77 protein-coding genes and 2 pseudogenes (1 of these 79 running past the window's edge) are annotated in these 52,511 nt (G+C 50.6%); 68 read left to right on the top strand and 11 right to left on the bottom strand.

Going from position 1 to position 52,511, the window contains the following annotated elements; translation table 11 throughout:
- Both AAFN83_RS19845 and AAFN83_RS19840 read left to right on the top strand, forming a co-directional pair.
- On the top strand, positions 1 to 663 hold the 3' portion of the coding sequence (locus AAFN83_RS19845) for a tRNA dihydrouridine synthase (RefSeq protein WP_347772612.1). Its footprint begins 285 nt before the window's first position; 663 of the gene's 948 nt are visible here — the last part of the coding sequence; its start codon lies beyond the left edge, outside the window; it ends in the stop codon at positions 661 to 663.
- A gap of 97 nt (positions 664 to 760) precedes the next feature.
- A complete protein-coding gene (locus tag AAFN83_RS19840) occupies positions 761 to 1,681 on the top strand; it encodes a VOC family protein (RefSeq protein WP_347772610.1) in 921 nt (306 codons plus the stop codon).
- A 100-nt stretch (positions 1,682 to 1,781) separates the two neighbouring features.
- On the opposite strand, the gene AAFN83_RS19835 is transcribed toward AAFN83_RS19840, so the two are convergent.
- Complete coding sequence (locus tag AAFN83_RS19835) at positions 1,782 to 2,705, bottom strand: SDR family oxidoreductase (RefSeq protein WP_347772608.1); 924 nt, start codon at positions 2,703 to 2,705, stop codon at positions 1,782 to 1,784.
- Positions 2,706 to 3,025: 320 nt separating this feature from the next.
- On the opposite strand from AAFN83_RS19835, the gene AAFN83_RS19830 reads away from it, so the two are divergent.
- From AAFN83_RS19830 to AAFN83_RS19815, 4 genes and pseudogenes are all read left to right on the top strand, one after another.
- The gene (locus AAFN83_RS19830; protein WP_347772606.1) at positions 3,026 to 4,471 is read left to right on the top strand and encodes an alpha-L-fucosidase; all 1,446 of its coding nucleotides are present in this window, start codon (positions 3,026 to 3,028) and stop codon (positions 4,469 to 4,471) included.
- A 231-nt stretch (positions 4,472 to 4,702) separates the two neighbouring features.
- Positions 4,703 to 4,912: a spore coat associated protein CotJA gene (locus AAFN83_RS19825; protein WP_347772604.1), complete on the top strand. Its 210-nt coding sequence runs from the start codon at positions 4,703 to 4,705 to the stop codon at positions 4,910 to 4,912.
- Between the two features lie 15 nt (positions 4,913 to 4,927).
- Positions 4,928 to 5,188 carry a spore coat protein CotJB gene (locus AAFN83_RS19820; protein WP_347772695.1) on the top strand — a complete coding sequence of 87 codons (261 nt, stop codon included), beginning with the start codon at positions 4,928 to 4,930 and terminating at the stop codon, positions 5,186 to 5,188.
- A gap of 48 nt (positions 5,189 to 5,236) precedes the next feature.
- Positions 5,237 to 5,437 (top strand): annotated as a pseudogene (locus AAFN83_RS19815) (manganese catalase family protein); the annotation flags it as partial.
- Between the two features lie 24 nt (positions 5,438 to 5,461).
- On the opposite strand, the gene AAFN83_RS19810 reads toward AAFN83_RS19815, so the two are convergent.
- Positions 5,462 to 7,036: a recombinase family protein gene (locus AAFN83_RS19810; RefSeq protein WP_347772602.1), complete on the bottom strand. Its 1,575-nt coding sequence runs from the start codon at positions 7,034 to 7,036 to the stop codon at positions 5,462 to 5,464.
- A 1,061-nt stretch (positions 7,037 to 8,097) separates the two neighbouring features.
- Here AAFN83_RS19810 and AAFN83_RS22155 point away from each other — a divergent pair.
- The gene (locus tag AAFN83_RS22155) at positions 8,098 to 8,403 is read left to right on the top strand and encodes a LytTR family DNA-binding domain-containing protein (RefSeq protein WP_481810530.1); all 306 of its coding nucleotides are present in this window, start codon (positions 8,098 to 8,100) and stop codon (positions 8,401 to 8,403) included.
- Positions 8,404 to 8,558: 155 nt separating this feature from the next.
- Here the strand turns inward: AAFN83_RS22155 and AAFN83_RS22150 are convergent, their stop codons facing one another.
- Positions 8,559 to 8,798 (bottom strand): helix-turn-helix transcriptional regulator, encoded by a 240-nt coding sequence (locus AAFN83_RS22150; RefSeq protein WP_481810529.1) that lies wholly within the window; start codon positions 8,796 to 8,798, stop codon positions 8,559 to 8,561.
- A 138-nt stretch (positions 8,799 to 8,936) separates the two neighbouring features.
- On the bottom strand, positions 8,937 to 9,293 hold the full coding sequence (locus AAFN83_RS19805; RefSeq protein ID WP_347772600.1) for a helix-turn-helix domain-containing protein: 357 nt from the start codon (positions 9,291 to 9,293) through the stop codon (positions 8,937 to 8,939).
- 169 nt (positions 9,294 to 9,462) lie between these two features.
- On the opposite strand from AAFN83_RS19805, the gene AAFN83_RS19800 reads away from it, so the two are divergent.
- The 29 genes from AAFN83_RS19800 to AAFN83_RS19660 all read left to right on the top strand — a co-directional run bounded on the left by AAFN83_RS19800 (position 9,463) and on the right by AAFN83_RS19660 (position 23,671).
- On the top strand, positions 9,463 to 9,690 hold the full coding sequence (locus tag AAFN83_RS19800; RefSeq protein ID WP_347772598.1) for a helix-turn-helix transcriptional regulator: 228 nt from the start codon (positions 9,463 to 9,465) through the stop codon (positions 9,688 to 9,690).
- A 16-nt stretch (positions 9,691 to 9,706) separates the two neighbouring features.
- A complete protein-coding gene (locus AAFN83_RS19795; protein WP_347772596.1) occupies positions 9,707 to 10,612 on the top strand; it encodes a DUF3102 domain-containing protein in 906 nt (301 codons plus the stop codon).
- Entirely contained in the window at positions 10,605 to 11,054 is a 450-nt protein-coding gene (locus AAFN83_RS19790; protein ID WP_347772594.1) for an ORF6C domain-containing protein, read from the top strand. The genes AAFN83_RS19795 and AAFN83_RS19790 overlap by 8 nt, the downstream gene beginning before the upstream one ends.
- Before the next feature lie 39 nt (positions 11,055 to 11,093).
- Entirely contained in the window at positions 11,094 to 11,321 is a 228-nt protein-coding gene (locus AAFN83_RS19785) for a hypothetical protein (protein ID WP_347772592.1), read from the top strand.
- A 190-nt stretch (positions 11,322 to 11,511) separates the two neighbouring features.
- A complete protein-coding gene (locus AAFN83_RS19780) occupies positions 11,512 to 11,784 on the top strand; it encodes a hypothetical protein (protein ID WP_347772590.1) in 273 nt (90 codons plus the stop codon).
- A complete protein-coding gene (locus tag AAFN83_RS19775) occupies positions 11,777 to 12,028 on the top strand; it encodes a hypothetical protein (RefSeq protein ID WP_347772588.1) in 252 nt (83 codons plus the stop codon). The genes AAFN83_RS19780 and AAFN83_RS19775 overlap by 8 nt, the downstream gene beginning before the upstream one ends.
- A gap of 60 nt (positions 12,029 to 12,088) precedes the next feature.
- Positions 12,089 to 12,256: a hypothetical protein gene (locus AAFN83_RS19770; RefSeq protein WP_347772587.1), complete on the top strand. Its 168-nt coding sequence runs from the start codon at positions 12,089 to 12,091 to the stop codon at positions 12,254 to 12,256.
- Between the two features lie 40 nt (positions 12,257 to 12,296).
- Positions 12,297 to 12,542, top strand: coding sequence for a hypothetical protein (locus tag AAFN83_RS19765; protein WP_347772585.1), 246 nt, complete (start codon positions 12,297 to 12,299; stop codon positions 12,540 to 12,542).
- Entirely contained in the window at positions 12,532 to 13,116 is a 585-nt protein-coding gene (locus tag AAFN83_RS19760; RefSeq protein WP_347772583.1) for an ERF family protein, read from the top strand. Before AAFN83_RS19765 ends, AAFN83_RS19760 begins: the two co-directional genes overlap by 11 nt.
- Entirely contained in the window at positions 13,109 to 13,519 is a 411-nt protein-coding gene (ssb, locus tag AAFN83_RS19755; protein WP_347772581.1) for a single-stranded DNA-binding protein, read from the top strand. The genes AAFN83_RS19760 and ssb overlap by 8 nt, the downstream gene beginning before the upstream one ends.
- 441 nt (positions 13,520 to 13,960) lie before the next feature.
- The gene (locus tag AAFN83_RS19750) at positions 13,961 to 14,170 is read left to right on the top strand and encodes a hypothetical protein (protein ID WP_347772579.1); all 210 of its coding nucleotides are present in this window, start codon (positions 13,961 to 13,963) and stop codon (positions 14,168 to 14,170) included.
- 166 nt (positions 14,171 to 14,336) lie between these two features.
- On the top strand, positions 14,337 to 14,684 hold the full coding sequence (locus AAFN83_RS19745; RefSeq protein WP_347772577.1) for a hypothetical protein: 348 nt from the start codon (positions 14,337 to 14,339) through the stop codon (positions 14,682 to 14,684).
- Complete coding sequence (locus AAFN83_RS19740; protein WP_347772575.1) at positions 14,681 to 15,136, top strand: ASCH domain-containing protein; 456 nt, start codon at positions 14,681 to 14,683, stop codon at positions 15,134 to 15,136. The genes AAFN83_RS19745 and AAFN83_RS19740 overlap by 4 nt, the downstream gene beginning before the upstream one ends.
- Complete coding sequence (locus AAFN83_RS19735; protein WP_347772573.1) at positions 15,126 to 15,527, top strand: hypothetical protein; 402 nt, start codon at positions 15,126 to 15,128, stop codon at positions 15,525 to 15,527. The genes AAFN83_RS19740 and AAFN83_RS19735 overlap by 11 nt, the downstream gene beginning before the upstream one ends.
- Entirely contained in the window at positions 15,524 to 15,688 is a 165-nt protein-coding gene (locus AAFN83_RS19730; protein ID WP_347772571.1) for a hypothetical protein, read from the top strand. Before AAFN83_RS19735 ends, AAFN83_RS19730 begins: the two co-directional genes overlap by 4 nt.
- An 83-nt stretch (positions 15,689 to 15,771) precedes the next feature.
- Entirely contained in the window at positions 15,772 to 16,065 is a 294-nt protein-coding gene (locus tag AAFN83_RS19725; RefSeq protein ID WP_347772569.1) for a hypothetical protein, read from the top strand.
- 407 nt (positions 16,066 to 16,472) lie between these two features.
- Complete coding sequence (locus tag AAFN83_RS19720) at positions 16,473 to 16,670, top strand: hypothetical protein (RefSeq protein WP_347772567.1); 198 nt, start codon at positions 16,473 to 16,475, stop codon at positions 16,668 to 16,670.
- Positions 16,671 to 16,679: 9 nt separating this feature from the next.
- Positions 16,680 to 17,486, top strand: a complete 807-nt coding sequence (locus AAFN83_RS19715; RefSeq protein WP_347772565.1) for a DNA adenine methylase — start codon at positions 16,680 to 16,682, stop codon at positions 17,484 to 17,486.
- A gap of 55 nt (positions 17,487 to 17,541) precedes the next feature.
- Positions 17,542 to 18,552, top strand: coding sequence for a DUF5131 family protein (locus AAFN83_RS19710; RefSeq protein WP_347772563.1), 1,011 nt, complete (start codon positions 17,542 to 17,544; stop codon positions 18,550 to 18,552).
- Complete coding sequence (locus tag AAFN83_RS19705; protein ID WP_347772561.1) at positions 18,545 to 18,907, top strand: hypothetical protein; 363 nt, start codon at positions 18,545 to 18,547, stop codon at positions 18,905 to 18,907. Before AAFN83_RS19710 ends, AAFN83_RS19705 begins: the two co-directional genes overlap by 8 nt.
- A gap of 134 nt (positions 18,908 to 19,041) precedes the next feature.
- Entirely contained in the window at positions 19,042 to 19,377 is a 336-nt protein-coding gene (locus AAFN83_RS19700) for a hypothetical protein (protein ID WP_347772559.1), read from the top strand.
- Positions 19,367 to 19,621: a hypothetical protein gene (locus AAFN83_RS19695; protein ID WP_347772557.1), complete on the top strand. Its 255-nt coding sequence runs from the start codon at positions 19,367 to 19,369 to the stop codon at positions 19,619 to 19,621. The genes AAFN83_RS19700 and AAFN83_RS19695 overlap by 11 nt, the downstream gene beginning before the upstream one ends.
- Complete coding sequence (locus tag AAFN83_RS19690; protein WP_347772555.1) at positions 19,611 to 20,006, top strand: hypothetical protein; 396 nt, start codon at positions 19,611 to 19,613, stop codon at positions 20,004 to 20,006. Before AAFN83_RS19695 ends, AAFN83_RS19690 begins: the two co-directional genes overlap by 11 nt.
- Before the next feature lie 191 nt (positions 20,007 to 20,197).
- On the top strand, positions 20,198 to 21,091 hold the full coding sequence (locus AAFN83_RS19685) for a hypothetical protein (RefSeq protein ID WP_347772553.1): 894 nt from the start codon (positions 20,198 to 20,200) through the stop codon (positions 21,089 to 21,091).
- On the top strand, positions 21,088 to 21,300 hold the full coding sequence (locus tag AAFN83_RS19680; RefSeq protein WP_347772551.1) for a hypothetical protein: 213 nt from the start codon (positions 21,088 to 21,090) through the stop codon (positions 21,298 to 21,300). The genes AAFN83_RS19685 and AAFN83_RS19680 overlap by 4 nt, the downstream gene beginning before the upstream one ends.
- A 2-nt stretch (positions 21,301 to 21,302) precedes the next feature.
- Positions 21,303 to 21,428, top strand: coding sequence for a hypothetical protein (locus tag AAFN83_RS19675; protein ID WP_347772549.1), 126 nt, complete (start codon positions 21,303 to 21,305; stop codon positions 21,426 to 21,428).
- Positions 21,425 to 21,805, top strand: coding sequence for a DUF1064 domain-containing protein (locus tag AAFN83_RS19670; RefSeq protein ID WP_347772547.1), 381 nt, complete (start codon positions 21,425 to 21,427; stop codon positions 21,803 to 21,805). The genes AAFN83_RS19675 and AAFN83_RS19670 overlap by 4 nt, the downstream gene beginning before the upstream one ends.
- A gap of 332 nt (positions 21,806 to 22,137) precedes the next feature.
- Positions 22,138 to 23,220 (top strand): hypothetical protein, encoded by a 1,083-nt coding sequence (locus AAFN83_RS19665; protein WP_347772545.1) that lies wholly within the window; start codon positions 22,138 to 22,140, stop codon positions 23,218 to 23,220.
- Between the two features lie 16 nt (positions 23,221 to 23,236).
- Positions 23,237 to 23,671, top strand: a complete 435-nt coding sequence (locus AAFN83_RS19660) for a sigma factor-like helix-turn-helix DNA-binding protein (RefSeq protein ID WP_347772543.1) — start codon at positions 23,237 to 23,239, stop codon at positions 23,669 to 23,671.
- Positions 23,672 to 24,024: 353 nt separating this feature from the next.
- Here the strand turns inward: AAFN83_RS19660 and AAFN83_RS19655 are convergent, their stop codons facing one another.
- The gene (locus AAFN83_RS19655) at positions 24,025 to 24,189 is read right to left on the bottom strand and encodes a hypothetical protein (RefSeq protein WP_347772541.1); all 165 of its coding nucleotides are present in this window, start codon (positions 24,187 to 24,189) and stop codon (positions 24,025 to 24,027) included.
- A gap of 675 nt (positions 24,190 to 24,864) precedes the next feature.
- Positions 24,865 to 25,266, bottom strand: coding sequence for a hypothetical protein (locus tag AAFN83_RS19650; RefSeq protein ID WP_347772539.1), 402 nt, complete (start codon positions 25,264 to 25,266; stop codon positions 24,865 to 24,867).
- A gap of 564 nt (positions 25,267 to 25,830) precedes the next feature.
- Here AAFN83_RS19650 and AAFN83_RS19645 point away from each other — a divergent pair.
- The 23 genes from AAFN83_RS19645 to AAFN83_RS19535 all read left to right on the top strand — a co-directional run bounded on the left by AAFN83_RS19645 (position 25,831) and on the right by AAFN83_RS19535 (position 40,408).
- Positions 25,831 to 25,956 carry a hypothetical protein gene (locus AAFN83_RS19645; RefSeq protein ID WP_347772537.1) on the top strand — a complete coding sequence of 42 codons (126 nt, stop codon included), beginning with the start codon at positions 25,831 to 25,833 and terminating at the stop codon, positions 25,954 to 25,956.
- A complete protein-coding gene (locus AAFN83_RS19640) occupies positions 25,956 to 26,138 on the top strand; it encodes a hypothetical protein (RefSeq protein WP_347772535.1) in 183 nt (60 codons plus the stop codon). The genes AAFN83_RS19645 and AAFN83_RS19640 overlap by 1 nt, the downstream gene beginning before the upstream one ends.
- A 12-nt stretch (positions 26,139 to 26,150) precedes the next feature.
- Entirely contained in the window at positions 26,151 to 26,501 is a 351-nt protein-coding gene (locus AAFN83_RS19635; RefSeq protein ID WP_347772533.1) for a hypothetical protein, read from the top strand.
- Between the two features lie 71 nt (positions 26,502 to 26,572).
- Positions 26,573 to 26,773, top strand: coding sequence for a hypothetical protein (locus AAFN83_RS19630; protein ID WP_347772531.1), 201 nt, complete (start codon positions 26,573 to 26,575; stop codon positions 26,771 to 26,773).
- A 22-nt stretch (positions 26,774 to 26,795) separates the two neighbouring features.
- Complete coding sequence (locus AAFN83_RS19625) at positions 26,796 to 27,524, top strand: terminase small subunit (RefSeq protein ID WP_347772529.1); 729 nt, start codon at positions 26,796 to 26,798, stop codon at positions 27,522 to 27,524.
- On the top strand, positions 27,521 to 29,230 hold the full coding sequence (locus tag AAFN83_RS19620; protein ID WP_347772528.1) for a terminase large subunit: 1,710 nt from the start codon (positions 27,521 to 27,523) through the stop codon (positions 29,228 to 29,230). The genes AAFN83_RS19625 and AAFN83_RS19620 overlap by 4 nt, the downstream gene beginning before the upstream one ends.
- A complete protein-coding gene (locus tag AAFN83_RS19615; protein WP_347772526.1) occupies positions 29,202 to 29,447 on the top strand; it encodes a hypothetical protein in 246 nt (81 codons plus the stop codon). Before AAFN83_RS19620 ends, AAFN83_RS19615 begins: the two co-directional genes overlap by 29 nt.
- Positions 29,444 to 29,704, top strand: a complete 261-nt coding sequence (locus AAFN83_RS19610) for a hypothetical protein (protein WP_347772524.1) — start codon at positions 29,444 to 29,446, stop codon at positions 29,702 to 29,704. The genes AAFN83_RS19615 and AAFN83_RS19610 overlap by 4 nt, the downstream gene beginning before the upstream one ends.
- A 3-nt stretch (positions 29,705 to 29,707) precedes the next feature.
- On the top strand, positions 29,708 to 31,501 hold the full coding sequence (locus AAFN83_RS19605; RefSeq protein ID WP_347772522.1) for a portal protein: 1,794 nt from the start codon (positions 29,708 to 29,710) through the stop codon (positions 31,499 to 31,501).
- Positions 31,482 to 31,763: a hypothetical protein gene (locus AAFN83_RS19600; protein ID WP_347772520.1), complete on the top strand. Its 282-nt coding sequence runs from the start codon at positions 31,482 to 31,484 to the stop codon at positions 31,761 to 31,763. The genes AAFN83_RS19605 and AAFN83_RS19600 overlap by 20 nt, the downstream gene beginning before the upstream one ends.
- The gene (locus AAFN83_RS19595) at positions 31,760 to 31,996 is read left to right on the top strand and encodes a hypothetical protein (RefSeq protein WP_347772518.1); all 237 of its coding nucleotides are present in this window, start codon (positions 31,760 to 31,762) and stop codon (positions 31,994 to 31,996) included. Before AAFN83_RS19600 ends, AAFN83_RS19595 begins: the two co-directional genes overlap by 4 nt.
- Positions 31,997 to 31,998: 2 nt before the next feature.
- Entirely contained in the window at positions 31,999 to 32,166 is a 168-nt protein-coding gene (locus AAFN83_RS19590; RefSeq protein WP_347772516.1) for a hypothetical protein, read from the top strand.
- 121 nt (positions 32,167 to 32,287) lie between these two features.
- The gene (locus AAFN83_RS19585) at positions 32,288 to 33,154 is read left to right on the top strand and encodes a hypothetical protein (RefSeq protein WP_347772514.1); all 867 of its coding nucleotides are present in this window, start codon (positions 32,288 to 32,290) and stop codon (positions 33,152 to 33,154) included.
- 11 nt (positions 33,155 to 33,165) lie between these two features.
- Complete coding sequence (locus AAFN83_RS19580) at positions 33,166 to 33,606, top strand: hypothetical protein (protein ID WP_347772512.1); 441 nt, start codon at positions 33,166 to 33,168, stop codon at positions 33,604 to 33,606.
- 12 nt (positions 33,607 to 33,618) lie between these two features.
- On the top strand, positions 33,619 to 34,503 hold the full coding sequence (locus AAFN83_RS19575; protein ID WP_347772510.1) for a Mu-like prophage major head subunit gpT family protein: 885 nt from the start codon (positions 33,619 to 33,621) through the stop codon (positions 34,501 to 34,503).
- 44 nt (positions 34,504 to 34,547) lie between these two features.
- Positions 34,548 to 34,766: a hypothetical protein gene (locus tag AAFN83_RS19570; protein ID WP_347772508.1), complete on the top strand. Its 219-nt coding sequence runs from the start codon at positions 34,548 to 34,550 to the stop codon at positions 34,764 to 34,766.
- A gap of 27 nt (positions 34,767 to 34,793) precedes the next feature.
- Positions 34,794 to 34,958, top strand: a complete 165-nt coding sequence (locus AAFN83_RS19565) for a hypothetical protein (RefSeq protein WP_347772506.1) — start codon at positions 34,794 to 34,796, stop codon at positions 34,956 to 34,958.
- Positions 34,959 to 35,007: 49 nt separating this feature from the next.
- Entirely contained in the window at positions 35,008 to 35,265 is a 258-nt protein-coding gene (locus AAFN83_RS19560; RefSeq protein ID WP_347772504.1) for a spike base protein, RCAP_Rcc01079 family, read from the top strand.
- 11 nt (positions 35,266 to 35,276) lie between these two features.
- Positions 35,277 to 37,049: an SGNH/GDSL hydrolase family protein gene (locus AAFN83_RS19555; RefSeq protein WP_347772502.1), complete on the top strand. Its 1,773-nt coding sequence runs from the start codon at positions 35,277 to 35,279 to the stop codon at positions 37,047 to 37,049.
- Positions 37,046 to 37,705, top strand: coding sequence for a phage adaptor protein (locus tag AAFN83_RS19550; RefSeq protein ID WP_347772500.1), 660 nt, complete (start codon positions 37,046 to 37,048; stop codon positions 37,703 to 37,705). The genes AAFN83_RS19555 and AAFN83_RS19550 overlap by 4 nt, the downstream gene beginning before the upstream one ends.
- Positions 37,671 to 39,071: a hypothetical protein gene (locus tag AAFN83_RS19545; protein ID WP_347772498.1), complete on the top strand. Its 1,401-nt coding sequence runs from the start codon at positions 37,671 to 37,673 to the stop codon at positions 39,069 to 39,071. The genes AAFN83_RS19550 and AAFN83_RS19545 overlap by 35 nt, the downstream gene beginning before the upstream one ends.
- Before the next feature lie 9 nt (positions 39,072 to 39,080).
- Positions 39,081 to 39,833 carry a hypothetical protein gene (locus AAFN83_RS19540; RefSeq protein ID WP_347772496.1) on the top strand — a complete coding sequence of 251 codons (753 nt, stop codon included), beginning with the start codon at positions 39,081 to 39,083 and terminating at the stop codon, positions 39,831 to 39,833.
- A gap of 50 nt (positions 39,834 to 39,883) precedes the next feature.
- Positions 39,884 to 40,408 carry a hypothetical protein gene (locus AAFN83_RS19535; RefSeq protein ID WP_347772494.1) on the top strand — a complete coding sequence of 175 codons (525 nt, stop codon included), beginning with the start codon at positions 39,884 to 39,886 and terminating at the stop codon, positions 40,406 to 40,408.
- Positions 40,409 to 40,668: 260 nt separating this feature from the next.
- Here the strand turns inward: AAFN83_RS19535 and AAFN83_RS19530 are convergent, their stop codons facing one another.
- On the bottom strand, positions 40,669 to 40,722 hold the full coding sequence (locus AAFN83_RS19530; protein ID WP_347772693.1) for a putative holin-like toxin: 54 nt from the start codon (positions 40,720 to 40,722) through the stop codon (positions 40,669 to 40,671).
- Positions 40,723 to 40,882: 160 nt separating this feature from the next.
- On the opposite strand from AAFN83_RS19530, the gene AAFN83_RS19525 reads away from it, so the two are divergent.
- The 6 genes from AAFN83_RS19525 to AAFN83_RS19500 are packed head-to-tail and all read left to right on the top strand — an operon-like array spanning position 40,883 to position 48,331.
- The gene (locus AAFN83_RS19525; protein ID WP_347772492.1) at positions 40,883 to 42,337 is read left to right on the top strand and encodes a hypothetical protein; all 1,455 of its coding nucleotides are present in this window, start codon (positions 40,883 to 40,885) and stop codon (positions 42,335 to 42,337) included.
- Positions 42,307 to 42,762 carry a lytic transglycosylase domain-containing protein gene (locus AAFN83_RS19520; protein ID WP_481810533.1) on the top strand — a complete coding sequence of 152 codons (456 nt, stop codon included), beginning with the start codon at positions 42,307 to 42,309 and terminating at the stop codon, positions 42,760 to 42,762. The genes AAFN83_RS19525 and AAFN83_RS19520 overlap by 31 nt, the downstream gene beginning before the upstream one ends.
- A gap of 4 nt (positions 42,763 to 42,766) precedes the next feature.
- Entirely contained in the window at positions 42,767 to 46,816 is a 4,050-nt protein-coding gene (locus tag AAFN83_RS19515; RefSeq protein ID WP_347772490.1) for a hypothetical protein, read from the top strand.
- A gap of 46 nt (positions 46,817 to 46,862) precedes the next feature.
- Entirely contained in the window at positions 46,863 to 47,024 is a 162-nt protein-coding gene (locus AAFN83_RS19510; protein ID WP_347772488.1) for a hypothetical protein, read from the top strand.
- A complete protein-coding gene (locus AAFN83_RS19505) occupies positions 46,996 to 47,628 on the top strand; it encodes a hypothetical protein (RefSeq protein WP_347772486.1) in 633 nt (210 codons plus the stop codon). The genes AAFN83_RS19510 and AAFN83_RS19505 overlap by 29 nt, the downstream gene beginning before the upstream one ends.
- Complete coding sequence (locus tag AAFN83_RS19500; protein ID WP_347772484.1) at positions 47,585 to 48,331, top strand: peptidoglycan recognition protein family protein; 747 nt, start codon at positions 47,585 to 47,587, stop codon at positions 48,329 to 48,331. Before AAFN83_RS19505 ends, AAFN83_RS19500 begins: the two co-directional genes overlap by 44 nt.
- A 35-nt stretch (positions 48,332 to 48,366) precedes the next feature.
- Here AAFN83_RS19500 and AAFN83_RS19495 read toward each other — a convergent pair whose 3' ends face one another.
- A complete protein-coding gene (locus AAFN83_RS19495) occupies positions 48,367 to 48,915 on the bottom strand; it encodes a hypothetical protein (RefSeq protein ID WP_347772482.1) in 549 nt (182 codons plus the stop codon).
- A complete protein-coding gene (locus AAFN83_RS19490; protein ID WP_347772480.1) occupies positions 48,905 to 49,195 on the bottom strand; it encodes a hypothetical protein in 291 nt (96 codons plus the stop codon). Before AAFN83_RS19490 ends, AAFN83_RS19495 begins: the two co-directional genes overlap by 11 nt.
- 160 nt (positions 49,196 to 49,355) lie before the next feature.
- On the opposite strand from AAFN83_RS19490, the gene AAFN83_RS19485 reads away from it, so the two are divergent.
- The 3 genes and pseudogenes from AAFN83_RS19485 to AAFN83_RS19475 all read left to right on the top strand — a co-directional run bounded on the left by AAFN83_RS19485 (position 49,356) and on the right by AAFN83_RS19475 (position 51,710).
- Positions 49,356 to 49,715 (top strand): hypothetical protein, encoded by a 360-nt coding sequence (locus AAFN83_RS19485; protein WP_347772478.1) that lies wholly within the window; start codon positions 49,356 to 49,358, stop codon positions 49,713 to 49,715.
- 6 nt (positions 49,716 to 49,721) lie between these two features.
- Positions 49,722 to 50,114, top strand: a pseudogene (locus AAFN83_RS19480) (manganese catalase family protein); the annotation flags it as partial.
- Positions 50,115 to 50,318: 204 nt separating this feature from the next.
- Positions 50,319 to 51,710: an amino acid permease gene (locus AAFN83_RS19475; protein ID WP_347772476.1), complete on the top strand. Its 1,392-nt coding sequence runs from the start codon at positions 50,319 to 50,321 to the stop codon at positions 51,708 to 51,710.
- On the opposite strand, the gene AAFN83_RS19470 is transcribed toward AAFN83_RS19475, so the two are convergent.
- Both AAFN83_RS19470 and AAFN83_RS19465 read right to left on the bottom strand, forming a co-directional pair.
- Positions 51,655 to 52,281 (bottom strand): LysE family transporter, encoded by a 627-nt coding sequence (locus AAFN83_RS19470; RefSeq protein ID WP_347772474.1) that lies wholly within the window; start codon positions 52,279 to 52,281, stop codon positions 51,655 to 51,657. The genes AAFN83_RS19475 and AAFN83_RS19470 overlap by 56 nt on opposite strands.
- 128 nt (positions 52,282 to 52,409) lie before the next feature.
- Positions 52,410 to 52,505 carry a hypothetical protein gene (locus AAFN83_RS19465; protein WP_481810532.1) on the bottom strand — a complete coding sequence of 32 codons (96 nt, stop codon included), beginning with the start codon at positions 52,503 to 52,505 and terminating at the stop codon, positions 52,410 to 52,412.
- Positions 52,506 to 52,511: the final 6 nt, after the last annotated feature.

Below are 52,511 nucleotides of genomic sequence, written 5' to 3'. Positions count from 1 at the left end.
TCGAGGACGGTCGTCTCCAAGCACAAAGGGTCGGGGTTCCTTGCAAAGCGAGAGGAACTGGATCAATTTCTAGAGGAAATCTTTATTCATGCGGAAACCAAGATCTCCCTAAAGACGAGATTGGGGAAAGACGAACCGGAAGAGTTTTATGCGTTGCTCGACATTTTCAACAAATACCCGCTTGAAGAGCTGATCATCCATCCCCGAATTCAAAGGGATTTCTATAAAAACACGCCGAATCTAGACATCTTCCAGCATGCCTTGGAGAATAGCAAAAACCCGGTCTGCTATAACGGAGATATCTTTACACCCAAGGCGTACCAGGAGATTTCCGCTAAGTTCCCTGCGGTTGATACCTTCATGCTTGGCAGGGGGTTATTGTCCAATCCGGGGTTGATCAGCAGTATTACCGAGACGATGAAGATCGACAAAGCCCTGTTGAAGGACTATCACGATCAAGTGTATGAAGGGTATAAAGGCGTACTCTTTGGAGATAAGAATGTGTTGTATAAAATGAAGGAATTGTGGTTCTACATGATTCAAGTGTTTTCGGATAGCGCCCAATATGCAAAGAAAATTCGGAAATCCGAACGGTTGTACGATTACGACGCAGCGGTGTCGAGCTTGTTTCGAGAACAGGAGCTTTTAGACGATAGGGCCTGAATCGGATCGGAGGGCTCGACCGTGTTTGAACGGCCCCATTCAGGTACATAACAATAGAGAGGTGTCAAAATTCCTCCGCAAAGGGGCTGTTTGAATAATGGCAATCCGTTCAACCGATCAAAAGATCGTCCCCCACATATGGTATGACAAGGAGGCAAAAGAAGCAGCAGAGTTCTACGCTTCCGTATTTCCAGACTCAAAAGTTACGAATGTAACCTCATTGCCTAACACACCCTCTGGCGATAGCGATCTCGTTTCTTTTGAACTATGGGGTCAAAAGTTCATGGCGATCAGCGCAGGACCCTATTTTAAACTCAATCCGTCTGTGTCGTTCATGGTGAATTTTGACCCCTCTCAAGACAAAGATGCGGAAAAGAAATTGAATGAGGTATGGAACAAATTATCTGACGGTGGCACAGCGTTAATGCCGCTCGATCAGTACCCGTTCAGCAAAAGATTCGGCTGGATTCAGGACCGTTATGGGTTGACGTGGCAGCTCATTCTAACGAATCCGGAAGGCGAAGTTCGTCCTGCGATCATACCTTCGTTCTTGTTTGTCGGCGATGTGTGCGGGAAGGCGGAAGAGGCGATTCATTTTTACTTGTCCATCTTTAAGAACGCGAAGCAGGGGAGTACCTCTCGTTACCCCAAAGGCATGGAACCCGACAAAGAAGGGACGATCCAGTTCGCGGAGTTCATGCTAGAAAACCAGTGGTTTGTCGCGATGGACAGCGCACATGAGCATGGATTTCGCTTCAATGAGGCCGTATCCTTCATGGTGTATTGCGACACCCAAGACGAAATCGACCACTACTGGGAGAAGCTCTCCGCGGTTCCCGAAGCCGAGCAATGCGGTTGGCTGAAAGATAAATATGGGGTGTCCTGGCAGGTCGTGCCAAGAGTAATGGACGAAATGATGAGCAAGGGTACGCCAGAGCAGGTTGCTTCCGTAACAGAAGCATTTCTCAAAATGAAGAAATTTGATCTCGCAAAGCTGCAGGAAGCATACAACAGATAATGATGTTCGATTCCCGCGAATGTGAATTTGCCAAGCTAGGGCTTACCTCGATACGCACAAAAAGAGACACCCGAATGGGTGTTTTCTTTATTGTGAACTCTTAGCGGTATTTTTGGATGAGGGTAGCATCTTCACAGTTCCAGCCGTGTTTCGCGATCAGTGCCCAGCAATCGGGTTGTGACCCATCCGTATCCGTAACCTGATAGAGTTGGGCAAGTTGGCCGGCGGTTACAATGATTCCTGAAAACCGCGAGACCTCCGGGTCGGCTACCAGCTTAGCAATCCCTCGAGCTACGTAGGTGGGGGACTCGGAAATCGCAAACCCGGGTAGGGTTCGACAAGCGTCCTGCCACGTTTGTTCGGTCACACCGAAGCCTTGGAGCATGGCTTCTGAGCGAAGCCAGCCGGGAGTGACCCCAAGAGGGGTAACAAAAGAATCGGCTAATTCGTGGGCTAGTCCTTTCACGATCCGGCCGACATTTGTTTTGACCAGGTCATAGTAGAATCCCACGTTTTGCCGAAACTCCGCGTTTGCCTCTGCGGGGCCATCCGTCATTTCAATGACGATGCCTTTTTCTGCCCGAAGCAGGAAGGGCAGTGCGTAGTGCAAAGTGATTAAATGAGTATCAATCCCCATGCGCAGCATTCGTAATCCACCGCTCAGGTCATGCTCCCATATCCGTTTATCAAACTCCGCATATCGATCACCGCCAAAGATATCGTTGACGAGAATGTCGAGGCGATGGTGGCGATCGTCAATCTGCTGGATGAGAGATTGGACCTGCTCCGGCTCCAGATGGTCCGTTCGGACAGCAAGGCCTTGCCCCCCTGCGCTTCGGATGAGTTCTTCGGTCTCCTCGATCGTTTCCGGACGATCCATTTCGGAAGGCCCCTCTTTGCGGCTGCTTCGCCCGGTGGCATAGACAAAAGCCCCCGCCCGAGCGAGCTCAATGGCAATGGCACGCCCCGCACCCCGAGTAGCTCCCGCCACCAGTGCTACTTGGTTTTGTAACGGTTTTTCCATCTGGAAGCCATCCCCCTTCTGTAAGGTTAATGTGTATAAAAAGAATAAGGACATCGCCCTTAGATAGAGAAATTGTTGCTTGCCACAACCATTAATTCCATTAAAAGGGTATGTCCCGACTCCATGGTATCTCTCTCGTTGTCTCTCGTCAATTTCATTTGGCTCTCGGCTGGAGTTTTCTTCGGAAGTTCGTTTCTCTTACAGTTTAAGTTTTTTGCTATACTGAATTTATTCGTAGACGCATTGATTTGCCCTCATTCAAAAATATTGAGCATCTACCGGTGCTGGGAATTACCCTAACACCAAGAGGAGATAACACTATGGGCGTTTCTGCAATCGAGGCTGCACAGATCGTCCCGTCATCCCGGCAGATGGCGTGGCAGCAGCTGGAGTTTTATGCCTTTATCCATTTTACGGTCAATACCTTTACGGATCGGGAGTGGGGGGACGGGACAGAGTCTCCGGATTTGTTCAATCCGACGGACTTAAATGCAGCTCAGTGGGTGGAAGTGTGCAAAAGCGCGGGGATGAAAGGCTTGATTCTGACCTGCAAGCATCATGACGGATTTTGCCTGTGGCCAAGTCGCTGGACGAATCATTCAGTCGCGAGCAGTCCGTGGCGGGAGGGCAAGGGTGACTTGGTCAAGGAGGTGTCGGACGCTTGCCGGGAGGCCGGGCTGAAGTTCGGCATTTATTTATCGCCCTGGGACCGACATGAATTGAGCTATGGAGATTCGGACAAATACAATGCTTATTTCATTAACCAGCTTACCGAACTCGTGACGGGCTATGGGGACTTGTTCTGTGTCTGGTTTGATGGCGCCTGTGGCGAAGGACCGAACGGCAAGAGGCAGGTGTACGATTGGGACGCTTATTACCGCGTCATCCGATCTCATCAGCCGGGAGCGGTGATCTCCGTGTGCGGCCCGGATGTCCGGTGGTGCGGCAACGAGGCGGGGCATACCCGGAAGGTGGAGTGGAGCGTCGTGCCTGCGAGTCTGCAGGATAACGAGAAAATCCAAGCCCATTCGCAGCAGGCGGATGACAGCAGCTTTTCCAAGCGAATCGGCTCGGAGGAAGAGGATTTGGGCAGCCGCAGGATCCTGTCCACCGCAGACCGTGTCATCTGGTATCCCGCCGAAGTGAACACGTCGATTCGCCCCGGATGGTTTTATCATGAGCACGAGGACCAACAAGTGAAGTCGGTTCCTCAGCTGGTGGACCTATATGAACGGACCGTTGGGGGCAACTCCACCTTCCTGCTCAATCTCCCGCCGGACCGCCGGGGACTCATTCATGAGAACGATGCTCAAACCATGGATGCCTTGGGAGAAACCTTGCGGCAGATGTACGGGCGAAATCTAGCCCTGGGAGCAAAAGCAACGGCTTCCGTATGCAAGAGTGATGAGCATGAGGGGAGCCGAGCAACGGACGGGAAGCCGGACACCTACTGGCGAACCGGAGAGAACGTAGAAGTGGCGACCCTCGAAATAGAGCTGGGGACGATCCAGACCTTGGACCGGATCGTTCTTCAAGAAGCGATCAGGCTGGGGCAACGAATCGAGAGATTCCATATCGAGAGGCTTGACCAGGGACAGTGGCAGGCATTCTACGAAGGGGAAATCGTGGGATATAAGAAGATTTGCTGCTTCGAACCCGTTGAGACAGACCGTATCCGTATCTGTATAACCGAATCCCGCGGGTATCCGACCTTGCAGGCGGTTCAGGTCTACTGCACTGAAGCCGAGAGATTGAATAGAGTGTAGCGTGTCCAGTGAGTGTGCTCCTTAAGAGCAGGCTCACTTTTTTGTTTCTATCCGAAATGTTCCCAGACCAACCAGGCGGATGGCGGCATAGGCTAATCCACCATTTTCCCAAGAAGGAATCGGCAGTGGCAATGAACTCGGCAACCAGCCAGTTGGCTAGAAGGCTCATATTCCCCCCCATTGCTTCATATGATGATTACTATGGAGATGAAAACAAGGAGGCATGCTCACATGGTTGCTGCGTTTCGGGTGTACAATCCGTTTATCGGCCCGTTCGATCCGTGTCCACCCATCACCACAAAAGTCTACAATACGCCGATTCAGCTGTACTTGGGCTTTCAACCGATGAATCTGCCGCAGTTTGATCCGCAGACAGCATTGAAGGCCGGAACGCTCTGGCCTTGTCTGTACAGTCCCTATCCGCCTGCAGCGAAAGCCTGAGAGGAGATGGACCCTATGCAAAAACAACTGGATGCCCAGTATTACGCCCTTCTTCAGGAACTGCAGGCGATTGACTTCGTGCTCGTCGAGCTCACGCTCTACCTCGACACGCATCCTATGGATGTTGCAGCCATCCGTCAGTTTAATCAAGGCAGCGCCGTGCGCCAGGAATTGGCCGCTCGCTTCGAAGCGAGCTATGGGCCGCTACTGCAATACAGAAGTCCAAGCGGCGAGCCGTGGCAGTGGGCAGAGGAGCCTTGGCCCTGGCAGGTGTAATCGGCACTTCGCCTTTAGGATTCCATTCATCGGAGGAGGCCTCAATTCATGTGGATCTATGAGAAAAAGCTGCAATATCCCGTGCGAGTAAGCAAATGCGACCCGCGTATGGCCCGATTGCTGCTCGAGCAATACGGCGGAGCCGATGGCGAGCTTGCTGCCGCGCTGCGTTACTTGAATCAACGCTACACCATCCCGCCCAAAGTGGTAGGGTTATTGAATGACATTGGCACAGAGGAATCTGCACATCCAAGATATCATTAATATATGCGGTTAACCGCCCAATATGTACACGTCTAAATTGAATCTATCCTCCGTTCCTTTCCACCTTGCTCCCTCCAACTTAGTGTACACTGACTTCTCCACAACCATCTTAAGCATCTTGTTTCTTTCAGCCGGGCTATCTGTCTTGCGGTAAACTTGAAGGATGTGTTTCACCGTAGGGACGATATCATCCTTCCGTTCCATCTTCTGTTTTATAGACTCGATTTCCTGATCGATTGAATCAATGGATGCTTTAATCTCCTGCAGACGTTGAGATAGCGTTTGGGACCGAGCAAGGAACACGTCAACTGTGTAAGCCTTCTGCTCGAGAAGGTCGTGCAACTGGTCCATTTGCCCCCTGGATTCCTCGTAGCGTTTCTCCATCATCCGTTTTACTTCTTCCTTTGCCTCCAAAGGAGATTCAACGGACTTCTTCTTCTGCCTCGATCGTATCCTCCCATTAACCTCAAGCCATTTCTCCAGTGTCTCAATCATCCTGTCCTCAACTAACCGCAGCGCGGAGCTGACGTTTGGGCATTTGGCCGTTGAGCACATGAGGGACGGTTCCTGTCCACTTGTGTACGGGCGACGAATCATTGCCTTGCCGCACACGCCACATACAACCAGACTAGCCAATGGATTCTGAATAATCCCCTTCGGCGCCGGTGTGTGACCATTTCCGGAAATGATCTGTTGAGCTGCCTCGAAAACGTCCTCCGGTATGATCCCCTGATGCAAACCCTTCGCTTCCGTCCATTCACCACGCTTCTTGATAGGCCGGGACTTCCCGGAGCGCTTCTTCACTTGCGGACGATATCCCCAATACACGTTCCCAATGTAATGAGGGTTCTTCAATATCTTCATGACGGTAGCAGTTATCCACTGGCTATTGTTACGGGTTGGGATATTTAGCGAGTTCAAGTGCTGGGCAATGAGGTTTCCCCCGGTCCATTTGTCCGGGTCCGTCTCCGTGTACATCGAGAAGATCATTTTGACGATCGCTGCCTCTTCTGGGATCTGCTCAAGGGTGAATCCTTTACCTGGCAGTTTAACGCGCTTGTAGCCATAGGGGGCAACGTTCCCGACAAATCGGCCGGCTTTGACGCCCTCGATGCGTCCTGTTTGCTGCCGGCGGTTGATCGTCTTGAATTCCCGGCGAGACATGAAAAGCCCAAACTCGAAGTACTCTTCGTCGTTTGGGTCATTCGGGTCATATGTGCGCATGGGTGTTATGATGAGGGTAGAAGAATACTTGAACGCCTGGGAGACGATACCCTGGTCCATCGTGTCGCCACGGGCAAGACGCTCGACCTCGACCACTAGGATGCCGTCCCACATCTCGTTCTCGACATCCTCAAGCAGCTGCTGCATCTCCGGCCGGGCCGAGATCCGTTCACCTGATACCGGCTTCTCGCGGTATATGTGAGATATGATGATTCCCAGCCTGCGGGAAAGCTCAATAAGGATGCTCTCATGGGTGGCGTAGGTATCGCCAACGCCTCTTGATTCGGCTTCAATATCAGCCCGGGACTTGCGGAGATATGCGGCGTAGCGTCCTGATGAGTTGAGCGTCTTCGTTGCCATGGCGACCTCCTAGAACATGTAGGGAATCATGGGATAGGTTAATTTCGGATCAGGTGTTTCCGTGTATTCATTCGCTGATTTTATTATAGCCCAATCTACTGTATTCCTGAACTCGCTACAGCCGCAGTAGGGACAAGTCCCATACTTACTCCCAGGGATACGCGACCACCGCTCTATAGGATGAGCGTGTTCACACCGCTGGCACCATAGATACATGTGATCGCCTCCTTGTTAGTTATAAACTTGATACGTCTTATTAGCATTACCTGTTGATATTGTAATTTTATTTGATCCTTTCATTTTAAACCCCTTAAGTTCAACTACAAAATATTTCTCAATATAGTACCGTTTGTAAAAATTTGCGGAATGGTCTTTATGCGCCTTACCATTAAATATCACTTTATCGTTCAGAACAATAACCAGTTTATCTGTACTATTTACGAACCTACCATATATGAACATCTTTGCATTTGATAAATCACTAGGGAGATTCAGATTTATTTTTGGCGACTCGTCTAAGTAAAACTCTTCATCGTAATAATCATCGCTTAGGCTAAGTCCAAGGTTTACGCCATAGAAAAAGGTATTAGGTTCACCAAACCGTTTCTCAAACTGATATCTAATGTAGCTCGGAAACCCTAATGTAATTAATAGTAGTACTAAGAATACTAACGAAATTAATATCCCTTTTTTTGTGAAACCAATATTTCTCAAAGATCTCACCCTCAGCTTTCTTAATCAATGGGCAACTTTGCAACTGTTGCGAGCCACACTGCAAGACATAGAAAAATGACACCAATGGAAAAAGTGATTAACCAGAACAAGAACTGTATAATGTAACTTCTGCTCTTAGAGACCTTTTCTAATCTTATAAACCACTCGTCTTCTTGGTGTTTTGCTTTAATTCCTTTAAAGGTGTAGCCAGATACCGTGACAATGAGAATCAAATAAATCCAAAATGAAATCATCTTACACCTCTGAACAGTTGCCCATCGGCTGGGGTATTTGCTAGGTATATCTCTTATGTATAACGGTAATACTGCCTCTCAAGGAGGCGGTTTATGTATATAAGCGCGGTTGATGGGAACCCACGGTTCCTCAATGTGGAGGATATCCTCTATATTCAAGCGGTCGGAGATCAGATAACGATCAGGACTCGGCAGAAGAAGTACCATCAAATAACCACGATCCGAGACTATAGCAAGCTTCTAATGCCATTCGGATTTGAGACAGTATCAAAAAACACGATAATTCAAAGCGATAAAATAGTTTTATTAGATCCAGATACAAGAATCGCATATTTCGACAAATCAAGGGAGATTGAGGGAATCAAAGTAACGAGAAGAAATTTGAATAAAATCCTTTAATGATAACCATTCGCAGGGTATGAATGGTTATTTATTTTGGAAATGAATCGACATACAGAACTTAATATCTCGTTTATAATGGGGGCATTAGGACGAAATAGGTCGATTATAAGTTATGGCTTATAAAATCCAATCGGGAGGTGAGTAGAAACTACTCACGGCCGCTTCCTCCTAGGTGTATCTGGTACAAAAATGAAATCTTGTAATTCCTCAATTGTGCAATTGAAGAATTGAGCTGCATTTGCCGCCATCTCTAAAGTGAAAACATCCTTGTTATTAGCCACTTGGCTAATGTAAGGCTGAGTTACTCCAAGATAATCAGCAAGCTCCTGCTGTATTGTACCAGTTGCTTTAAAAAGTATAGGAAGCCGGCTCCTCCCCAACCGGAGGGCCATATCTTTACCTCAATATTATAGGAACATGCGTTCCCTTTTTTGTGCTATGCATTTATAATAAAGTCACAAACATGTGGGCGGTGTACTATGAACGATGATAAGAAAAGGGTTAGCGATCAAGAAAATTCCATCATTTCTTTAGTTCTTGTCCTTGCCTCTTGCGATCCTGAGAAGATCGAAAGCATCAGAAAGGAGTTGCTGAAAATTAGGGTCATCAATACTGAGTCCTAGTTTTGCCGCTTCGTTTTCTATTAATTCAACGGTTTTTCTCTCATCATTGTAAGGGCCTGATGTTTTTGACTCTAACCCCAATAGTAGATCTGGTTGAACATCAAGAGCTTCTGCTATTGAGGCTATCTCATGATCTCTGGCCCTTCTTTTCCCCAGTTCTATCCTGTTCAGAACACTTTGATTAATCCCCGTTAATTCAGCCAATTTTTTTTGAGACCAATCCCTCCGTTCCCTTATCTTCTTAATGACCGAACCCGTTTCCAAAATGAACTCCTCCTCACAGAATGTCCGCCACAGTAATAATTATAGCGGTATTTCTAAAAACGAAAATTTTCCTTGCTAAAACAGAAAAATATGATTGACATTTCTATTTCAGCAATGTATATTTGTCTCGTAGACAATTTCTAAAATAGAAATGAAGGTGGTGAAAATAATGAATACTGTTGACCTCGAAAAAATCAGAGCGAGAAGGAAAGAAATGCGCATTAGTCAACAAGAAATGGCTGAATTACTTGGTTTTAAAAATGCATCGACGTATTGCAAATATGAAAAAGGTCTCTATAAATTCGATGCTAACCACATCCCGATTGTTGCCGAAAAGCTCAAATTTAAAGTTAAAGACATTTTTTTTGACAAAACAATTGCTAAAATAGCAATTTGATTATGGAGGTTCAAAGATGAATGAACTTTCTCTATCAAGCGACTTAAGCATCATCACTGCGGAGATCAACAGCTACAAACAAATTGCTGGTCAGTCACTTTTTGAGATCGGTAAGCGACTAAAGCATGTAAGAGATGGGTTGAAATACGGACAGTATGACGCATGGTGCGAAAAAGAACTTGGGTTCACTCGCGGTTATGCAAACAGAATTATCAAGGCCTTTGATGAGTTCGGAACTGAGGAATCGATTCCTCAGTTGGGAATGGCGAAAATTATGCATCTGATATCGCTTCCCGAAACCGTTGACCGCTCCGAATTCATCGCCGAACCCCACACGATCCCATCAACCGGCGAAACCAAAACGGTGGATGAAATGACCGTCAAGGAGCTTCGCGAAGTGAAGAAGGCCCTTAAAGACGCTGAACGCCGGGCAGACGAGGCTCAATCCAAGATCGACGCCGAGAAGAACGCTGCTCGTCATTATGAAAAGCTCTGGCAGCAGGAGAAGAACCAGCCGCCGAGGGTTGAGACGAGAACAGTTGAGGTCGTTCCGGACCGATTGAAACGCGAAATGGAGGAGAAGGACTTCCAACTCCAAAACCTCCGTGCTGGCTACCAAGAGGCAAAGCAGAAGCTTTCCGAGTACGAGAATCGCGACACATCAGATTTCGATGAAGAGGCAGCTCGCAAGGAACGCGAGAAGCTCCAGCACGAAGCAGACCTCGGCACAGCAAAGCTTCGACTGGCCTTCAAGAACTTCGTCGAGCAAGCGGCCGTCACGAGTTATCTCCAAGGAGCAATCGCCTTTTCCAATCAAATGGAGAAGGATCGCTTAGCGGAACTGGTCGAGTCCGCACAACAAATTATCGACCAAACCAAATCAGCCCTCAGAGGCAGAAAGCTGGGTGTAGTCAATGAGTAAATCTTTGAAGCAAGTGAACCAGGAGCGCCAAGTATTCTCGATTATCCAACCGATCCTGCAGAAGCAACTGGAACGCCAAGACGAACAAGGTAAAGCGCTACGCAGTATGTACGAAGGCATCACGGCTATGTATGGCGAGATCACGGAGAACATGGCTGAAATGCGGCAGATGGTCCAAGAAGTCCGGGACAGCACGACCCTCACCGATACCGAATGCTACGACCTTCAATCGGCAGTTGCGACGAAATCCATTCAACTCACCAAGGACCGTATCCATGAAGAAGAAGCCGATTTCCCGAAGATCGTCGGCAAGTATCGCTGGATGATCTGGAAGCACCTGAAACGCCGGTACCATGTTCCGAAGTACAACCACATACGCCGTATCGACCATATGGGAGCACTTTCCTTCGTGCAAGGATTCCGACCGGAAGATTACATCTAAGGATGTAAGTTCAACTTACTACCTAAGGAGGCCGACACCATGGAAAATGCAAGGGCCGTCCCACTGACCAAGCCGCATAGACATAACCCGAAAGGGGTTGTGATCCCAATGCGGGAACCAAGCGCAACGTATGTAATCGGCAATACCGTGATCAACATCTATGCTCCTGATGATCCAACAGGAGAAATCATGGAAAGAATCATGCAAAACGCGTCAGAGGTCGCGTGGGACATCCTGGATCGGCTGGCAGCGGAAGCTCAGGAATGAGCTTCTATAGAGGACAAGCCTATGCCTAATAAAGATAGTTTATCCCACGAATTAACTGTACACAATTTAATCTTACGTAAACTGATGTTCGACCGCGCTAAATCCGAACACGAACGTTCACAAATTGCGATGAATTACTTCAAACACGACGCGGCCGATCTCATAGAACGCTTGAAGGAGGTGATAGAGGATGGCAAATCCAGCCCATGCATTGAGGAAGTTTCGAACAATGACGTACAGCGGCCAGATCGATAAATGCCCAGCTTGTCAGCAAGTGATTTATAAGAACAGACAGCACTACGTTGAATCGAAATTCACGGATGAGTTCTACTGTGATACCTCGTGCTGCTTGGTACACAACTCCACAGTAGATCCCGAAGATGACCGCTATCGCATTTTTGAAGACGAACGAATGACAGACACGCAAATCATTACGATTTTGGGGGTAGTGAGCTATGGCTAAGACAAGCATTGACGAGTTGGTTGAGTACTTTGAAGCCCAGGCGTTCTACGCGAAGGAGATTGCGAAGCAACTGGAACGGGGCGAAAAGGTAACGTCTCATACCGAATGTGATCTTCCCTTGGCTCAAGCCTGGAGGATGATTGAGAACCGCAACTTGGCAGAGCCGGCCGCAGTTGGCGAAGATCAACCTTACCTCTCATATCATCCATTCATCCCGAAACGGGAAGGGGCGAAGACGGCATGAAATTCAAAAACCCGAATTACCCCCAGTGCGTGAAGGAATTCGAGTCTTGGAGGATGGGCGATGAAGGAAATTGACTACCTATCTTTGGCGAAGCAGGCCCGTCTTGACGGGAAATCAGAAGTGTTTTGGGCCTGCTTCAAAAACCATGCGCGAGTCATGCGGAAGCTTTTGGCAAAAGAAAAGACCGCTGTACCAGCAGCGGCCCCACAATCATCCAACCAAGAATGATTTGCTATACCCATTTTACCACGAACGGATGTGAAAAGGAATGGCTCACGAACGCACACGCTTCCTTATACAGCACCGCGAGAGCAAACTCTATCTCCAATACCGTCTGAAAGATTCCGGCATTCTTGATGACATTGATGATCCTTGGAAGGCATGGGGATTTAAGACCGCTAGTGAAGCTCTACACATCAAGGAAGAATTCGCCTGCATGCCACCGGACAAGGAAAACTATCGGATCGTGAAAATGAGAGATAAGAGGGAGGAGGTAGAAGAGGATGTGCAATAAATCGGAATCCATTGCAAAACTGGCCGTTGCCCTCGTGAAATTCAACGCTGAGGTACGGATCATCGAAAAGGACGCCAAGAATCCGCACTTCAAGAACCAATACGCTTCCCTCGACAACATCATCGACGAGGTACGGCCAATCCTCGCCAAGCACGGACTGTCCGTCCTGCAGTTTCCATCCGGTGACGGGGACAAGTTCTCGCTCCGTTCCATGCTCCTGCACGAGTCCGGTGAGTGGATCGAGTCGGAACCGATCGTCATGCGCCCGGTTAAGAACGACCCTCAAGGGATTGGAAGCTGCGCTACCTATGCCCGGCGATATAGTTTGTCAGCGCTCCTGTCCCTCAATACTGGCGAGGATGACGATGGGAACGATGCTTCTCATCCCGGAAAAGCAGCTCCGATTACGCCTCCTGCATCGTTGCGTGCGAAGTACCAAGCAGGCAAAGGCGATATGGACGGATTCGAAGAGTGGGTGAAGGACATGCAGACGAAGGGGCAAACCTTCACGGATATGGAAAACATGCTCGCCAAAAAGCTGATGGAGAAAAAGGGAGGAACCGCTAGTGCTTAATCGCTCAATCCTGATCGGCCGCCTTACCCGAGATCCCGAGCTGCGCTATACGCCAGCTGGGGTCGCGGTTACCACGTTCACGCTCGCTGTTGATCGTCCGTTTACGAACGACAAGAAGGAGCGAGAAGCCGACTTCATCCCGATTGTCGTATGGAGGCAAGCGGCAGAAGCATGCGCCAACTACCTCAATAAAGGCCGTCTGTGCGCCGTAGAGGGCCGCATTCAAGTGCGAAGTTACGACAACAACGAAGGACGCAAGGTGTACGTTACCGAGGTTGTAGCGGATAACGTGAAGTTCCTGGAGTCAGCTAACCGTGACAGCGGCCAGCAATCGAATAGCCGGGATCCATTCGCCGGAGACGGTAAGCCGATCGACATCAGCGATGATGATCTTCCCTTCTAAGGAGTGGTGACGGTGAATTTCGCTAATGAACCTGTACGCGCCGTACCTAAGCCTTCATACGGGCGCTGGAAGCCCAAGAGAGGCGATGAAACGAAGGTAACCCATAAGGTCAGGAAAGAGGTAGATCGCCGTTCTATGGAGTTTATGGGAAGCCCTGTGCGGTGCTGTGAGAAGTGCGGATACATCCATAACCTCACCAAAGCGCACATGGAAAATGCCTCCCAAGGTGGGACAGGCCGTCACCCTCGCAATATCGCTAACCTCTGCGGCACCCACGGAATGGTAGGAACATGCCACCACTGGGCAGACAACACCGCAGAGGGAATGCGCTGGAAGAAGCGATACGCCAAAAAGTTGGAAGCCTATTACCGTGATGGTAACGGCAAGCGCTTTTGGAAATAGACCAATATATCGGCCATAGAGCCTAGGGAGGTAAACCGAATGAAGATAAGGATCATACAAAGCAAACCTAGGCGTAGTCGGAATGAGTATGATATCGACCAGCTGATTGATGAAGAGTTCGAAGTAGTTCAACGTGATGAAGACGGATTTTACATCAGATACGGGCACACGGGGTTGTACTACATCAACAATGACGAGGCTGAAATCATCGAATCGACCGAATCACCCAGCGAAGCGGCAGCCGAATAAGGGGCCTAAAGGAGAGCAATTATGAACCGTTACGAAAATCACGGAGCCGAATGGCAAGAAGAAGAGAATCGCCTGCGCTAGAAACGCGAGCAAGTCAAAAAACAGCGCTGGATAGATCCAAGAGATCCGGACTATATTGCGCCGGAAGAAACGGAGGATGAAACGGATGCCGAATGAAAAAGGCTGGTACACGAAGGAAGAGGTTCTTGCAACCGGCTTACCCTACTACATCCCGGCAAGCAAACGTTGGACGGCAATGCCTTACGATTACGCCGTGCTGATGACTAAATCACGGTGCAAGCAGTTGGGCATGCCGATCTTGTCGAGCGGTAACGAAGATCCGTGCGCATTTCGGTACGCTTCGGGAGCAAGCATGGGGTCGGACACTAAAGCATATCGCTACATCCCCCTCTACGACCGCACGGACGTTTTTGAGGCCGGAGAGTTAGACGTCAATATCCTATACCCCGGTGAGTTGATGGGTGTATTTCCTAAAGGAGAGGATAACGCATGAAAGCAATCACCATACATCAGCCATGGGCGACTCTGATCGCGCTCGGTGAAAAACGCTTCGAAACGCGCAGTTGGCCGACCAAGCACCGGGGGCCTATCGCGATCCATGCCGGGAAAAAGGTCGACCGAGAAGCATGCGAGCAAGTAGATATCAAATCAGCACTGGACAAGCACGGTTTAACGGCGGACACCCTTCCTACCGGAGTTGTGGTGGCAACGAGCAGAATTGCGGACTGCCTTGAAATCCATATTGACCACACGGGAGATGCGGTTCTCTTAATCGAAAAAGCACCCTATGCATGGATCGGAGAAGGTAGTCCGGAATTCGCGTTCGGCTGGTACTCTGATGGCCGATACGCATGGGAGCTTATAGACATTAAGCCACTGATGGATCCAATCCCAGCCAAAGGTCAACAAGGGCTCTGGAATTGGGAGGCAACCCATGAAAGTTAAGACAGACGCAGAGCTTAACCGGGAACTGTCGGTGTTGCTGGGGTACGAGGTTATAGAACGGAAAGGTCAATTCTACTTATTCGATCCATTCAGCCTGGTTATTGCAAAAAGCGGAGTAGAATCTCTTCTTTGGACCGAAATACCCGACTACTGCAACGACGAAACAGCCGCTCGTGAGGTACAAAAGGCGGCAATCGCCAAGGACCTTCTTGGATACGTCCTCAACCTATCGATTAAAACAAAAGCTCCAAAATACTTCCTAGATTGGGATACAAGCGGCCTCGACGGTTACTTCTTTAATGCAAATGCGGTAGCTATGATGTTAACCGCCACGCCCCGACAGCGGGCAGAGGCAGCCTATATGGTGCTAAAGGGGGATGAACGGTCATGAAAAGTAAGGTAAAGGCCAAAATTACTCGCATTGTAACAGAAACGGCAACTTGCATTCTCGACAATGATGGAAATGTCGAAGAAGTGTTGGATATCCACGATGAACATGATTACGAAGTTACCGAACTTCATTCAGTTATCAGTGTGATAAATGAGTGGTAAAGCCATTGCCCTGATACGGCCTCCGCTCCGCTGAGCTGATTCGGTCGATACGATGGCACCTGACGGTGCAAAGGAGAAAAGATATGTCCGACTTAAGTGGAACGTTTGTTTACTGGCCGTCCGTGCGGATCATAGCACACCCTTCCGCAAAGGACGATCTAAAAGAAGTACTTGTTGACATCAACAAGCTTGAGTGGAATGAGGATGATTTCCCATTCTTGTCATTATCAGAAATCGGAACTCAGTTAGAAAAAATGGGTTACACTCATCCGTTCTACGTTTGGTCAGAATTGGGGTTATCGGGCCGCATTTATCAATACGGAAACTACGATCCTCCAACATGGGAGCACCATGGAACGACAAAAGGTTACGCATAAGGCCGAAGGCCATCGTCCGACAGCATAATCCCAGTCCCGAAGGGACGGAGGCCGTATAAGCCCATTTGGGGCCAGTAGAAAGGAGCAATACACCAAGTAGGGACGAGGTGAGTCTGTGCAACAGATAACAGATTTGCAACAATGCGTAGACCTCAGCAGCGAAATTTGCAACACGGAAGACGGAGATTGGACACATACGGTCAGAGGGCAACCTGTGCGTTTGGAGCGACGCGTAATCGACCCCAATGGGCGTAAGCTGGTGTTCTTCAGAGGTAATTCTGTCTACGTATCCGGTCCATACTGTGGGCGGTGGTTGGCAAGTGTGTTTGATGCAGAGGCCGTAGCGATAAAACCGGAGCAGTTGACATTGTTCTAGCCCATAGGGGGCAGAGAGGAGACAGGCACACATGAACTTGGTTGACGCTTATGTAACTCAAGTTCTTGCAGAACCGGAGTACATCGACAAATACGCCGGTGAGGGATTGACCTGGTGGCAAGTAAAGGTCCTGTACAACTCTTATGGACGCACTAGCGAGACGACGTTATCATTTCCAACCCGGGAAGAGGCTGCCGCAGTGACTCCAGGGCATCACTTTTTGACATAGGAGGCGCGGATGAAGACGAGAAGCCCACTCATCTGGTTCGGAGGAAAGTCGAAAGTGGCTGAGCACATCATCAACCGTATGCCTGCCCACTCCTGTTACGTTGAACCGTTCGGCGGAGCGGCCCATGTGATTGCCCAAAAGCCTCCGATCCAGAACGAGGTTTACAACGACATTGACGGCGAGGTGGTGAACTTCCTTATGACCGCCCGCGACTATCCTCTGCGCTTTCAGGAAGCATGTGACAGCCTTCCGTATAGCCGGGAGATGTATGAGCGCTGGAAGCAATCAGATGCGCCAGAAGACGATTTTGAGCGTGCCGTGAGGTTCTTCTATATCAATCGCTCGGGGATAGCCAAAGGTAATTCGGATTCCGCATTCTCCACCAATACCGGATGGCGGCATAGCCGAGAACACAACACGGCGCGGACGTACCGCTCGGCCTGCGAGATCATCCCGCAATTCGCGGAACGCATGAAGGGAGTCATGATCGACAACCGGGACTTCCGGGACATATTCCGGGTTTACGATGCGCCGAGCACTCTGTTTTACGTCGATCCTCCATACATCGGACGGGAGAAATGCTACGCCGGAGGATTTACAGAGAAAGACCATCGGGACCTGGCCGAAATCCTGAACAGCATCAAAGGGAAAGCGATTCTGTCCTACTATGACGATCCACTATTACTCGAGCTGTACCCGACTTGGAACAAGGAAACCTTCCAGGCGACCAGGCAAGTCGTGAACGGGAACAACAACATCGCAACGGAATTACTGCTCATGAATTTCGATAATGGTCAGCAGGTAATGGATATATAACCCAATCCAATCTCCAGGGGGTAAACACTCCCCCTGTCTAGGAGGGCACGAAGCAATGGGTGATAAAAGCAAGATCGAATGGACGGACGCTACCTGGAACCCGGTAGTGGGCTGCACGAAGGTAAGCGAAGGCTGCCGCAACTGCTACGCCTTCGAGCTTCACGGCAACCGGCACAAGGGAAAGATCAATGGGGCAAAGCTGCCGGAGCAATACGCCAAGCCGTTCAGCGAGATTCAAATCTTCCCTGATCGACTGGATCAGCCTTTGCGCTGGAAGCGTCCCAGGAAGATATTCGTTAACAGTCTGAGCGACCTCTTCCACCAGGACGTGCCTGACGACTTTATCGACGAGGTATTCGCGGTGATGGCGCTCTGCCCGCAGCACACCTTCCAGGTGCTCACCAAGCGGCCGCAACGGATGCGGGATTACCTTAGCAAGCCTAGTTCGCCTTACGCTATTGATAAACTCGCTGACCTATCGCCGTTGATGGAGCAATGGGGATGGATGAGCCCTGAAGACGCGGCGAATATCGCACCCCCTGGAAGTGTTCTTCCGAAGTGGCCGGAGTGGCCGCTCCCTAACGTCTGGCTGGGCGTCACGGTGGAGAACCAGCAAGCAGCCGACGAGCGTATTCCGCTGCTGCTCCAAACGCCTGCGGCGATCCGCTGGCTGAGTTGCGAGCCGTTGTTGGGCTCAGTAGACCTGATAAGTGCCGGCGCGATTAATTATGAAATCGTTAATACTTGGCAATCGACGATGGAACCGCTTATAGATTGGGTTGTCGTAGGCGGAGAGAGTGGAAGCAAGGCGCGGCCCATGCATCCTGATTGGGTGCGGAGTCTGCGGGATCAATGCCAGGATGCCGGGGTCCCGTTCTTGTTCAAGCAATGGGGAGAGTGGGCTCCATCCCTATCGTTGGCCGCCCTTCCGAGTAAGTCGACGGAATGTGTAAAAGCGGGGAAAGAGACCCTTCATCGAGTCGGCAAGCGTGCAGCGGGCAGGGTGATCGACGGGCGGACGTGGGACGAGTATCCCAATAGCGAGGAGGTAGAGTCTAGTGAATGACCTCATAAGCAAGTCTAAACTGATCGCATTGGTGAATGGATACCTGGACGATATTGAAGAACCAGCAGAGGGGTTCGATTCGGGCATCAAATTTGTCGCACAAGCGGTAAAGCGGAAAGCCATAGACGGCACCCTTGACCCCGATACCGAACCTATCACGGATATCCAACCGGGGGATAAGGTGGAGCACATCAAAAATAGTCATTATGGAATTGGAAACGTGATAAGCAGATCGGCAAGCGGTGTGTCACTAAGGGTGGGGTTTGGAGGAGCCAGAACAGGTTGGGTTTATTGGGAAGGCAACTACAAGCCATCAAGCCTCAGAAAGGTGGTGGAATCTCCTAATGAGCAATAACCCCGACAAACCTTTCTTCAATGGACTCAAGCCGGGATTTCGATTTTTCCGAACCAGCGAGACGGCACCTCAAAAAAGCCTGTGGGAGCGTGTGAAAGAGGTACTGGAGAAGCAGAAGGAGGCGGCGAAGTCCAATGAAAACCACTGAACAAGAGATAAGGGAAGCCATATCAGCGGCTACACCGGGGCCGTGGTTCGGACAAAACGGGCGATATGGAAAACGATCAATTATACACTCCCAGGATGACACGATGATTTGTGCTGACATTGGTCTCCATGACATGGATTTGCTTGTCCATACCCCTGAATGGCTCCAATACCTCCTAGACCAGAATGCAGCGCAGGACAAGAAACTTGAAGTTGCCCTCGGGTCGTTAAGTTGGATTGCAACATTCTGCCCTGACAGTAGTGCACGCAGATCGGCCCGGAATGCGCTTAAAGTCATTGGAGGTGTTGAGGATGAGCAATGAGAAGCCGCGAGACCTCCAAGAAGACCTCAGAAATCTTGCCCTCATCCCACGCGACCCTGACGATCCTGTAGACATGGTACACGATGTAGTAACCCCACACGCACTTAGGAGGGCTATAGCGGCTGAGGCGGCCATTTCCGAGGCATTATCCATCTGGGAGACAATGCAACCGGAAGACGATCCACAGACTACTGCAGAGTGTGTTATCGAGCGTTTGAGGGAGGCGAGAGTTCATGAGCAATAACCCTGAGAAAGATATTGTCGCAGACACCAAACAAGCGGTGCGGTTATTACGAGGGATTGGCACGTATGGGGTTTTCTCGTTCAAAGAAATCGTAGCTTCATTTGACGATCTTTTTGCGGAGGTAGAATCCCTTCGCTCTCAACTGGCCGAGGCCAAGTCGGAAAAACGGAGACTCACCGAGTTCACCCTTGAGAACCAAGCACGAGCTGGTGAGTACTACGGCAGGCTGGAAGAGGTCGAAAGGGAACGGGATGAGTACCAGATTAAGTATGAGGCCGAGCAAATAGAAAAGTTGAAAGCACAGGCTGCAATAGCCAACATGGAAGCCTACGGCGACTTAGCACGAAATCAACGCGACGAGCTAACCGGGCCAACGCCTCTATGAGAGAAGCCCTGCAATGGTATGCGGATGAAAATACTTATAAATGGTATGCAGTCGATGGCGATGAAGATGGAATGCCCTTCAGCGAAGTGCTTGTTGATGAAGGCGAACGCGCTCGTAAGGTTCTATCTTCCTCTCTACTAGATGATTAGGGGGATCCGATCTCCCTTCAACGGATAAAGGCGGTGCTAATCGTGGCATACATCGGAATAGACCGCGGGATCATCGATCACTGGATATACAAGGATGCCGAGTATTTCAAGGTGTGGTTCGAGATGTTATGCCGCGCTAGGTACTCGCAAGAGCCGAAGACAGACAAGCTTGGCGATGAGCTTTTCACCATCAATTATGGCGAGTTTATCTTCGGCCGCATCAGCTGGAGCGATCGGTTGGGAATCAGCGAACAGAGGCTTCGCACGCTCATGAAATTGCTTGTAAAAGAGGACATGATTTCGCTAGTTTTCAAGTTTCGTAGATTTTCGATCTACAAAATCACAAATTACGAAAAATTCAACCAGCAGAACAACCAGCAGGAAACCCTTATACAGCAAGACTTTTTCGATGGTGCCAACCAGCAGATCAACCGCGACTCAACCAGCAGCCAACCAGCAGCCAACCAGCAGCCAACCACTAAAGAACCAAGTAAACCATTAAAACCAAGGAGTAATAAAGATAAAACATATACTCCTGAATTCCTCAAGTTTTGGGAAGCTTATCCGAAACGAGTAGACCAACCAGCAGCTTTCAACAACTTCAAGAAAGCATTGAAGAAAGTATCGGCCGAAATACTGATCGGATGCGCAATGAACTACGCCAGCTACTGCATTGCTAACCAGACGGAGCATCAGTACATCAAGCTTCCGAACAATTTCCTTCGAGACGAATACTACAAGCAGTACGAAACCCCGGTATTGGTCCATGACACCAGTCAAAAGAATGGTACTCCGCGGCAATACAAAGGGTCGAAACCATCACGTAAACCGCTCGAGACAATTAAGTCTCCTGCACAACCCGGGATGGTGTCAGAAGAGAAATTTGCTGAACTGCTCGCCTGGGCAAACGAACTTGACGAAGGAGAGAGAGCGTGATTGCACAACGCACAGTGGTACCACGAGAGGCATACTACCGCATGGAGCCAGCCGGACCGGTGATCAGCCGTCGCATCGAGGATCTGACGCCAGAGGAGCAGGCGAGGATTAACGGGTACAAGCCGCCTTACCGCAAGAAGCCTATCAGCCTAGTAACGACAGCGCCGAGCAAGTGGGATAGAAACGACCGCCGCAAGAACGGGAGGTAGCCATGTACGGGATCTATTACAAGCGCAAGATGCTGAGGAGCTACGAGAGTAAGGAGCAGGCCGAGAACAAGTTGGGGGAGCTAAGCCGGCTGTTCACGGGGCTTCGAGTACGGGAGGTGCGGGGATGACTAGGATGACGCTGGCCGAGTACCACGCATTAGGGAAGACGCCTAGGAACAAGTACAAGGCGATCAGGACGCAAGCTCACGGGATCTGGTTTGACAGCAAGGCCGAGGCTGAATACTACTGCGGCCTCAAACTGCTGGAACGTGCCGGGGAAGTAACCGCTATCGAGCTGCAGCCGGCATTCGTGCTGCTAGAATCATCACCTGGGGAAAGAGGTATCACGTACAGGGCAGACTTCCGGGTGACATATCGCGATGGCCGGCAAGAGGTGATCGACGTTAAAGGAGTAAGGACTCCATCCTACAGGCTTAAGGTTAAGTTGCTCAGATCACGGTATCCAGAAATAAACTTTCGGGAGGTTGGTGCAAATGGAAAGTAGATTCATCCCCTTCGGCATGGCTGTTAACCCTATAAACGGGCGTGTGGGACTCATTCTATTGCTTGACGATGAAATAGTCGTCCGAAACAAAGAGCCTGTTAGAATCGATCCTAGAGCTTCTGGCGATGTGTTCGTATCTCTGCCGATAGAGTTGTGGTTTCAGAAGCCGATCAAGCATGTCGGATGAGATATCCACAGTATTATCAAGCAATTGTGAGTAATGTGTATTAAACCAGACACCACGTTAATGTATTGGCGTTATATCTCAAAATATGGTATAATATAGGCAAGAATTAGGTTTCGGAACACAATATATTGGGGAGGCAAGAGGAATGAGCGAGATCGCAGAAAAGCAAGCACGGAAAGAGCAACTGGAAGCAGAATTGGAACGGGAGCAGTTTAACGGGGCAATCGATCCTAACCGGATTCGGGAGTTGCAGGACAGCATTAACCTTCTGAGTAACCAGATCTCCGAACTGCAGGAGTCGGAGAAGCAACAGGCCCAGGAAGAACGCATCACCGCTACCACGCAAGCCAGCATCGCCGGGATCGCAGATATCATGATCGGTGGTATCCAGCTTTCGGCCATCATCGGGGACAAGGATTCCTACGAAATCGTAAAATTCGAACTGGAGCAGCGGCTGGCAGCTCAAGCCGAGGAATTCAAATCCATCATTGACGAGATTCGGATGAACAGTGAAGAAAAGATTCGGTTGATGGAATTGGTGTGCTCGGAATACGACTCCAAGATTGCTAAATTGAAATTAGAGTTGAATGGCAGTGAGGCATCTGTCGATGAGTTGAAAGAGTACCGCGATAAATACTACGACGAAGCCAACCTCCGCAAGGATGCCGAGGCAAAACGTGATGCTGCCGTTGCCATCATGGAGGCAGGGCAAGAAGAAATCGACAAGCTGCGACGCGAGAACGAAGACCTTCGCCGCAAGCTGATTTCCGGGGCTACCTACAAGCCGGCAGAGCAAACGGCTGAACAGGCTGATCGGATTGAACGTCTGAAGCGCGAACGGTTCACGGTTTACGACCTTAAGCCGGACAATGAGTTTAACCCCAAGAACTACACCGCGAAGCTGGCACTAACTGGCGAAGAAGTGGCGTTTGGGTGGACGGCATTGAAATCGTACACGGTCATCGACGAATCCGAGGTGCCGCAGTTTCGGCAAGCGCACGGAGCCACCACAACCCCGCAAGAGCCGGTGGACGTGGCTAACGGAACGGGGAAAGAGGATATTCAGGCTAGCGTAGAGGTGCCGCAGTTTCCAGCATCGCAGGTTGACGGTGCCCCAGTCGACGGAGTGGATCAACACGAGGCTGTACAGGCGGATGTGGGAACAAGTGTGGAAGAAAGATTAGCGGCCCTAGAAGTAGCGGTGTTCGGGAAGGCTAAGGTGGCTTAAGGAAGGAGGATAACCCATGAACGACCGGGAGAAAGTGATAGAGTTGCTGAAAAACTACCGGTCATACCGATACGCGGTTATGAACGGGATTGAGCCTTACGAGGGAGAAACATGCTTTGTTGGTAGCGAGTATGGTCCGAGAGTCCCTAGACTGTATCGAGGAACCACCATCCAGACGGAGCAGGATTATCGAGCCTACAAGCGCATCGTCCAGACCATTGACGGGGCTGTGGAAGACGTTTTGGATGATGATGAACGAGATGTTATCCGATACAAGTACCTGGAGCGGAATAGTCTGAACCTCGATAAAATTGCAGAACGGTTGCTGATCGGCGAAAGGACGGTACAGCGGGCGCACAAACAGGCGCTGAAAAAACTTACTATGAGCCTTCGATTCGTGGATGCGCCGGAGATTATCAACCTGGATGAAATGATTCGGATATCGGGATAAAAGGGAAACCCGCTCTCCTTAGCTGGAGGACGGGTTTTTTGCAATCATGAAAGGTTTTATCGTTTCCTGTTTCCACACCTTACCCTCGTCAAATGGAGGCAGCGTTCCCCTTCGTACGCGGTCACCAATGGCTGCACGAGAGACGCCGAGCATACGAGCAAGGTCAGCTTGGGAAACAGTGTCACCTCGTTCTTTCGCTCGCTCCCGGGCATACCACTCACGATTACGGCGGCGGCCAATCTCTGCTTTGCATGCTGGGGAGCATGTCGTACTTCCGTTTATTGGTTCAAACCATTTTCCGCATATCAGACAATAAGGTTCCGTTTTCCGCCTCTTAATATTGCGCGAGTAATTTAGTCGCCCCTTATTAGCGTGGTAAAAGGGAAGAGCAGTTTCGCGATCGTGTTCTGCTGCATGGATCGGCTGGCAATCTGGACAAAAGCGTTGTAAGCCACCTTCAACCGAATATTCAGAGCCGCAGCGTTCGCATTTGTCTTTGCTTCCGATTGGTCTGACATCGCCGGACCTCTTGCGATCGAGGTATCTAGCCTTTGCCTGCCTTTTGCGTCCCTCGCGGCAAACTGGACAGTAGTAAGCTCGTGGACCACCGTGAAATCTCTGTGAACATTCAAGGCAAGTCCTATTTAAAATCCCGTAAGACTGTACGCGCTTTGGAAGATTACCGTTCCTGTTCGAGAGTGTCCGACACGTTTCACTGCAGTAAAATCCATATCTTCCCCCGACCAATTTTTCACCGCAAAAAATGCAGTGTTTAATTTTTTTATGACCGCAAGATTTCGTATTTCCGTTCTTCAGATTGCTTGATCTGACTACTACAGTTGATCCGCAATCACATTTGCACGTCCACAAGTATTGTGACGGATTCTTCACACCGAAGAATTCTATCACCGTAAGAAATCCAAACCGCTTACCACTAAGATCTTCGCGTAGTCGGCCGCGGGGACCGAGTTTTCTGGCGTTGCTTACTCTTGTATATTTTCTTTTTCCCTCGCATCCACAAGATGTAACCTTGCCTGAGCGCAGATTATTGAGAAGCATATTAACTTCAGTCCCACAGTCGCAACGGCAAATGAGTCGACGGTTCTTCCCCACTTGCTCAGCCTCTCCTACGACTGTAAGAATCCCGTACCGCTCGCCTACAAGTCCTACTTTAAAGTCCCCAGCCTTCGGCATTACAGTAGGCCGATGACGTGCGCATTGATCAGACGCACTTCATTGTCGTCAAAGTGACCGTCAGTACGGGAAGATGATCCGGCAATAATAGCTTGTGGGCCGTTTATGTATCCGCTGTTCAACTCGACGGCCTTCGCAATATTGGCAGCGAGAGCAGCGGCATCCTCTTCTTCTGGAAAGTAGAAATTGAATCCTTCAGTGTCGATACGGGTAACGCACGTTCCGTCAGCAGTTTCACCAGACGTATGGAAAGTAGAGCAGTCGTTTTCGAAGTCCCATTCGTAGGATTCGCGGCAATCATCGCCGACAGCGTAGGTTTCATCAACGCACAGGCTACGCACACCTACGTGCCAATACTTGTTTGCAATGATTTCCTTCGCGATTGCTTCGTACTTTTCCATTTTCATCCGCTCCCTTTGCTTGATGTCTTAAATATACAACATGATATGAAAAGTGTAAAGGGGTAAAGTGCTAAAATTTAGAATATTTTCACTAGAATCAATTAATTTGGCGGAAAAGTGGCGGAAAAATGGCGTATTATACATGCTAAACTAATATCATCGGGACACTGAGAGGACGAGGTAACCGGTATCGCATTCTCTCGCTGCTTGATCCGGGTAGCGCCGAACCGCTGCCCGGCAGTAAGGTGACAAGCGCTTATTGCGCATCACATATGCCAAGAGAGGGAAACCACAACGCGCGGAATGATCCGAGCAGGGTGTAACACGGCGGTACTGATGCATCGCTGGCACCTGGGAGGAAAGGTTGTGCCATGAGGCGACACAGCTACCCCGGTGGATACGGGGGAAAGAGGCAGGCAAAGGAGTATCCACCCCTATCTGGTACGGGTTATCCAGTGGTCAAGTGAGCCTGCTTGACGTAAAGAGGACAAGGCAGGGCTACGGCCTACATAAGGAGGAGAGGACTGGGAAACCGGGCCTCTCTTTTTGTTAGGAGGGAAAGTCATGGGAAGATGGATGAAAAGAATTTACCCCAAAGATCCTCAGGAGCAATTCGCGATGGTAGCTAGCGCACTGGCATTACCGATCATTGTCGTAGCGTACTGGGCAGTGCTCATGGTGATGAGATGATGGATTACGAGAAGGAGTTTCGCCAGATCAGCGCAGGCGGCAGGCCGTACATGGCGAGGATCGTCTACATCGGATACGTACGAGCAGCGCTGAGGGGGAGCAAGTCAGACGCAGATAAGCTGCAGGAGATCGCAGAGATTGATAGAGCCTATGCCAGTGTGTTCGAGTTGGAGATACCTTAGGAGGATGAGAAAATGGCAAAGTTCCGTAAAAAGCCGGTAGAGGTTGATGCAGACGTTTTCCAACTGGGTATGGAGGATGGGTTTATTTCACGCAGTAGTGAGTATGTTGAAAAATTCGAGGGGCCGGGAGACTACCGGGGGATGGACTATCCCGACTATCACTGGCGTGACCAGGATTATATCCGGGAAGCATACCGTGCGTGGGTAGAAAATGACACAGATACCAACTTTTGGCGACCTGCGATTAAGACGTTGGAGGGTTGGTTGGCGGTATCTCCGGGGGACTGGATCATTACAGGTGTGAAAGGCGAACGGTATCCATGCAAGCCGCACATCTTCGAAGAGACATACGAACCAGCGTAACTCATTGGCCGGAGGGCATCGATCGACAGCATAAGCTTAGGGCGTAGCCCGGAGGCCGTGGAGGTGAAAAAATGACTGCAGCAGAAAAGATATTGAATGCAAGGCCAGTAGAATGCGCAATCAAGGGGGAAAAGTGTTGTCATATTGGTTGTTCCAGTAATGCTGAGTATGCAATCGTTGGACCGCGAGGATATGGATATGATGATTCTTATGCATGCAGTGCCCACGTGGAGGAATACGTAAACGAAGAAGACGTAGTTGAATTGATCTAATATGTTTGGGGGTGAATGAGGTATGGCAGAGACAAGCGTAAGGGCATTGACAAAACAGCAGCGTGCGTTTGTCGATGCTTACATTTGTGACGAAGAACTGAACGCAACCGAATGCGTGCGTAAAGCATACCCAACTGCTAAGCAACCGGACAGAATCGCGTATCAGTTACTAGAGAATCCTAGAGTACGGGCAGAAATTGACAAACAAATGGAAGAACGGGCGAAACGGACGCAGATAACGGCAGACAAAGTCCTCCAACGATGGTGGGACATTGCTACAGCAGATCCGAATGACATCATGCATCTTCGTAGGTTGAGCTGCAGATACTGCCATGGCATTGATCACAAGTACCAGTGGGTAGATGAGGTAGAGTATGCTAATGCCGTTTCAAGGTCAATTCTATTAGCTGAGGCAGAAAGTCAAAAGAAAGGTAGTCAAGAAGATACGGAGGAAATACCCACAGACGAAGGTGGATTTGGTTACGACAGAATGACCGAACCTCATCCCGAATGCCCCAAGTGCCATGGCGAGGGAAGGCTGGACTTGTATCTTGCTGACACTCGAAAGATAAGTAAGAAATCACGACTTCTGTATGCTGGCATTAAGCAGACTCAAGCTGGGATCGAGATAAAGCTACAAGACCAAGGAAAAGCGCTTGAGAATGTGGCTCGTCATCTTGGAATGTTCAACGATAAACTGGAAGTAAGCGGATCGTTGAACATCGAAAAGATGCTTGAGGCAATCAAATGAACTCAATAGCGCTCGAAAACCTTCGTCGATTGAAGAATGAGTTTGCTTACTATGCTCCACGCATGCTCAAGATACGGAGTAAGGATGGTAGGCTAGTTGATTTTGGCCTCAATACGATGCAGAAGAAAATCGACTCCACTATTGAGCGATTGAGGGCAGAAGGTAAACCAGTGCGCATCATCATCCTCAAGTACCGGCAGGGTGGGGCTTCCACATACACAGAGGGGCGAATCTTCCACTCCACGAGCATGAACAAACTGACGAACAGTCTGATCGTGGCACATGAAGAGGCGGCCAGCACCAACCTATTCAACATGAGCAAGGTATATTACGACGAATTGCCTCCGGAAATCAAGCCAATGCGTAAGAATTCCAACAGCAAGGAAATCGTATTCGAAAACCCGACACTGGACAGTAATGAGAAGCAGCAGAACCCAGGTCTCAGAAGCAGGATCAAGATTAGCATGGCAAATAACACGGATGCCGGGCGATCAGCGACCATACACAACCTTCACGCATCGGAGGTGGCGTTCTGGTCTGACGCTTCAAAGACCATGCTGTCGCTGATGCAGGCGGTGCCGAACACGCCGAATACGATGGTCATACTGGAAAGCACTGCTAACGGTGTGGGCGACTATTTCCACGAACAATGGGAGCGAGCGAAGAACGGTGAATCCGACTTCGTAGCGCTCTTTTTTGCGTGGTTTGAAGATCCACAGTATGAAATGGACGTGCCTGCAGACTTCACGATCACAGAAGAAGAAGAGCGAATGAAGCGACAATACAAGGATATAACCGACAGAAAGCTTGTCTGGAGGCGCTGGTGTATCAAGAACAACTGCGGAGGAGATCCAGAGTTATTCAAGCAAGAATACCCTAGCAATGATATAGAGGCGTTCTTGACATCAGGACGCCCACGCTTCGATATCCCGGTTCTCACGGATTACTTAGCAAGATGCTATGACGGTGAGCGAGGGTACTTGGAGCGAGTGGGGAATCAGATTCTATTCGTTCCTGACCAGAAAGGATATGTGGAGGTATGGCAAAGCCCAAATCGAGGAAAAGAATATTTCATCGGTGGAGACGTAGCCAAAGGGTTGGCTACAGGAGACTACTCGGCTGCTCCTGTCTATGATGCAGATAAGAACCTAGTGGCTCTCTGGCATGGTCATATTGACCCTGACCTATTCGGCAGGCAGTTGATGCTATTGGGCGATTGGTATGCAGAGGGTCTTTTGGCAATAGAGGAGAACAATCACGGACTTACCGTTATCAATACGGTAAAGGATGATTACCCCAACCTGTACAAGCGAACATCCTACGACAAGGCGATCAATGAGCAACGCGAGCAGATTGGATGGTACACCACAGAACAAAGCAAGAAACTAGCTGTCGATAACCTAGCCAAGCTAATCCGCGAGAGGAGAATCGGCATCTGGAGTAAGCGTATGGTGCAGGAGTGCATGACGTATGTCATAGGGGACGATGGCAAAACGAATGCTCAGACAGGATCGTATGACGATATCGTAATGGCGTCGGCAATCATCCTGTTTGTTATGGATCAATACGTCGGCCAAGTAGGCGATATAACAATCCCGGGCGCTCCGATTGATCAAGCAAGTTTTTGGGTAGGAACCCGTCACAGAAGCGAAGTAGAAGACGCTAGAAAGCGAGATGATGACGATGGATGGTTCAAAAACTGGTGAAGATAACACGGCGCTCCTTATACACATGAACATTGTAAAGATTCTCGATGATGGCGGCTTCCCGGAGAGGATCGGCATGTCAGAATGCGAGAGGGTGGCAGAAACACTAACACCTTTGTTCCTGATGATGCGTGAGTTTGTCGCTACTCTAGTAACGGATACACCAGGAGGAATGAAAATACTTGAAACATTCCTGAAAGAGGTAGAAGACCAATGACCGCACTAATCACAATCATATGTCTAACCCTGGGAGTCGCTATAGCAGCGACTTCTTTTGTTTACGGGAGGCAAGTTGGATACACGAAGCGAGATGCTGAACAGGTTCGTGAACAACACGATACCGTGCAGAAGCAGCTTGCAGAGGCTGTTAACTATATCGACCAACTGGAGCATCAAGCCAAGGTGGAGAGCCGGGAGAAAGCTCCTGAGCCTGCTAAATCAGGGTGGGAAATGTTCGACGGAAGGAGGGGGTAACCGGTGGCAGAGACAAAGGAGAAGCCAATCGACATCATGGACCATCGTCACCAGGAGAATGACATTCCGGAGCAGACGGAGGCCAAGGAAAAGCTTGCTCAGCGCGTTCAGGAGCTATTCAGGGCTTCTTATACGTCCAAACAGGCGCTTAACCTTCCCGAAATCTGGCGTACCTGTGACGACTACAAGCACGGGCGACAGGGTATTCCGCAGGATGCTGACGATCCCAATAGCTGTACTAACATCATCCATCCAATCATTGAGAGCCAAATAGCTGACCTAGTAGACAAGCCTTACAACGTCGTAGCAAAACCTGAGGAATTCAGCGACGATATGTACTCGGAACAGGTGCAACACATGATGGGGTTCATCCTGGATCGAAATAAGTTCGTAACCAAACTGGACATTGCGGAACATGATCGGCTGGAGCTTGGAACGTGCATCTACAAGACGTTTTTCGACGCTGGCGCCTTGGATGGCAAGGGGCTTCCGACACTTGAGCCGATTAGCCCGGCCAACTTCTTCAACGATCCCAAGGTATCATCGTCCCATCTGCTGCAGGAGAGTGAGTTCCTCATTCACGCTGTTCCCCGGCCACTCTCGTGGTTCCGTAAGCAATTCAAGCTTGGGAAGTACGTAAAGCGCGAGGTTACCGTACCATACGATCCCAACATCTTTGACGGACAGAACGTTGATGTGGTTCAGGCTTCGACCTCGGAACGGGCCCTATGCATCGAGTGCTATCTGCGTGACGATGACGGATCATTATATTGCGTGACGGTGGCTAACTATCTTGTGCTGGAGGATAGCCGGGAAAGCAAGAAGAAGGTGCAGCGTAAGGACAAATTCCCGTTCGTCGTTATCCCGTGCTACAGGAATAGGGGCATGATTTGGGGCCAAGGAGACGTAGAACTCCTGATTCCTACACAGGACCTTATCAATGAGTTGGATGATCAGATCCGCATCAATGCTCGCCTGATGGGTAACCCGCAGATTGTCGTAGGCATGGGAGCCGGGAAGGGATTCGACTTCCGCAAATGGACATCTACTCCGGGACTCCGGGTGCCGATGCGAGATCAGAACGCATTCCGAGTGGTGGAAGCACGAAACGTAAGCTCTGACGTGCCAGCGCGCCGCGAGAAAGCCTTTGAAGAGGCTGACAAGATCGCAGGAAGGCCAGACGTTAACCGAGGTGAGGGGCCGGGCAAGGGGATTACAGCGGCTTCGGCGATTATGGCACTGCAGAAGGCCGGGCAGAAGGGCGTGGCGCACAAGGCGCGGATGTTCAAGGACGGGTACAGCGAGGTATTGTCTCTTCTCTACGATGAGATGATCGAAAACTGGGATGCTGAAATGTGGGTGCGCATCGAAGGTACAGAGCCGGATTGGGACTTCATGGACCCTCGGGCGCTGACCAACGTTCCTATCATGATCCCAAATATGGCTGCAGGCGAAGGACAGGATGACACCGTACCACTCCTTGATGATCAAGGTAACCAAATCACGCGAGACGGTATGTTCGACTTCTCGCTATCGATCGGTGACGGATTCCCGAATGACAAGGCGTTTACCCTTCAAATGTTGGTTGATATGGCTGGCAAACAGGTACAGGGCATACCGCTTGTCGGATGGCAGGAACTTCGTGACTACATCAAGAACGACGTCGGCCTCCCCCTCGGCAATGACGAAGACGTTATGCCGCCTCAACAACCAGTGCCTGGTATGATGCCAGGTGCTCCGATGCCTGACAACGTTATTCCGATGGGAGGTGCACCAAATGTCTTTGCTCAGGGCTAATGCATCGCGCGAAATGACACCACAGGAAGAGCGTTACTTCCTTCATCTGCTGTCCGGTGACCCGATGTTCAAGGATTTCGTCCGGTCCCAAGCCATGCATGGGGAGAATGCGGCACAACGGATCATGAAACAGCCAGTATGCCCCAAATGCGAGCGCGGAGCATTCTACCACAAGGACGGCGTGGCCTGCTCTCATTGCGGATATATGGGCGCTTCTGCTCACAAGATCCGGCAGCACATCCGGGGAGGCCATTACCGATGACCGCAGAGGTTAAGCGCATCTATCCAGAGTCCAAATCGGGACTCATCAACTGGATCGAAGAGAATTTCCACGAGATCGATGAGTTCATTGCCGTTTTCGAATTGAAGGACGGCACACAGATGATGGCGTACGACACATTCACATATCGAGGAGCACTCGGAAGCTTAGAAATGGCTAAAGAATCGCTCCACCAACTGGCTCTGAATGATGAATTTATTCCAAAGGAGAGGTGACCATGGCAACCGGAAGCAAAGGTGAGAAGGAATGTTCGATGCCGAAGCCGACCATCGAAGGTCCTGGAGGCAAGAAAAGCGGCGGCAAGTCGTATGACGACAGCGCAGGCATGAAAGGCATGCGGCAGACGTACAAGCAGACTGGGAAACCGGGTAAAGGCGACAAGTAACCGGGCATTGGCTGAGACGCTGATGCCCTTTTCTATGCCCACATTCGGGGCTGACCTACCGGGAATAGACCGGGATCGGGCGATAGCTGGTTGATGCCGTCCAGCAAAAAGGAGGATTCATATGTCACAGTTGGATGATTTTCGTAATAACACGGGCGAATTTGCGGAAGAACCCGCAGCAGAACTGGATGCCGCAGTTCAAGAAGAAGAACCGGTTGTCGAAGACGCTGAAACGGAAGACGTTGAAGCTCCTGAGGAGACCGCAGAAGCCGACGAAGAGTCGGATGAACCGGAACTATCTCCGAAGGAACAGACGGCCTTCGTAAAGCGATTGGACGCCGAAAAGAGGAAGCTTGAGGAGAAGATTCGCGCGGAAATCAAAGCGGAGTACAACCCCTATGAAGAGGTTGTGCAGACGCTTGGGGGAGACCCGGCGAAGATTCTTGAGAACATCCGCCAGAACCAGCTCATGAGCCAAGTCCGTACGCAGGCCGACCAAATGGCTGAGCAGTATGGGTGGACTGATCAAGAGTATCATGCGTTCATGGGTCAAGAGACGCAACGGATCAAGTTGGAGCAGCAGCAGCAACAGACACAAAGGGAGATCACGGAGCTTCGCATACAGGTCGAAATCAACAAACTCGCCAAGCGTCCGGAGTTTACCGGCATCGACGGTCTCGAGAAAGAGATCATCGATAAAGTCGCTCGCTCTAACGGCGCTCTGAGCGTGTCTGAGGCATTTCTCGCATTGGGTGGCGAGGCGCGTATCAACCAAATCAAGCGCGAGACGGAGCAACGTATGCTTCACGATCGTGGCAAGGGGCGCACGGTGGTCAAAGACAGCGCTGCTCCTGCCAACACAGTGAAGGCGCTGGACCCGGACATCCTGCAGCAAGCTCAAAGAATGGGGCTGAGCGAGCAGGAAGCGCGGGAACTTCTCAAATTCGAAGCTGGAAATATCCAAGAGTACCGGAAAAAGAAAAAATAGGAGGCTATCTCATGGCAAGGTACCTGAACTCTATCTTCAAGGCGGACAACGAGCCTCGCACGGCATGGTTTGACGTTGGAGCTTCCCAAACAATCAATGAAGGTGACTTGGTTGTCGCATCGTCCGGCGTCATCGTAGTAGCCGCAGCTGCCGCAACCGCAATTGTCGGTATCGCTGCTGCTTCTATCACCACCGGAGCAAGCCCAGTAGCCGGAGTGGACCGGATCCCGGTAACGCTGGTAAAAGACGCGGTAATCCGCATTGACTACACCGGAACTACCAAAACAACGCTGGCTGTAGCGGACAAATACGGCACGGCATTCGACCTCGGCACCAAGCGCACGCTAAACCTCGACGACACCACCGGAGGCATGCTCCAGGTCATCGATTACAACAACACCAACAAAACCGCTGACGTGGTCATTCTGGCCGCGAATCAGTATCTCAAGTAGGAGGACAAATATATGCCGATGAACACACAGCAATTTCAGAACCTCTACCTCAAGAAGATTGACCGTGCATTCTTTGAAGCTTACGACGAAGAAACGGAGCAATGGTCTCAGTACCTTAACGACAAGTCTTCGTCCGACTACGCCGAAATCACGCAACGCTTCGCTGGTACCGGACGTTGGGAGAAGAAAGAAGAGCTCGATAACCCGAAGGAACAACGCTTCAAACTGGGCGACCTGATCCAAACGCTGCATACGCCGTATGCTGTGCAGATCGTCATGAGCCGCGAACAGGTGGATGACTCGAAATACAACGAAGTCGAGAACATGACCCGTGATGCCGGTCATGGTGCTCGCGAAGAAGTTGAAACCCATTGCGCTGGGCTGTTGGATAACTCCTTCACGGTCAACCAGTATGATGGCGTTCCTCTGTTCTCTGCATCCCACCCGAACCGTGGCGATGGTGGCGGAACTCAATCCAACCTCGCCACCGGCTCCCTGACGGACGCGAACCTAAAAGCCGGACTTATCCTATTCCGGAAGCAACGCGACGAAGCTGGAAAGAAGATTAACGCTCGGGCTAAGAAACTGATCATCAACCAAGCTCTTCAATTCACTGCTGCCACGATCATCAACAGTGCGTTGACCAGCGGTACGGCCAACAACGACACTAACCCGTTGCCATCACTCCAGATCGTGGACCTGGACTTCACCACCTCGTCTACGGCATGGTTCCTGCAAGGTGCTCGCCACAAACTGAACCACTACTGGCGCGTTCCGGTAGAATTCAAGCGCAAGTCGGAGATGGAAGACAACGGTTCCTGGGTATGGAACGGTTACTTCCGGGATTCCACGGAGGTCGGAGATTGGAGAATGATGGTTGGTTCCACCGGTCTGTAAATGGAGGGGCTTCGGCCTCTCCTATTTCTTTTAGGAGGCGCGAAATGGAAGATTTGGAGTTGAAATACGCCTACCGCGTGAATGCGATCGACGTCAAGAAGATCTACATCGGAGGAGAAGAGGCGCCAATCGGCAAGAAGATTGCTGCTGTATCTCCCCTGAAAAAGGATGCCGACAACGCGGCTATCGTCCGCAAGATCAATGAACTGATTGCCGGTCTCAAGGTGGCCGGGCAGATGGAAAACAAGGCTGGAGAAGAATAGGGGCTGCGGCCCCTTGGAGGTGGAATGATGAACCACTATGACGGTGTGACACCAGACCAAAGGTGGCGGAATGAGATGTTGGAGCAATTGAAGGAAATGAACCGCTTGCTGAATCGACTGGCAGACAAGCAAGAAACGAAGGAAGAACGGCGTTCTCCTGGCAGACCGAAGCAAATCCGCAACGCCCAATAATCTGTTAGAGCAGCATGCGCAACTGCTTTAACCAAAAGGAGCGATAACCATGGCACTAATCACCGATGCAAGTGGAAGCAGAGCTGCAACAGTCACGCCAAGCGATACCCTTGATCTCAGCATACCTTCCGGTCTTAATGGTACGAAGTACATCTGTGTTGGCGTATCGGGAGACCTTTCCGTCATCACATCAGGAGGCGATACGGTAACGCTCAAGGCCGTTGCTGCGGGCATCTTCCATCCGATCAGCGTAAGACGGGTATTATCGACAGGAACAACAGCAACCGGCATAGTAGCCGTATATTAGGCGGTGGAGATATGAAGGTATCGGAGAGGCTTTCCAGCGCATTGATGAGCGCACAAATCAATGCCCGGACATGGGCAGGCATGGGCTATAATGCATCGGCGTATGGCGTTTACCCGGGAACTGATGACATGACAGCAGCCCTTCAAGCGCTCGTCAACAAGGCGAACGATGATGGGGTAAAAACGATCATCATGCCACCGGGCCAATATCGAGTTACCTCCCTATCAAATGATTCCGGCATAACATTTGTGGGTGATAACGCGAGTTTTATTGGTGGATATACGGGTATTATCTACCCGTTCGGATCGTTAATTGCTACGCTGAATGAGCTTGGTGAGGAAGTTGTCGCGGATGCTAAAAGGCACGCAGATATGGCCGCTATTTATGACCGAGCGCTAATCGATTCCGCATCCAATGCCAACATTGGCAGGATGACAGCAACGATGGCCGCAATAAAGGCAAAAACGATCAAGATCGCATTCGTAGGTGACTCGATCACAGAAGGCCTCGGTTTGTGGACAAGCGATGACGTCTACGCTAACCGCTTCATTGCAAAGCTCACGAAGGCCCTAACCGGGGTTACCGTCCAGTCTCAAAACTTTTCTGTAGCGGGCCGTGCGATTGTTAACTTTAACAATGAAGCGTACGTAGCCACAAACCCAGAGACGAGCACCAGCTTCTGGAGGCCTTGGGCGACTGTCGGCAAAAGCTGGCGACAGCACGTAAAGGACTACGCGCCGGATTTGGTGATATTTGCTTTCGGCATGAACTCAGTTGGAACGAACGTCTATGCTTATCGCGATTTTTACCAAGCGTTGTCCGTGTCAAAGGTCTACTTTGATGGTTTTACAAAAGTCCCCGATCTAATCATGGTGCCGACGATCATGCCGACTGCTCGACCAGAGTTTGATTATCCGCAATCGCAAGAAGGAACGGTATACGTTGCGCGAGCTAATCGGGAATTCGCTCGGTTCTACAACATCAACATCGCTGACGCGAATCGCATGTTCATGATTCTCCGAGATGGGACGGACCCAGACGGCACGTATGGCTACCTGGAAGGAATCCCGTCAGCTAGCTTGCAAGGCGACACCAGCGCTTTCAATTTGACCGGAGGTACAGTAAAACAAATCGTTGGCGGATCCGGGTTTATCGTTCGCAACACACGTAAAAGCTACAACGCTGATCTGACCTACAACGTCAAATTCTCACCACCAAATAGTACGGATAACGTTGTATCTCAGACGGTTTACCGTTACACAGCAGAGGGCGGAGGGTATCTCATCCAGCTCATGAGCAACTCGGCCGGAAACTGCGTAATCCAGCTTTACTACCTGACTGCGGACGGATCGGTATCGCTCAAGGGACAAGCAACCTATTCAACCGCTCTACTCGTTGAAACAACGCTGTCCGTCAAAATCGTGACACGAGGTCTGAGGCAGACACTATCGATCAATGGCACACAGATGATCGATATCTACGAATACGCGGTCTTGCACGATGGATACTTTGGCGTCCGATCTAGTTTTAATGGTATCTATACAACAGTATCTACTTTGCAGGGGGTATATCTCTTGCAATACGGTAACGGTACTGGACTTCTAACAGAAGCGGAGATGTTCGGGGAGACATACCCGTCAAATCAGGGTGGGGGCAACGGTATCAATCACTTGACCGGGCCGGCCTATGCTATGGTCTACGAGCCTCCTTTCATGGCTTACGTTGATCGGATGGCTTCGATGGCTAACCTGGTCAAAGCGAAGGAAGTGGGGATGCTCACATGAGCATAGTACAAACGCTTCTAGCGGACATCAAGCTCCGCTATCGCCACACCTTCACTGACGCGCAAGTCCTCGTCTGGATGAACGAGGAGAAGCGAGAGCTATATGAGATCCTGCAGAAAGATTCTTCACCGTACGCCCTTCAAACTCTGGAGGGCGTTTCCTTTTACCCTCTGCCGGAGATCGACGAGATTGAGAAAATCAAGGTCGTCACGCTACAGGTGAACGATCAGCCGCAGGCGAGATTCCAAGAGGTCCCATTCAAACGCAATGATGACAACGTGGATGCCTATGTAGGCACGCTCTGGTACACCATCATCAACGATGGAATGTACATCAACATTCCCGGAGGAGCGAAGGACGATCGGTATATTTACATCTACTGCGACGAGTCGTCAGAGGACATCCTAGCGGTCACAGATGACTCCGGTATCCCGAAGAAATGGGAAGAGGTACTGAAACTCGGCACGCTGAAACGTATCGCTCTAGCTCGTAAGGATATCGAAATGTCCAACAACTACGACCTGGAGAGAGAATCCAAGATTGCCGACTTCGAATGGCAGATGAAAATGAGCGAACCGGAGTTTGTGACCCCGGTCAGCACGTTACCGAGGAGGCCGCGGCGTGGCACAACTCAAACCTATTTCTACTCGTGGTAGCCGCAAGCAGATCGTATTCGCCGGGGGAATCAACAACGAGGCCCCGGAAATATCGATCGATGATGCCCAAAGTGTAGATGAACAGGGGTGGGATACCGATTCCTACCCCTCTTTGCATTCCAGGAAAGGCCGTACTCCGTACGGAGCAACGGGAGGAGCAAATACCAACTTCCTGACAAATTACGCTCAGACGCACCTTGTACGAAGCGTGGGAACGAAGCTCCAATATGACAACGCCGGGACATGGACGGACATTTCGGGGACATGGACGGACACCGACTGGGACGCCACTAACTTCAACAGCAAGTTGATCCTCACCAACGGCACGGACGTGGTGCAAAGCTGGAACGGATCAGCGCTGACGGCGCTGACGGACGCTCCCAAAGGAAAGTACATCTCAAATAACTCCATCCGGGTTTTCATCGCTCAAAACGACACGATCAAATTCAGCAAGTACCTGGACGAGACCAACTGGACAGACACGTCCAGCGCCGGGATGTTCGAGTTTTATACGGATGACGGCGGACCGGTTACAGGCCTAAAGCCATATGGCGACTCTATCATCGCGTTTAAAGCCAATGCCATCGCTGAAATCGTCGGCACCGGGCAGACGGCACAGAAGCACAGGCTCGTGAATATTTCCAACTCCATCGGCTGCGTATCGGCCAAGACGATCCAAGAAGTATCGGCACCGGGCGGTAACTTCCTCTTCTTCCTCGGCCAGAACGATGTCTATATGTTCTCCGGTGGCCGGCCGCAATCGATCGGCAACAACATCCGCAAATTCATCAACGCCATAAACCCGGCGTACACGTCCAGATGCTTCGGTGCTACCGATGGCACTCGATACTTCCTAGGACTCGTCACAGGGGCGAATACGCAGCCAGACACGCTTTGTATGTTCGACCCGCGTTTCGGAATCTGGCGCGTGAACAAGACGAGCGACAACCTCCGGTACTCGGCGTTCTTCCGGAACAACTGGTACGCCGGAGACGCCACCGGGCAGACGTTCAAAATGCTACAGGGCCAGTCGGATAACGGTTCACCGGTAACATGGATGTACACAACCAAGGACTTTGACGAGGGCATCCGAGAGGCAGAGAAAGAATATTATGCTCTCCACCTCCAGTACACCGCGGCCCCGGGCGCATCACTAACCATTCAGGTTTCCATCGACCAGGGGCAGAGCTATATCACCATCGGTGACCCCATCACAGCAACAGGGTACGCGCAGAACGTCAACGAGATCATTCCTCTGGATACCGTGCCTATCTCCAACTGGCTCCGGTTTCGCTTCAGCGGCAGTGGGGAAATGACTCTGCACGAAGCCCAACGCATGTTCCTTATCCATCCTGTACAAATCTAGGAGGTTACTATGCCAGTACCAAACTTCCAACCGCTTGAACAAGGAGCTTCTCTTGATCGGACAAACGACTATATCTTCGGGTTCATTCGCAGGCTGAACGACTTTTTGGCGCACATGGATACCCTTAACATCGATGAGCTGAACGCGGATGTGATTAACGCCGGGACGATCAACGCGGCACTGGTGAAGGTAGGAACGGCGCTTAACAGCGGAGGGTACATCCAGATCGATAGCAATGGCCTGACGATCAACGATGGCACGAAGGACACCTTCCGCGTAGGTCTGGACGGCAAGCCGATCATGACCGGAGGAACGGTAAGGTCGAACGCGAGTGGTTATCCGAAACTAGAATTCAACTCAGACAATGGTCTGATATCAGCTGAGCAAGATGCCAATACCCGAATTAATCTAAGGTCTAACGGAGTAAGCGGTAACCCGCAGAGCCTGCAATTTATCAGCAGCGGTAATATGGCATTTCTGCTAGCAGGAATAACAACAGTAGCAGAATTTATCATTAATACAACCAATGCGATGGATATAAACATCAGCTCTGGAAGAGATTTAAGGCTTTACGGAACAAGAATTTTTCTTGAAAGCTTCTCCCAAACAATCGATAACGCGACAGGACAGACATTGCAGGGAGCCCTGAACTCAAAAGCGAATGCTTTTACAGGGGCCAGCGGAACGGTTTACGTCTCAGCTACATCAGGAGGTCCTGCTAACATACCGATTACGTTTTCAAGCGGAGTTAGGACTTCCTAAACCTGGACGATTTGATATACTGGAAGAAAAAGGTCCGGGAGGAATGCAAAATGAAAGATTTGCGAAAATACCTGATCGGCGCTATGGCCGGGGCTGTGCTGGCAACGGCTGTTAGCGCCGGGGCCGCTTCCATTGTGCCGATTGGGAAAAAGATCGATAGCACTTACAAGGTGACGGTTGATGGTTCTCCGTTGCCGAATCAAGCCATTGTGGTAGAGGGAAAATCCTATATCCCCACTACGGATGTAGGGACAGCAACCGGAATGAAGGTACAATTCATAAATAAGTCGGAGGGAATCCGCATGACAAGCCAAGAGCCCGTAGCTCCATCGGTTGAACCAGGGCAGAGTAGTTCAGTTCCAGTCAATCCAGTAATGGTACTCCAAGTGAACATTACGAAAACCAAAAATTTAATCATGGCCACTCAGGCGCTATTAGCAGAACTCACTGACCCAACAGAGAAAGCTCGCGTGCAGAAAGATCTGGACGAACAGAAAGCCAAACTTGCTGACCTCGAAGCCCAACTCGCTGCGCTGCAGGCCAGCCCAAGCCCATCTCCTACGCCTGCTCCTTGATTTCACAGATAATTCGTACTAAAATATGGGTATCGACCTGCAGGTGCCGTAACACCTAGGTTGAATGGTGATTGGAATAGGCCCGCACACCTGATCCGCTCAGCCTCCAAGCAAAGAATACAGATCATGAAACATGCATAAAATAAGAAGACCGCAGGTGCTGGTAACACCTACGGTCGGGCGCAGTAGCCGCTTTTAAGGGCGGTGGCTTCGACAAAGTGACGAGGAATAGACCGCATCCTTTGCTAGGGGGTGGCGGTCTACTTCTTTTTGTTAAGGTAACTCAGCAGCGCCAAGATGAACATGCCGAACATGAACATCAAGCTGATTGCTTGGTATACCTCCACAGGCATCACCTCCCTTCCGGGAGATTAGCCGACCGCCTTATTAGCCTATCTACTTTACCTGTCCATATTATACCAGATAACGTCCTCCCACGAGGGCGTTTTTATTATGCCTCGAAGGAGTGAGAGCATGGCAGTCTATGACCAATCAGTCCGCAAACTGATGACGGAAGCCGGATACGACAACAGCAAGATCGGCCACGATGCCAAGAGCGGCTATGTAACGTATGACGGCAATCCCTTCATGAAGGCGCAGAAGTTCTACCAGAACACCAACTACACAGACGCACAGAGCTTCAAAAATGCCAACTCGCAATTCACTACTAAATACCCCAACTATGCAACCGGGACAACGAAGACGGGGTATCTGCAGCAACAGCCGACAGCGCAAACAACTCAGACAAACCAGTATGGCGGCACGTATGGAACATCCTATGTGAATCCTCAGGACGAACAGATTAATAACCTGATCGCTTCGCTTACCCAAATGGCGCAGACTCCTAGCAACTATAACCCTTACTCTTCGCCCGAATATGCCGCATACCAGGCGCAGGCTAACCAGGGCGCACAAAACAGCATTAGAGCCGGGCAGGAAGCGCTAGGGACCAGCGGTATGGCTCGCTCAACGGACATGGTGAACTGGGCGCAAGGGGCACAGAACGACGCCAACCAATATCTGCAGACGCAAGTAATCCCCCAGCTTATCGCACAGAACCGGGAGCAGGAACAGCAGAAATACGCCAACCTCATGGCGCTGCTAAATCCGCTTCAAAGCCAGCAGGGCGTATTCGATACGCGGAACCAGAACGCGATTGAAAATAGGCGTGCAGATAAAAGCGACAACTGGGGTGCTTATCTGGATATCGTTGATAGGAGCGGAAACTTTGGCAAGGGTCCATCTGATAACTGGGGACAATTGCTAACTAGATCGCAAGATCCGAATGCTCCGCTCACTCTCGCAGGGCAACAGCAAGGATTTAATCAAAATATGGACATTGCCGGTCTTACTGGTAATTATAACGGGCAAAGAACTCTTGCCGGGCAGCAATTTGATAGAGGTGTCCTTGAGTCGGATCGGAATTTCAATTACCAAGCAGGACGGGATAAAGTCAGCGATAACTTTGAAATGGCGAGCCTTACCGGTTATATCAACGGAAAACCGACAACAGCAGAGCAGCAAAGGGTGCTTTCAAATCTCTGGAATACTGCCGGGCAATTAGGTACGGTTCCCGATGCTCTGGCAGACATGATTGGCGTTCCTCGTGGTACGCAGACGCAAGACGCAATGAGATTGCAACTTCAACAAGCTGGCGTCGATCTTGACATTTTGAAGTATGGTAGCAGTTCTGGAACCGCAAGTGGTCCTAGCGTATCCGATATTGCTTCAAACATTAGCAGATCCATCAGCGGAATGGGCGATTCTTTCAATATCGCCACGCCAGAAGGCAAGAAGCAAATCGAAACTATCATTGTTTCCCAAGCAAATGATCCAGTAACGGCGGTCCAACTCTACAACATGTATGGAATTCCGGTTCCAGCCGATCTCCAGGCAGAATACGCAGCAGCAAAAAAAGCCAATCCGTAGGAGGGGGGAATGTACCAGCGCAGTACAAAGCTTACGTTCAATCCGCAGCATCCGCGTATGGCGTAGATCCATCCCTGATCGCGGCGGTAATGGACTCCGAATCAAGCGGAAATCCGAACGCCAAGAGCGGAGCCGGGGCAATGGGACTGATGCAATTGATGCCGGGAACCGCATCCGGTTTAGGCGTAAAAGACCCATACAACCCGCAGCAGAATATAAACGGCGGTACGAAGTACCTCAGCCAGATGATGAAGCAGTTTGGTGGAGACGTTCAAAGCGCTTTAGCCGCTTACAACGCCGGTCCGGGGAACGTGCAAAAGGCCATGAAGCAGGCGAAAAGCACCAAGTACGCCGACTACGCCAAGTATCTGCCACAAGAGACGCAGAAGTACGTACCGAAGGTATTAAGCAAAATGGGAGGCTGACAACGTGGCTGAATCATATCTGCAAAGACGCGCTCGAGAGCTTGGGGTCAACCTCCCAGGCTCTTCTTCATCTACCGGGAATACTTCCGAAACCTACCTGCAGCGCCGGGCGAGAGAACTTGGTGTCAATCTAAACCCGACACAGGCTCAGGCTCCCACATCAAGCGCCCTAGAGCGTCGAAGAATGGACCTTGGCATTACGCCAGAAACTCGACCGGAGCGCCTACAAGCCCAAAGCGTAGCGCAGAACAGCATGTTCAACGTTGCAGGCGCTACTGATCGTTTGAAACAGCAGAATGACGCTAGGAAGTCCGCTCAAGTAGCTCCTATCGCACAGAATTCCGTTTCAAATCTCGCTCAGGGTAACATCCCGAACATTACTCGAAATAAGTCAACGGTTCAGAAAGTATTGGACACAATCCAATATCCGTTCGATAAGGCAGCAGAGGCATTGGCCCCTAGCGGCGCATTCCTGGATGGCCAACCGGACGAGTATGGAGCGATAAATCCACGAGATCGGCTGGTAGCTCAACACGCAGAAGCTGGACGTGCGACAACGGGCAATGAGACGCTGGATAAGATCGGAACATTCTTAGGTGAAACCGGCGCCTTCTTCGCTAACCCTGCCAAGGTGCCGAACATTGCCGCCATCTACAACAACCCTCTTTCCCGAAAAGCCGGAGATAAGGTTGGTTCTCTTATAGCTGGTGACGCTGCCGGAAAGCTAGCGACATCAGGTAAGGATCGTTTCTTCCAGATTGCGGGCAGAGCGGGGAATGAAGCTGTCCGCGAAGGCCTGACCGGAGCTGTTCAGGGCGCACAGTATGGACTCACCACTGGAACCGGTGACGTAAGGGACGTAGCCAGGGAAGCGGTTATGGGAGGAGCTACAGGTCTTCTCGGTGGGGCTGCTCTTGGTACGGCCGGTGGAGCGGCGAGGAATATCCTCGACAACCGTGCGGCCCGTAACGAGATCCTAGGAGCTATAGATAACGCGGAATTGCCGGTTAACCGAAATGAGCGTTTGGTACAGCAGGCAGCAGATACCGGGGTAAAGCGTCAAAATGACCTGACCTACTCCCTGAATCGGTCCGAAGCTCCTGCCACACAAAGCATTCAAGCGGATGTTAATCGGCCGTTGGTATCGCCTCAGGCATCGGCAGCGCGCCCTACGGTTGCGAGAGGAGAACAGGAGCGAGGGTTCATCTCCACGCTCAAGGCATCGGATAAGATGCCTGACAGCGTAAAGGCTTCTCTTACCGGCACCTACAAGCCAATAACCAACGAGGCGACAGTATCGGCAGCCAACATGAGAATTGATAGTGATCTCGAAAGAGCCGCCGCTTTCGTAATGGGAGATAGCGCGCCAACCGCAGAGAAGGTCACTACTGGATTGAGGCTTATTGACGAGTTCACAAAGAAAGGGAACCATGAACGAGCTGTTACCATCGCAGAAAAATTAGCAGAAGAAGGAACAAAAGCTGGGCAGTCTATTCAGGCTTTCTCAATCTACAACCGTTTAGATCCGCAAGGGATGTTGATACATGCAACGCGAGTTGCAGATAAGGTTAATAAAAAGCTTCCCAGGGGCGCAAAAGAAGTTAAGATCACGCCTGAAATGTCCGCTAATATCACTGACTTAGCACAGACAACCCAGTCCATGACAGGTGTGAAGACGCTGGCTAACGATGTGATGAACATCCTAGACCGCGCCAAGGCTGGTGAAAAGCTTTCAGCAACGGACGCGGACTCGTTGAAGCGCTTCGTGAATGAGGCGAAGCAGTTTGTTGATGAGGTTAAGAAACCTGTTCGTGAATCTAAGCCACCTACGTTGCCCAAGGACAAGCGAGTTCGTGACAACGTGGTTTCATTCCTCGACGCCCAGGAGCAGGCCGCAAAAGAACGCCTGAGAGCCAGGGGGATACGAGTAAGCTCAACACCTCTCGATGTTTGGGCGGACTATGCCGTCATTGGGGCCGCGAAGCTGGCTAAAGGAACGATCAAGTTTGCCGATTGGTCCGAGCAGATGATAAAGGACCTAGGCGAAGAGATCCGGCCGCAGTTGGCTAAGCTCTACGAACGTTCCAAAGAGGCGCTGAACGTCAGCACTAAGAAGGTTAGCCAAGAGCAAGTTTCTAACGCCGAGCGTCTGACAGAACGCGTCATCAAGAGCAAGGAGCTAGACGAAACAACGGCCACAAACCTTCGTACCCTTGCCCGACAGGTTTCCAAACTATCAGGAGAGGCTAAGGTTCAAGCAAGCCAAGATTTGCAGGTAATTCTTCAACAGTTAGACAAGCCCGGTATCGGTAAACGGCTAAGTTCGGCGCAAACGGTAGGACAACTTCTTAATCCTAAGACTCAGGTGAGAAATGCGGTAGGCAACGAACTCTTCTACCGAATCGAACGCTTGAACAAACTGGTAGCTACCCCCATTGATATCGCCCGTTCAAAGATTACTGGGAGTGAACGAACGGTAACATTCCGCACGAACAACCAGGGTGAGTACTGGAAGAACTTTATCTCCGGTGGCCGTGCCGGATGGAAGGGCGTAAACGTGAATGGTCTGGAGACGCAGTTTGACCTACAGGGGCAGGCATTCCGGAGTAAGTGGAATCCTCTCACCTACCTGGAGAAGGCCACAGGTGCTGCTCTCAGGAGCTTTGACAATGCGGCTTACATGCGAGCGGTTAACCACACAGTCGGGGAAATGGCAACACTGAGGGCGATCAACGAAGGGCTTGAGGGAGAGGCGAGAAAAGCGGCAATCAAGAAGTACATCCGGGAGGCTGACGAGAACATTCTCGGCATCGCGGATGAATACGGGAAGTACGTAACCTTCCAGGACAACAACGCGATTTCTAAAGGTCTCCAGTCATTGAAGAAGGGGTTGAACGCTAATCGCTCCTTCGGCCTTGGAGACTTGATCTTGAAGTACCCAAAGACTCCCGGCGCCATCGTAATGCGGTCTCTGGAGTACTCTCCTGCCGGCTTCCTCCGGTCAGCAAAAATTGCAGCCGAACCATGGCTAAGAAAGAGTGCAGAGGCTAATCCGAGGGAAGCTGTACAAGCACTTTCCCGGGCAATCATCGGAACCGTAGGAATGTCCGGTCTCGGCTACTTCATGCTCGATAAAGGCATTATCACGGGATCAGCATCTAAAGACAAGGATATCCGGGACTTACAACGATCGGCCGGGCAGGGGCAATATCAAGTTAACCTGTCGGCCCTCAAGCGTTGGGTAGAAAGTGGGTTCAACCCTGACTCCGCAACCCTTCGAAAAGGAGATAACCTGTATACCTACGACTGGGCGCAGCCGCTGGCAATCGCCGTATCGATGGGGGCGAACGCTGCAAAGAACGTAAACGAGAACAAGGGCGCCACTTCGGGTATTGCAGGGACCGCGTATGACAGCTTCTCCGGTGGCTTAAACACGCTGGTGGAGCAATCGGTACTGTCGGGGCTTAAGGACGCTGCACAGGGTTACCCAGGGCAGACGGTGACGGATAAGATCGTTGATGTCTTATCCGATCTTCCTTCGTCCTTCGTGCCAACACTGGCTAACCAAATCAAGCAAGTAACCGACAACCGGAAGCGCGAAACCTACGATCCTGACAAGATCCAACAATCTCTGAAACTCGCAAAATCGCGCATTCCTGGTGTTGCCGATCAATTCCCACAGCAGACCGATACTCTCGGACGGCCGAAGACAACGTACCAGGATAATTCGGTGTTCAACGTGTTCTTTAACCCCGGGTTCTCGAGCAAGTATGAGTTGAGTCCTGAGGCAGAAATGATCGTTGACTTGATCAACAAGACCGGTGACGAGACACTGGCACCGCGGGTACCGTCCAAGAAGCTTGATGGGACAGCGCTCACGAACGAGCAATTCGCCAGACTCCAGCAGTTGCAAGGGGAAGAGACAGCGAAACGCCTCCAACGGATCAATCGGAACGCTACAACGGAAAGCCAAGCGAAACAGGTGAAGAAGGCGCTGACTACTGCAGGAGAACAGGCTAGAAAGCAGTTGAAGAAGGAATTCAACATCAAGTGATGAGGCTCCTTATGGGGCCTCTTTCTCTTACAAAGGGGGATGAACCATGAATATTCAAATGGAGTTGTATATTGATCGGGAAACGGGAGAGGAGTATTCACCAGCAGCGTTCGAGGCATTCGTTGAAAGCCTGGGGATTGATCGCGTGAGCGATTTAATCGAGGTGGTGACACTTCCGCATGATCGGTCCGCACAAAAGCCCGCATAAGCCAAACTGGAAGGCGATATGGGCCACGATGGTTACGGTGGCTATCCTGCTGCTGGGGTTCTCAGATGTGATCCTCAAGACGGTGGATAGCTACTTTAAGGAGGGCCTGACGATCGGTACAATCGGCGTCTTCGGCCTCTATCTCAACAAGGCGATGCGCCGGAAGAAGTTTGAAGCGAGGGATGCGCGTTGGGAAGCCAAACTGGACGCGATCATGAAGGCAACTGGAGCTACGATTGGATCATTGCCAACGGCAGCGACGAACTCAAGGGAATCATTGAAATTATCACAGCCGGTCACAGGCCGGGAAGGGGTGTCCAAAGTGAAAAACTGGCTCAGGAAACTGGGGAAGACGAAGTTCCAAACGTACCTCCTTACCACCGTCCTTAACCTCCTCACGCTCTATCTGACGTGGACGGGAACGGTGGACATAGACTCACAGGTACAAGGATACATGCCCGTTATAACGGTCGTGGTGCAGCTCATCGCTACTGGTGTATACCAGCTGGTAGAGGGCAGTATCGACAAGGCCAATCTGCAGAAGGTGGAGGTGACCGTCAGTGCCGATTCGAAACCTGAAAATCCCATCAGCAGCGAGAAGTAAGCTCGGAGTACCCGACATTCTGGACATTACAGACCAGTTACCGGTTAATCCAAAGTACACCTGGGATAAGCTGATCGGCGGTCCACGTGATCCCAGCAAGATCGGCTGCATCGTCCTTCATCATGACGCTCTGTCGAAATCGTCTTCGGCCGGCATATCAGATATGACGTTCGCATCGAACATCGCTTCCTCTCATATTCGTAGTACAAAAAACGAAGCTGGAGGGGACCCGGGGTTTCCCTATCACTTCTGGATTCGCAACGGACAGGTATACCAAACTAACGACCTTCTATCTTTGACGTATGGAGTCAAAAACAACAACGGCTACACAGTCCATATCTGCGTGTCAGGCGATTACTTCGGTAAAGACGTGCTGACCGAACCGGATCGGCGCGCTCTACTGGGGTCCATTGAAGCAACCAAAGCGGTGCTGAACATCCGGGATATCAGAGGGCATGGCGAGATACAGCCTACCAACTGCCCGGGATACAGCCCGGACGCCATCCGCGCAGCTGTAGCCGATTTGGAAAGCGAGCTGGAGTTTCAAGAATCGGACCTCGGCGCGACAGCCAACGCGGTAGCGCTGAAAACCCGGGTGGATGACCTCTACTCAAAACTCAACTCGACAAATCGGCAGGCAGCGATCCTCAAGCTTGATAAGCTGTATAAATACGCGATCGACAGCGGCATCATCATGAAATAGTGAACGCCCACCAGAATATCCTGGTGGGCGTTTTTTCATTTTACAAGGTCATATACTATTTTAAATATGGTAGCCAGGAGACCAGCGGCCGCGATAATGGTGGTCACGGTCCATTTGCGACCAGATGCCGTCTTTTCGGACTTTTCCTTGATGAACTCGGTATCCTTCTTTACGCAAATCATGTCTGATCTTAGTTGCTCTATCGGAGAATTCAACTTTTCAATCGTCTGCTTTAGTTCTCTGATGTCTTCTCGCAAGTCTTTAAATCCAATGTCGACGGTGTTTTTTAGGACAGCCACATCACGCTCAACAGAACGAACAGTACTATCTATGCTGTCTGTCTTTGTCTTTAATTCTGTGATTGCTTCGATCATGCCCTCACCCTCCTTGGATGCTGCGAATTGATTTTCTGCGACTTGACGAAGCGCTTCTTTTAGAGCTTCGTTGTCTGCTTGCAGTACCCCTATACTATCGCTTACCCCATTAATACGCTCGTTTACCTGCGCTTGGTACTGCAAAGTCAACATAATTAATGTATTTGTACGATCCTCAGGGCGAATAGGATATGCCACATCATTCACCATTGTCCATATATTTATCGTAAACACCCTGTAAGGATGCTATGATCGACGGAATATTATTTGGAGATACTACAATAGTGGCATGTACATAGTTCTCGAGGTTATGTCCCCCGAAATCCGATTCCGTCTTCCCTTCCTCATTAACAAAGAATTTACGCATGATAGGGTTGGTCTCTTCGTACAAGTCAACTTGAATCATACCGCTAGACACAGATGACAATATTCCTGTTATGTGCATCCTTTTGTAGTCTTTATCCTTTATGAATTCGGCAGAAAAACTCATAGGTAACTCTCCTTAGTGGGAATACCATAATCTTACTACACAAGAAAGCATTTGGCGATATATGGAATTGTCGAATTTTGAAATAATTATCGATTTATTTGATACAAATAGCCCTCTTGCATATAATATAGAACAAACGTTCTTGTTCGGAGGGATCAACGTGGAGCAAATCATGGTAGCAGTTGACTATATCTCGCTGTCCCGGTATCGCAAACAGGTGTATGAGCAAGGTCTAATCGATATGGAACGCAGCTCCGGCCTACAGCAGAGCATCATCAAGGCGACATGCGCCAATGTGCTTTCCATACTCGATAATGAGCTGGATGGCCTGCGGCATATAATGAAGGAAGATAAGGTGAGGATCAGAACCAGCGATGATGTAACCTATATCATAAATACTGTGGCCGATCAGTTTATCCATGTTGCTCCGGGCCACGATAAGGAGAATTGGAAGAAATACACGGACATGATTGCTTCCATTATGGATGGAGCGAGGAGAGGTTTGTCCAAAAATCATTGATATCTTGTATGGGCTAAGGAGTTCGCGCACCTCGAGATGATTGCGACGATGGTTTACAAACTGACCAAGGACTTGACGCTGGAGCAAATAAAAGCAGCTGGCTTGGACGATCATTACGTCAGTCATGACAAAGCACTCTTTTACCAAAATGCCTCCGGTGTCCCCTGGACCGCTGCCTACATACAAGCCAAGGGAGACCCGATCGCGGACCTATACGAGGATATTGCCGCTGAGGAAAAGGCACGGGCCACCTACCAATGGTTGATCGACATGACGGACGATCCCGATCTTCAGGACTCGCTTAAGTTCCTAAGGGAACGGGAAGTGGTCCACTCCCAGAGGTTCCGAGAAGCGGTTGAAATCTTAAAAGCAGACCGGGAAGCGCAAAAAATATTCTAAAAGTCCCCTTGTTAGAAGGGGATCGAATAGCGTAAGGAAAATCCGAAACTGCCTAATTAGGCAGTTTTTTTCTTGATAAGGAGTGATTCAGGGCAAGTGTTTCAAGGCAAGTTCGCAAGTCGGTGACCGAGCGGGGGAGTGGGATAGGCCCAAGGGATAAGGAAATACTACCGGGACGACTTTCGAAAGAGAAGGAGAAGCTCGATGAACGCGCAGAAGAAAGAAAAGAAACTGCATTGGTGGCAGTTGTCGCTGTTGGGTGTTGCTTGTACAGTGGGGACCGGATTTTTCTTAGGCTCTCATCTTGCGATTCACTTGGGCGGCCCCGGGGTGCTCCTTGGATATGGGGCGGCCGCCTTCGCTGCCTACTGCGTATTTAACGTGTTAGCGCGAATGACAGCAGAAGATCCATTAGAAGGTTCCTTTCGTGCTTACGCCAAGAAAGCTTATGGGCGCCCGGCGGGATTTGCCAGCGGGTGGGTGTATTGGTCCTCAGAGCTCTTGATTATGGGCAGTCAATTAACGGCTTTGTCCCTGTTCTCGCGATTTTGGTTTCCCCAGATACCGATGTGGGTCTTTGCTGCAGGCTTTGGAGCACTCGGGCTTCTGATTGTCCTGATTGGCACAAAAGGGTTTGAACGGATGGAGAATCTCTTTGCCGTGCTTAAGCTTGCCGCCCTCGTCCTTTTCCTCGTCCTAGCGGCCCTTGCCTGTTTCGGGTTGTTTCGGACAGCTTCGACCCCGGCTCCCGCCCTGCCGCGCGCTTGGTTTCCCACGGGGATAAGAGGGTTATGGGCTTCGCTGATCTTCGCTTTCTATGCCTATGGAGGGCTGGAGGTCATGGCCCTGATGGCCATGCGCTTAGACAAGCCGGAGAAGACGCCGAAGGCAGGAAGGGTCATGTTGTTCACGCTTGCCGGCCTCTATTTGCTGTCCATCGGATTGGTGCTTTTTTTGCGGCCCTGGAATGTTTATGGGGTGAAAAAAAGCCCGTTTATCGTCGCCTTGGCCCCATACAAGCTCCCGTTTGTGCCTCATCTGTTCCATGCGGTCCTAATCATCGGCGGGTTCTCGACCATGATCGCCTCGATCTTTGCGGTCACGAAGATGATCATCCTGCTGGCCAAGGACGGGGATGCTCCGCCTCTCTTCGCATCCAACGAACAGAAGGGGGGGAAAGCCTGGTTTGCGATGGGGCTTACCGCTGCCGGGTTAACGGTATCCGTCCTGTTCTCTCTGCTGCTGCCCGAGAAGGTATATGTCTACATCACGACCGCGGCGAGCTTGATGCTGCTGTATAACTGGTCCTTCATCCTCGTGACTTCAGGCAAGCTGCTTAAACGGTCCGGATGGGACAAGGTCAAACAATGGACGAGCATCAGTCTGGTCGCCCTGGCGGTAGCCGGAACCGTCATGCATTCGTCCAGCCGTCCGGGGTTCTTCATCAGTCTAGGGTTCCTTCTCGCCATCGGAGGCGTGACGCTGCTCATGCGAAGAAGGTGGAAGCACAAGAACAAGCCGCAGGCAGAAGCGTTCGTTCCTACCCCAATAGAACAAGAAGAGCTTGATAGCCGAAGTAGAGGCCGAATCCGATGAGCGACAGACCGGACACAATGGACAGCAGGGAAAGCAGACGGGGAGTCAGCATCCGGCGAAAGGAGCTGGACAGGAGCGCCATCGACACATCCCAGACCAGAATTCCCGTCATGATGGCCGAGCTGTAGAGCAGGACTCCTTGGGCATCGTAGGTCTTGACCATATCGGTCAGCACCGAGCCGTAAATCCCCAACCAGAAGAGAATAGAGAGAGGGTTCAAGAGCGACATGAGAAAGCCGGCCGTGAAGGATTTGAGCAAGGAGTCCTTGTTGTCATCCGTTGAAGAGGTCAGCTTTCCGACCGAACGGAAGCTTTCCACGCCGATGTAGGTGAGAATGAAGAATCCGAACAGCCACAGGAAGGTTTGCATAAAAGGGATGCTAAGGAAGTGAATGACCCCGAAGTAGACCAGCAGCATGAAGATTCCGTCTGCCAGCATGGCCCCTACTCCGACCAGCCAAGCATGCAAGAACCCTTTGCGAAGCCCGCGGTCCATCTGAGCGGCATTAATGGGACCGATGGGGGCAGCAAGGGAAAGGCCGAGCAAAAAATGGCGCATGAGCGTCTGCATGCAGTACCTCCCCATTCATGAACTTGTCTTATCCTATGAAGAAGAGAGGACATGTACGACAGGTCAAAGAAAAAACGCCACTCGGGAATGTGGTCAAGCCCCCGAAATGTAGACAGTGAAAAAAGCCTCTAGGCAGCAAGCTGGCGTCGGTACGCAACCGGAGTCAGCTTGTTTAGTCTTCGTTGTGGTCGACAGTGGTTATAAAAGTGGATGAACGCCTCAATTCTCCT

Origin of the sequence: Gorillibacterium sp. CAU 1737 (assembly GCF_039888655.1) — a bacterium.
In the GTDB taxonomy this organism is placed as follows: domain Bacteria; phylum Bacillota; class Bacilli; order Paenibacillales; family NBRC-103111; genus Gorillibacterium.
The sequence above is the reverse complement of the archived record's forward strand: the minus strand, read 5'-3'. Positions and strand labels throughout refer to the sequence as shown.

Excerpts from the sequence above, each read along its gene's own strand:
- AAFN83_RS19655 (WP_347772541.1), bottom strand. The coding sequence starts at position 24,189 with ATGTCAGACCAATCGGAAGCAAAGACAAATGCGAACGCTGCGGCTCTG.
- AAFN83_RS19735 (WP_347772573.1), top strand. The coding sequence starts at position 15,126 with ATGAAAGTTAAGACAGACGCAGAGCTTAACCGGGAACTGTCGGTGTTG.
- AAFN83_RS19610 (WP_347772524.1), top strand. The coding sequence starts at position 29,444 with ATGACCGCACTAATCACAATCATATGTCTAACCCTGGGAGTCGCTATA.
- AAFN83_RS19490 (WP_347772480.1), bottom strand. The coding sequence starts at position 49,195 with ATGAGTTTTTCTGCCGAATTCATAAAGGATAAAGACTACAAAAGGATG.
- AAFN83_RS19710 (WP_347772563.1), top strand. The coding sequence starts at position 17,542 with ATGGGTGATAAAAGCAAGATCGAATGGACGGACGCTACCTGGAACCCG.
- AAFN83_RS19525 (WP_347772492.1), top strand. The coding sequence starts at position 40,883 with ATGGCAGTCTATGACCAATCAGTCCGCAAACTGATGACGGAAGCCGGA.
- AAFN83_RS19785 (WP_347772592.1), top strand. The coding sequence starts at position 11,094 with ATGGAAAATGCAAGGGCCGTCCCACTGACCAAGCCGCATAGACATAAC.
- AAFN83_RS19595 (WP_347772518.1), top strand. The coding sequence starts at position 31,760 with ATGACCGCAGAGGTTAAGCGCATCTATCCAGAGTCCAAATCGGGACTC.
- AAFN83_RS19715 (WP_347772565.1), top strand. The coding sequence starts at position 16,680 with ATGAAGACGAGAAGCCCACTCATCTGGTTCGGAGGAAAGTCGAAAGTG.
- AAFN83_RS19840 (WP_347772610.1), top strand. The coding sequence starts at position 761 with ATGGCAATCCGTTCAACCGATCAAAAGATCGTCCCCCACATATGGTAT.
- AAFN83_RS19665 (WP_347772545.1), top strand. The coding sequence starts at position 22,138 with ATGAGCGAGATCGCAGAAAAGCAAGCACGGAAAGAGCAACTGGAAGCA.
- AAFN83_RS19825 (WP_347772604.1), top strand. The coding sequence starts at position 4,703 with ATGGTTGCTGCGTTTCGGGTGTACAATCCGTTTATCGGCCCGTTCGAT.
- AAFN83_RS19780 (WP_347772590.1), top strand. The coding sequence starts at position 11,512 with ATGGCAAATCCAGCCCATGCATTGAGGAAGTTTCGAACAATGACGTAC.
- AAFN83_RS19695 (WP_347772557.1), top strand. The coding sequence starts at position 19,367 with ATGAGCAATGAGAAGCCGCGAGACCTCCAAGAAGACCTCAGAAATCTT.
- AAFN83_RS19590 (WP_347772516.1), top strand. The coding sequence starts at position 31,999 with ATGGCAACCGGAAGCAAAGGTGAGAAGGAATGTTCGATGCCGAAGCCG.
- AAFN83_RS22155 (WP_481810530.1), top strand. The coding sequence starts at position 8,098 with ATGTATATAAGCGCGGTTGATGGGAACCCACGGTTCCTCAATGTGGAG.
- AAFN83_RS19495 (WP_347772482.1), bottom strand. The coding sequence starts at position 48,915 with ATGGTGAATGATGTGGCATATCCTATTCGCCCTGAGGATCGTACAAAT.
- AAFN83_RS19830 (WP_347772606.1), top strand. The coding sequence starts at position 3,026 with ATGGGCGTTTCTGCAATCGAGGCTGCACAGATCGTCCCGTCATCCCGG.
- AAFN83_RS19670 (WP_347772547.1), top strand. The coding sequence starts at position 21,425 with ATGACTAGGATGACGCTGGCCGAGTACCACGCATTAGGGAAGACGCCT.
- AAFN83_RS19585 (WP_347772514.1), top strand. The coding sequence starts at position 32,288 with ATGTCACAGTTGGATGATTTTCGTAATAACACGGGCGAATTTGCGGAA.
- AAFN83_RS19550 (WP_347772500.1), top strand. The coding sequence starts at position 37,046 with ATGAGCATAGTACAAACGCTTCTAGCGGACATCAAGCTCCGCTATCGC.
- AAFN83_RS19600 (WP_347772520.1), top strand. The coding sequence starts at position 31,482 with ATGTCTTTGCTCAGGGCTAATGCATCGCGCGAAATGACACCACAGGAA.
- AAFN83_RS19645 (WP_347772537.1), top strand. The coding sequence starts at position 25,831 with ATGGGAAGATGGATGAAAAGAATTTACCCCAAAGATCCTCAGGAGCAA.
- AAFN83_RS22150 (WP_481810529.1), bottom strand. The coding sequence starts at position 8,798 with ATGGCCCTCCGGTTGGGGAGGAGCCGGCTTCCTATACTTTTTAAAGCA.
- AAFN83_RS19560 (WP_347772504.1), top strand. The coding sequence starts at position 35,008 with ATGGCACTAATCACCGATGCAAGTGGAAGCAGAGCTGCAACAGTCACG.
- AAFN83_RS19640 (WP_347772535.1), top strand. The coding sequence starts at position 25,956 with ATGGATTACGAGAAGGAGTTTCGCCAGATCAGCGCAGGCGGCAGGCCG.
- AAFN83_RS19835 (WP_347772608.1), bottom strand. The coding sequence starts at position 2,705 with ATGGAAAAACCGTTACAAAACCAAGTAGCACTGGTGGCGGGAGCTACT.
- AAFN83_RS19475 (WP_347772476.1), top strand. The coding sequence starts at position 50,319 with ATGAACGCGCAGAAGAAAGAAAAGAAACTGCATTGGTGGCAGTTGTCG.
- AAFN83_RS19720 (WP_347772567.1), top strand. The coding sequence starts at position 16,473 with ATGAACTTGGTTGACGCTTATGTAACTCAAGTTCTTGCAGAACCGGAG.
- AAFN83_RS19565 (WP_347772506.1), top strand. The coding sequence starts at position 34,794 with ATGAACCACTATGACGGTGTGACACCAGACCAAAGGTGGCGGAATGAG.
- AAFN83_RS19620 (WP_347772528.1), top strand. The coding sequence starts at position 27,521 with ATGAACTCAATAGCGCTCGAAAACCTTCGTCGATTGAAGAATGAGTTT.
- AAFN83_RS19790 (WP_347772594.1), top strand. The coding sequence starts at position 10,605 with ATGAGTAAATCTTTGAAGCAAGTGAACCAGGAGCGCCAAGTATTCTCG.
- AAFN83_RS19630 (WP_347772531.1), top strand. The coding sequence starts at position 26,573 with ATGACTGCAGCAGAAAAGATATTGAATGCAAGGCCAGTAGAATGCGCA.
- AAFN83_RS19675 (WP_347772549.1), top strand. The coding sequence starts at position 21,303 with ATGTACGGGATCTATTACAAGCGCAAGATGCTGAGGAGCTACGAGAGT.
- AAFN83_RS19690 (WP_347772555.1), top strand. The coding sequence starts at position 19,611 with ATGAGCAATAACCCTGAGAAAGATATTGTCGCAGACACCAAACAAGCG.
- AAFN83_RS19765 (WP_347772585.1), top strand. The coding sequence starts at position 12,297 with ATGGCTCACGAACGCACACGCTTCCTTATACAGCACCGCGAGAGCAAA.
- AAFN83_RS19505 (WP_347772486.1), top strand. The coding sequence starts at position 46,996 with ATGATCGGTCCGCACAAAAGCCCGCATAAGCCAAACTGGAAGGCGATA.
- AAFN83_RS19820 (WP_347772695.1), top strand. The coding sequence starts at position 4,928 with ATGCAAAAACAACTGGATGCCCAGTATTACGCCCTTCTTCAGGAACTG.
- AAFN83_RS19660 (WP_347772543.1), top strand. The coding sequence starts at position 23,237 with ATGAACGACCGGGAGAAAGTGATAGAGTTGCTGAAAAACTACCGGTCA.
- AAFN83_RS19770 (WP_347772587.1), top strand. The coding sequence starts at position 12,089 with ATGAAGGAAATTGACTACCTATCTTTGGCGAAGCAGGCCCGTCTTGAC.
- AAFN83_RS19555 (WP_347772502.1), top strand. The coding sequence starts at position 35,277 with ATGAAGGTATCGGAGAGGCTTTCCAGCGCATTGATGAGCGCACAAATC.
- AAFN83_RS19800 (WP_347772598.1), top strand. The coding sequence starts at position 9,463 with ATGAATACTGTTGACCTCGAAAAAATCAGAGCGAGAAGGAAAGAAATG.
- AAFN83_RS19740 (WP_347772575.1), top strand. The coding sequence starts at position 14,681 with ATGAAAGCAATCACCATACATCAGCCATGGGCGACTCTGATCGCGCTC.
- AAFN83_RS19635 (WP_347772533.1), top strand. The coding sequence starts at position 26,151 with ATGGCAAAGTTCCGTAAAAAGCCGGTAGAGGTTGATGCAGACGTTTTC.
- AAFN83_RS19625 (WP_347772529.1), top strand. The coding sequence starts at position 26,796 with ATGGCAGAGACAAGCGTAAGGGCATTGACAAAACAGCAGCGTGCGTTT.
- AAFN83_RS19745 (WP_347772577.1), top strand. The coding sequence starts at position 14,337 with ATGCCGAATGAAAAAGGCTGGTACACGAAGGAAGAGGTTCTTGCAACC.
- AAFN83_RS19775 (WP_347772588.1), top strand. The coding sequence starts at position 11,777 with ATGGCTAAGACAAGCATTGACGAGTTGGTTGAGTACTTTGAAGCCCAG.
- AAFN83_RS19725 (WP_347772569.1), top strand. The coding sequence starts at position 15,772 with ATGTCCGACTTAAGTGGAACGTTTGTTTACTGGCCGTCCGTGCGGATC.
- AAFN83_RS19570 (WP_347772508.1), top strand. The coding sequence starts at position 34,548 with ATGGAAGATTTGGAGTTGAAATACGCCTACCGCGTGAATGCGATCGAC.
- AAFN83_RS19510 (WP_347772488.1), top strand. The coding sequence starts at position 46,863 with ATGAATATTCAAATGGAGTTGTATATTGATCGGGAAACGGGAGAGGAG.
- AAFN83_RS19535 (WP_347772494.1), top strand. The coding sequence starts at position 39,884 with ATGAAAGATTTGCGAAAATACCTGATCGGCGCTATGGCCGGGGCTGTG.
- AAFN83_RS19650 (WP_347772539.1), bottom strand. The coding sequence starts at position 25,266 with ATGGAAAAGTACGAAGCAATCGCGAAGGAAATCATTGCAAACAAGTAT.
- AAFN83_RS19810 (WP_347772602.1), bottom strand. The coding sequence starts at position 7,036 with ATGGCAACGAAGACGCTCAACTCATCAGGACGCTACGCCGCATATCTC.
- AAFN83_RS19540 (WP_347772496.1), top strand. The coding sequence starts at position 39,081 with ATGCCAGTACCAAACTTCCAACCGCTTGAACAAGGAGCTTCTCTTGAT.
- AAFN83_RS19750 (WP_347772579.1), top strand. The coding sequence starts at position 13,961 with ATGAAGATAAGGATCATACAAAGCAAACCTAGGCGTAGTCGGAATGAG.
- AAFN83_RS19575 (WP_347772510.1), top strand. The coding sequence starts at position 33,619 with ATGCCGATGAACACACAGCAATTTCAGAACCTCTACCTCAAGAAGATT.
- AAFN83_RS19760 (WP_347772583.1), top strand. The coding sequence starts at position 12,532 with ATGTGCAATAAATCGGAATCCATTGCAAAACTGGCCGTTGCCCTCGTG.
- AAFN83_RS19470 (WP_347772474.1), bottom strand. The coding sequence starts at position 52,281 with ATGCAGACGCTCATGCGCCATTTTTTGCTCGGCCTTTCCCTTGCTGCC.
- AAFN83_RS19730 (WP_347772571.1), top strand. The coding sequence starts at position 15,524 with ATGAAAAGTAAGGTAAAGGCCAAAATTACTCGCATTGTAACAGAAACG.
- AAFN83_RS19700 (WP_347772559.1), top strand. The coding sequence starts at position 19,042 with ATGAAAACCACTGAACAAGAGATAAGGGAAGCCATATCAGCGGCTACA.
- AAFN83_RS19615 (WP_347772526.1), top strand. The coding sequence starts at position 29,202 with ATGACGATGGATGGTTCAAAAACTGGTGAAGATAACACGGCGCTCCTT.
- AAFN83_RS19795 (WP_347772596.1), top strand. The coding sequence starts at position 9,707 with ATGAATGAACTTTCTCTATCAAGCGACTTAAGCATCATCACTGCGGAG.
- AAFN83_RS19580 (WP_347772512.1), top strand. The coding sequence starts at position 33,166 with ATGGCAAGGTACCTGAACTCTATCTTCAAGGCGGACAACGAGCCTCGC.